The 42,929-nt window shown below is 66.0% G+C and carries 42 protein-coding genes and 3 riboswitches (1 of these 45 cut by a window edge); of the genes, 25 read left to right on the top strand and 17 right to left on the bottom strand.

Annotated elements, in window-relative coordinates; translation table 11 throughout:
* The first annotated feature begins 130 nt into the window (after positions 1 to 130).
* Positions 131 to 241: riboswitch (glycine riboswitch) on the top strand.
* 12 nt (positions 242 to 253) lie between these two features.
* Positions 254 to 357, top strand: a riboswitch (glycine riboswitch).
* 70 nt (positions 358 to 427) lie between these two features.
* From gcvT to gcvP, 3 genes are all read left to right on the top strand, one after another.
* On the top strand, positions 428 to 1,564 hold the full coding sequence (gcvT, locus tag QUV25_RS08045; RefSeq protein WP_300863049.1) for a glycine cleavage system aminomethyltransferase GcvT: 1,137 nt from the start codon (positions 428 to 430) through the stop codon (positions 1,562 to 1,564).
* A 97-nt stretch (positions 1,565 to 1,661) separates the two neighbouring features.
* A complete protein-coding gene (gene gcvH / locus QUV25_RS08040; protein ID WP_300863047.1) occupies positions 1,662 to 2,024 on the top strand; it encodes a glycine cleavage system protein GcvH in 363 nt (120 codons plus the stop codon).
* Between the two features lie 163 nt (positions 2,025 to 2,187).
* Positions 2,188 to 5,085, top strand: coding sequence for an aminomethyl-transferring glycine dehydrogenase (gcvP, locus tag QUV25_RS08035; protein WP_300863045.1), 2,898 nt, complete (start codon positions 2,188 to 2,190; stop codon positions 5,083 to 5,085).
* 42 nt (positions 5,086 to 5,127) lie between these two features.
* Here gcvP and QUV25_RS08030 read toward each other — a convergent pair whose 3' ends face one another.
* A complete protein-coding gene (locus tag QUV25_RS08030) occupies positions 5,128 to 6,033 on the bottom strand; it encodes a LysR family transcriptional regulator (protein WP_300863043.1) in 906 nt (301 codons plus the stop codon).
* A gap of 106 nt (positions 6,034 to 6,139) precedes the next feature.
* On the opposite strand from QUV25_RS08030, the gene QUV25_RS08025 reads away from it, so the two are divergent.
* Genes QUV25_RS08025 through QUV25_RS08010 form a run of 4 tightly spaced genes read left to right on the top strand, consistent with a single transcriptional unit; the run spans position 6,140 to position 10,184 of the window.
* Positions 6,140 to 7,309: a M20 aminoacylase family protein gene (locus QUV25_RS08025; protein WP_300863042.1), complete on the top strand. Its 1,170-nt coding sequence runs from the start codon at positions 6,140 to 6,142 to the stop codon at positions 7,307 to 7,309.
* Between the two features lie 33 nt (positions 7,310 to 7,342).
* A complete protein-coding gene (locus QUV25_RS08020) occupies positions 7,343 to 8,380 on the top strand; it encodes a TRAP transporter substrate-binding protein (RefSeq protein WP_300863040.1) in 1,038 nt (345 codons plus the stop codon).
* A 26-nt stretch (positions 8,381 to 8,406) separates the two neighbouring features.
* Positions 8,407 to 8,895, top strand: coding sequence for a TRAP transporter small permease (locus tag QUV25_RS08015; RefSeq protein ID WP_300863038.1), 489 nt, complete (start codon positions 8,407 to 8,409; stop codon positions 8,893 to 8,895).
* The gene (locus QUV25_RS08010) at positions 8,892 to 10,184 is read left to right on the top strand and encodes a TRAP transporter large permease (RefSeq protein WP_300863036.1); all 1,293 of its coding nucleotides are present in this window, start codon (positions 8,892 to 8,894) and stop codon (positions 10,182 to 10,184) included. The genes QUV25_RS08015 and QUV25_RS08010 overlap by 4 nt, the downstream gene beginning before the upstream one ends.
* A 45-nt stretch (positions 10,185 to 10,229) precedes the next feature.
* On the opposite strand, the gene QUV25_RS08005 is transcribed toward QUV25_RS08010, so the two are convergent.
* The 9 genes from QUV25_RS08005 to QUV25_RS07965 form a co-directional block, all read right to left on the bottom strand.
* Complete coding sequence (locus tag QUV25_RS08005) at positions 10,230 to 10,979, bottom strand: sulfite exporter TauE/SafE family protein (RefSeq protein WP_300863033.1); 750 nt, start codon at positions 10,977 to 10,979, stop codon at positions 10,230 to 10,232.
* A complete protein-coding gene (locus QUV25_RS08000; RefSeq protein WP_300863032.1) occupies positions 10,976 to 12,622 on the bottom strand; it encodes a thiamine pyrophosphate-binding protein in 1,647 nt (548 codons plus the stop codon). The genes QUV25_RS08005 and QUV25_RS08000 overlap by 4 nt, the downstream gene beginning before the upstream one ends.
* A 222-nt stretch (positions 12,623 to 12,844) precedes the next feature.
* Positions 12,845 to 14,626 carry an FAD-binding protein gene (locus QUV25_RS07995; protein ID WP_300863031.1) on the bottom strand — a complete coding sequence of 594 codons (1,782 nt, stop codon included), beginning with the start codon at positions 14,624 to 14,626 and terminating at the stop codon, positions 12,845 to 12,847.
* Positions 14,623 to 15,234, bottom strand: a complete 612-nt coding sequence (locus QUV25_RS07990; RefSeq protein WP_300863028.1) for a fumarate hydratase C-terminal domain-containing protein — start codon at positions 15,232 to 15,234, stop codon at positions 14,623 to 14,625. The genes QUV25_RS07995 and QUV25_RS07990 overlap by 4 nt, the downstream gene beginning before the upstream one ends.
* 20 nt (positions 15,235 to 15,254) lie before the next feature.
* Positions 15,255 to 16,130: a fumarate hydratase gene (locus QUV25_RS07985; protein ID WP_300863026.1), complete on the bottom strand. Its 876-nt coding sequence runs from the start codon at positions 16,128 to 16,130 to the stop codon at positions 15,255 to 15,257.
* Positions 16,131 to 16,156: 26 nt separating this feature from the next.
* Positions 16,157 to 17,143 (bottom strand): tripartite tricarboxylate transporter substrate binding protein, encoded by a 987-nt coding sequence (locus tag QUV25_RS07980; RefSeq protein WP_300863024.1) that lies wholly within the window; start codon positions 17,141 to 17,143, stop codon positions 16,157 to 16,159.
* Positions 17,144 to 17,209: 66 nt separating this feature from the next.
* A complete protein-coding gene (sdhC, locus tag QUV25_RS07975; protein ID WP_300863088.1) occupies positions 17,210 to 17,563 on the bottom strand; it encodes a succinate dehydrogenase, cytochrome b556 subunit in 354 nt (117 codons plus the stop codon).
* A 5-nt stretch (positions 17,564 to 17,568) separates the two neighbouring features.
* Positions 17,569 to 17,928: a succinate dehydrogenase gene (locus QUV25_RS07970; protein ID WP_366945643.1), complete on the bottom strand. Its 360-nt coding sequence runs from the start codon at positions 17,926 to 17,928 to the stop codon at positions 17,569 to 17,571.
* 28 nt (positions 17,929 to 17,956) lie between these two features.
* On the bottom strand, positions 17,957 to 18,706 hold the full coding sequence (locus tag QUV25_RS07965) for a 2Fe-2S iron-sulfur cluster-binding protein (protein WP_300863021.1): 750 nt from the start codon (positions 18,704 to 18,706) through the stop codon (positions 17,957 to 17,959).
* Positions 18,707 to 18,823: 117 nt separating this feature from the next.
* On the opposite strand from QUV25_RS07965, the gene QUV25_RS07960 reads away from it, so the two are divergent.
* From QUV25_RS07960 to QUV25_RS07935, 6 genes are all read left to right on the top strand, one after another.
* Positions 18,824 to 19,702 carry a LysR family transcriptional regulator gene (locus tag QUV25_RS07960; RefSeq protein WP_300863020.1) on the top strand — a complete coding sequence of 293 codons (879 nt, stop codon included), beginning with the start codon at positions 18,824 to 18,826 and terminating at the stop codon, positions 19,700 to 19,702.
* 73 nt (positions 19,703 to 19,775) lie between these two features.
* A riboswitch (glycine riboswitch) is annotated at positions 19,776 to 19,865 on the top strand.
* A gap of 164 nt (positions 19,866 to 20,029) precedes the next feature.
* Positions 20,030 to 21,295 carry a D-amino acid dehydrogenase gene (locus QUV25_RS07955; protein ID WP_300863017.1) on the top strand — a complete coding sequence of 422 codons (1,266 nt, stop codon included), beginning with the start codon at positions 20,030 to 20,032 and terminating at the stop codon, positions 21,293 to 21,295.
* Positions 21,296 to 21,322: 27 nt separating this feature from the next.
* Entirely contained in the window at positions 21,323 to 22,711 is a 1,389-nt protein-coding gene (locus tag QUV25_RS07950; RefSeq protein WP_300863016.1) for an L-serine ammonia-lyase, read from the top strand.
* A gap of 119 nt (positions 22,712 to 22,830) precedes the next feature.
* Positions 22,831 to 23,763, top strand: a complete 933-nt coding sequence (locus tag QUV25_RS07945; RefSeq protein WP_300863014.1) for a triacylglycerol lipase — start codon at positions 22,831 to 22,833, stop codon at positions 23,761 to 23,763.
* The gene (locus QUV25_RS07940; protein WP_300863011.1) at positions 23,760 to 24,707 is read left to right on the top strand and encodes a lipase secretion chaperone; all 948 of its coding nucleotides are present in this window, start codon (positions 23,760 to 23,762) and stop codon (positions 24,705 to 24,707) included. Before QUV25_RS07945 ends, QUV25_RS07940 begins: the two co-directional genes overlap by 4 nt.
* Before the next feature lie 57 nt (positions 24,708 to 24,764).
* Complete coding sequence (locus tag QUV25_RS07935) at positions 24,765 to 26,705, top strand: radical SAM protein (protein ID WP_300863008.1); 1,941 nt, start codon at positions 24,765 to 24,767, stop codon at positions 26,703 to 26,705.
* A gap of 15 nt (positions 26,706 to 26,720) precedes the next feature.
* Here QUV25_RS07935 and QUV25_RS07930 read toward each other — a convergent pair whose 3' ends face one another.
* Complete coding sequence (locus QUV25_RS07930; RefSeq protein ID WP_300863005.1) at positions 26,721 to 27,374, bottom strand: DsbA family oxidoreductase; 654 nt, start codon at positions 27,372 to 27,374, stop codon at positions 26,721 to 26,723.
* Between the two features lie 68 nt (positions 27,375 to 27,442).
* Here QUV25_RS07930 and aroE point away from each other — a divergent pair, with 68 nt between their 5' ends.
* The 3 genes from aroE (at position 27,443) to QUV25_RS07915 (ending at position 29,784) form a co-directional block, all read left to right on the top strand.
* Positions 27,443 to 28,264 carry a shikimate dehydrogenase gene (gene aroE / locus QUV25_RS07925; protein ID WP_300863002.1) on the top strand — a complete coding sequence of 274 codons (822 nt, stop codon included), beginning with the start codon at positions 27,443 to 27,445 and terminating at the stop codon, positions 28,262 to 28,264.
* Between the two features lie 111 nt (positions 28,265 to 28,375).
* The gene (aroQ, locus tag QUV25_RS07920) at positions 28,376 to 28,834 is read left to right on the top strand and encodes a type II 3-dehydroquinate dehydratase (RefSeq protein ID WP_300863000.1); all 459 of its coding nucleotides are present in this window, start codon (positions 28,376 to 28,378) and stop codon (positions 28,832 to 28,834) included.
* Positions 28,835 to 28,893: 59 nt separating this feature from the next.
* Entirely contained in the window at positions 28,894 to 29,784 is an 891-nt protein-coding gene (locus QUV25_RS07915) for a DMT family transporter (RefSeq protein WP_300862998.1), read from the top strand.
* Here QUV25_RS07915 and QUV25_RS07910 read toward each other — a convergent pair.
* The 3 genes from QUV25_RS07910 to aroC all read right to left on the bottom strand — a co-directional run bounded on the left by QUV25_RS07910 (position 29,741) and on the right by aroC (position 32,342).
* Positions 29,741 to 30,955 (bottom strand): MFS transporter, encoded by a 1,215-nt coding sequence (locus QUV25_RS07910; protein ID WP_300862996.1) that lies wholly within the window; start codon positions 30,953 to 30,955, stop codon positions 29,741 to 29,743. The genes QUV25_RS07915 and QUV25_RS07910 overlap by 44 nt on opposite strands.
* Complete coding sequence (locus QUV25_RS07905; RefSeq protein WP_300862994.1) at positions 30,952 to 31,155, bottom strand: 4-oxalocrotonate tautomerase; 204 nt, start codon at positions 31,153 to 31,155, stop codon at positions 30,952 to 30,954. Before QUV25_RS07905 ends, QUV25_RS07910 begins: the two co-directional genes overlap by 4 nt.
* 80 nt (positions 31,156 to 31,235) lie before the next feature.
* Positions 31,236 to 32,342 carry a chorismate synthase gene (gene aroC, locus QUV25_RS07900; protein ID WP_300862989.1) on the bottom strand — a complete coding sequence of 369 codons (1,107 nt, stop codon included), beginning with the start codon at positions 32,340 to 32,342 and terminating at the stop codon, positions 31,236 to 31,238.
* Positions 32,343 to 32,518: 176 nt separating this feature from the next.
* On the opposite strand from aroC, the gene QUV25_RS07895 reads away from it, so the two are divergent.
* Positions 32,519 to 32,947 carry a cupin domain-containing protein gene (locus tag QUV25_RS07895; RefSeq protein WP_300862987.1) on the top strand — a complete coding sequence of 143 codons (429 nt, stop codon included), beginning with the start codon at positions 32,519 to 32,521 and terminating at the stop codon, positions 32,945 to 32,947.
* 125 nt (positions 32,948 to 33,072) lie between these two features.
* Here QUV25_RS07895 and QUV25_RS07890 read toward each other — a convergent pair whose 3' ends face one another.
* Positions 33,073 to 33,729, bottom strand: a complete 657-nt coding sequence (locus QUV25_RS07890) for a glutathione S-transferase (RefSeq protein ID WP_300862985.1) — start codon at positions 33,727 to 33,729, stop codon at positions 33,073 to 33,075.
* A 133-nt stretch (positions 33,730 to 33,862) separates the two neighbouring features.
* Here QUV25_RS07890 and phaZ point away from each other — a divergent pair, with 133 nt between their 5' ends.
* Complete coding sequence (gene phaZ / locus QUV25_RS07885) at positions 33,863 to 35,077, top strand: polyhydroxyalkanoate depolymerase (protein ID WP_300862983.1); 1,215 nt, start codon at positions 33,863 to 33,865, stop codon at positions 35,075 to 35,077.
* Between the two features lie 162 nt (positions 35,078 to 35,239).
* Here the strand turns inward: phaZ and QUV25_RS07880 are convergent, their stop codons facing one another.
* Positions 35,240 to 35,707: a CBS domain-containing protein gene (locus QUV25_RS07880; protein ID WP_300862982.1), complete on the bottom strand. Its 468-nt coding sequence runs from the start codon at positions 35,705 to 35,707 to the stop codon at positions 35,240 to 35,242.
* Between the two features lie 127 nt (positions 35,708 to 35,834).
* Between QUV25_RS07880 and QUV25_RS07875 the strand changes: the two genes are divergently transcribed.
* Genes QUV25_RS07875 through QUV25_RS07860 form a run of 4 tightly spaced genes read left to right on the top strand, consistent with a single transcriptional unit; the run spans position 35,835 to position 39,631 of the window.
* Positions 35,835 to 37,142, top strand: coding sequence for an O-acetylhomoserine aminocarboxypropyltransferase (locus tag QUV25_RS07875; RefSeq protein ID WP_300862979.1), 1,308 nt, complete (start codon positions 35,835 to 35,837; stop codon positions 37,140 to 37,142).
* A 2-nt stretch (positions 37,143 to 37,144) separates the two neighbouring features.
* Entirely contained in the window at positions 37,145 to 37,963 is an 819-nt protein-coding gene (locus QUV25_RS07870) for an alpha/beta hydrolase (protein ID WP_300862977.1), read from the top strand.
* Positions 37,960 to 39,255, top strand: a complete 1,296-nt coding sequence (locus QUV25_RS07865; protein WP_300862976.1) for a cytochrome P450 — start codon at positions 37,960 to 37,962, stop codon at positions 39,253 to 39,255. Before QUV25_RS07870 ends, QUV25_RS07865 begins: the two co-directional genes overlap by 4 nt.
* 43 nt (positions 39,256 to 39,298) lie before the next feature.
* Complete coding sequence (locus QUV25_RS07860) at positions 39,299 to 39,631, top strand: DUF962 domain-containing protein (RefSeq protein WP_300862974.1); 333 nt, start codon at positions 39,299 to 39,301, stop codon at positions 39,629 to 39,631.
* Here the strand turns inward: QUV25_RS07860 and QUV25_RS07855 are convergent.
* Complete coding sequence (locus QUV25_RS07855; RefSeq protein WP_300862972.1) at positions 39,623 to 40,915, bottom strand: YihY family inner membrane protein; 1,293 nt, start codon at positions 40,913 to 40,915, stop codon at positions 39,623 to 39,625. The two genes, QUV25_RS07860 and QUV25_RS07855, sit on opposite strands and share 9 nt — an antisense overlap.
* 126 nt (positions 40,916 to 41,041) lie before the next feature.
* Here QUV25_RS07855 and QUV25_RS07850 point away from each other — a divergent pair, with 126 nt between their 5' ends.
* The 3 genes in view from QUV25_RS07850 to QUV25_RS07840 are tightly spaced (each overlapping or abutting the next) and all read left to right on the top strand, a layout consistent with a single transcriptional unit that may run on beyond the window.
* On the top strand, positions 41,042 to 41,500 hold the full coding sequence (locus QUV25_RS07850; protein ID WP_300862971.1) for a DUF2069 domain-containing protein: 459 nt from the start codon (positions 41,042 to 41,044) through the stop codon (positions 41,498 to 41,500).
* Positions 41,497 to 42,924 (top strand): FAD-binding oxidoreductase, encoded by a 1,428-nt coding sequence (locus tag QUV25_RS07845; RefSeq protein WP_300862970.1) that lies wholly within the window; start codon positions 41,497 to 41,499, stop codon positions 42,922 to 42,924. The genes QUV25_RS07850 and QUV25_RS07845 overlap by 4 nt, the downstream gene beginning before the upstream one ends.
* On the top strand, positions 42,921 to 42,929 hold the 5' end (the start) of the coding sequence (locus tag QUV25_RS07840) for a transglycosylase SLT domain-containing protein (RefSeq protein ID WP_300862967.1). 942 nt of this gene lie beyond the right edge of the window; the window shows 9 of its 951 coding nt (coding positions 1-9); its start codon is at positions 42,921 to 42,923; its stop codon lies off the right edge, out of view. The genes QUV25_RS07845 and QUV25_RS07840 overlap by 4 nt, the downstream gene beginning before the upstream one ends.

Raw genomic sequence — 42,929 nt, 5'->3', positions numbered from 1 at the left:
TCGCTGCCCCCCGAGGGGGCTGGGCCTGCCTTGGGAGCGGCCCGGCGGCTGGCCCCTGGCCCTCACGCGCCATTGCTGTGGTGCGGTTCAGTGACCACCTCGCAGCACACCCAGGTCAGCTGAATTAGAATTCGTCAGGTCAGGAGAGAGCCCTCAACCGGGGCCGCCGAAGGCGCAGGAGGTCCGCGTTGCAGCAGCAAGCAGGCCCTGAACGCTCAGGCAAAAGGACTGACCAACACCGCCTTCACAGGCGGTGTCCCCCACTGGAGAGAGGCCTCCCCCGAGGAGGCCCACCGAAGGAGCAAATGCGGCATCGCCCGCGTGAATCTCTCAGGTAAAGCGGACAGGGGGGGCAGCACACGGATGCACCGTGTCACGCTCGCGCACGCCGCGCGGGCTCTGCCCCAACGCCACCTGAAAGCGCGCCGTGTCCATCGCCCCCGCTCCTGCCGAACTGCTCTCGACCCCGCTGCACGCCTTGCACCTCGAGCTGGGTGCCCGCATGGTGCCGTTCGCCGGCTACAGCATGCCGGTCCAGTACCCCATGGGTCTGATGCAGGAACACCTGCATACGCGCGCTGCCGCCGGCCTGTTTGACGTGTCCCACATGGGCCAGCTGCGGCTGATCGGCACCGATGCCGCGTCGGCATTCGAGACGCTGATGCCGGTGGACGTGGTCGACCTGCCTGTGGGCAAGCAGCGATACGGCCTGCTGCTCAACGAAGCCGGCGGCATCATCGACGACCTGATGTTCGTCAACCGTGGTGACGATCTGTTCGTGATCGTCAACGGTGCCTGCAAGCACGGCGACCTGGCCCACATCTACGCCACCATTGGCCAGCTCTGTCATGTGGACGCGCAATTCGATCGCGCCCTGCTCGCGCTGCAGGGACCGCAGGCCGTGACCGCGTTGAAGCGTCTGCTGCCAGGGGTGGAAAAGCTGGTGTTCATGACCGGCACCGCCTTCAGCTGGGCCGGCGCCGATCTGTTCATCACCCGCAGCGGCTACACCGGTGAAGATGGTTTCGAAATTTCCCTGCCTGCCGATCATGCAGATGCGTTTGCCCGCGCGCTGCTGGCCCAGCCCGAGGTCAAGCCGATCGGTCTGGGCGCTCGCAACTCGCTGCGCCTAGAGGCTGGACTGTGCCTCTACGGTCAAGACCTCGACACCACCACCACGCCCGTCGAAGCGGCCCTGACCTGGGCGATGCAAAAAGTGCGTCGAACGGGCGGCGCTCGCGCCGGCGGCTTCCCGGGCGCCGAGCGGGTGCTGGCGCAACTCGAAGGCAGCGAGCCGCTGACACGCAAGCGCGTGGGCCTCATCGCACTGGAGCGCGTGCCGGTGCGCGAGCACACCGAAATTCAATCACTCAACGGCTCGACCGTTGGCGAAGTCACCAGCGGCTTGCTCGGGCCCAGCACCAACCAGCCGGTTGCCATGGGCTATGTCAGCGTGGAGCAGTCCGCGGTCGGCACCCGATTGCAGGCCATGGTGCGCGGCAAAGCTGTGCCCATGGAGGTGGCAGCCATGCCTTTTGTACCCAATCGTTATTTCCGGGGCTGATGCTCTACAAAGCGCTATCGCCTTGCAGAGCATCGGTCATCGGATCGGTCCTACAGCGACCCACTTTTTCCTCATCACTTTTTCTCAGGAGCCCTGAATGACCACCAAGTACACCGAAGACCATGAATGGATCCGCGTCGAGGGCGATATTGCCACCGTCGGCATCACCCACCATGCGCAGGATGCACTGGGCGATGTGGTGTTCGTCGATCTGCCCGAGGTGGGGAAGTCGTTCGAGCAAAAGGAGGTGGCGGGAGTGGTGGAGTCGGTCAAAGCGGCCGCTGATGTGTACATGCCGGTCAGCGGCGAAGTGGTGGAAGTCAACGAAGCCTTGCGCGGCGATCCATCGCTGGCCAACAGCGATCCGCTGGCTGCCGGCTGGTTCTTCAAAGTCAAGCTGTCGGCGCCTGCGCAGGTAGACGCCTTGCTCGACGAAACCGCCTACGCCGCGCTCACTTGATTCACCCCCGATGCGCAGTGCGCGGACCCACGAAGGGGCGGCGCTGGCGGCCCGGCGAAGCCGGTTCTGCTGCGCCCGGGGATGAAGTCAACCTCTCGCGTTTCGCGCTCGACTCTGCCTCTCCCGCCTTGCCGCAATCTCAAACTCATCTTTAGGTTCGACCATGCTGATGCCCTCCGCCAAACCCCTTGACGAGCTCGAGAACCCGTCCGAGTTCATCGCCCGCCACATCGGCATCAGCGAAGCCGACGAAGCCCACATGCTGTCGGTGATCGGCGAGGCCTCGCGCCGTGCACTGATCGACGGCATCGTGCCGCGAGCCATCGCGCGCAGCGCCGGCATGAAGCTGCCAGCCGTGGCCAGCGAGGCGGCCGCACTGGCCGAGCTCAAAACCATCGCGAGCAAAAACCAGCTGCTCAAGAGCTTCATCGGTCAGGGCTATCACGGCACGCACACGCCGGGCGTCATCCTGCGCAACATCCTGGAAAACCCCGCCTGGTACACCGCCTACACGCCGTACCAGGCCGAGATTTCGCAAGGCCGCATGGAAGCGCTGGTCAATTTCCAGACCATGGTGACCGACCTCACCGGGATGGACATCGCCAACGCGTCGATGCTGGACGAGGCCACGGCAGCGGCCGAAGCCATGACGCTGGCCATGCGCTCGGTCAAAAGCAAGAGCCACACCTTTGTGGTGGCCGGCGACTGCCACCCGCAGACCATCGAGGTGATCCAGACGCGTGCGGCGCCCCTGGGCATCCAGGTGGTTATCGCCAACTCGGCGGCCGAGTGGGACCAGGCGCTGGCCGGTGATTTTTTCGCCGCCCTCATCCAGTATCCGGCCAGCAGCGGATGGGTGCAGGACTGGGCGCCCGACGTGCAGCGCATCCACGACAAGCAGGCGGCCGCCATCGTCGCCGCCGACCTGCTGGCCCTCACCTTGCTGGCGCCGCCTGGCGAATGGGGCGCCGACATCGTGGTCGGCACCACGCAGCGTTTCGGCATGCCCATGGGTGCGGGTGGTCCGCACGCCGCCTTCATGGCTTGCCGCGATGCGTTCAAACGGTCGCTGCCCGGCCGCCTGGTGGGCGTGAGTGTGGACGCGCACGGCAACCCGGCCTACCGCCTGGCACTGCAGACCCGCGAACAACATATTCGCCGAGAAAAAGCCACTTCCAACATCTGTACCGCGCAGGTGCTGCCGGCCGTGGTTGCCAGCATGTACGCCGTCTACCATGGCCCGCAGGGCTTGAAGCGTATCGCGCAGCGCGTCGCCGCGTACACCGCCATCCTGGCCAAGGGCCTCGCGCAACTGGGCCACACCCAGACCCACCACGACAGCGCTTTCGACACGCTGTCCTACAAGACCGGTGACCAGACCGCGGCTCTGATGGCGAGGGCCGTGGCCCACGGCGCCAACCTTCGGCGCGCCTGGGACGAGTACCTCTGCATCACGCTGGATGAAACCACCACGCGCGCTGACATCGAATTGCTCTGGACCATCTTCGCTCAGGAGGGCCAGGCCCTGCCCCGCTTCGAGACCTTCGAGAAAGGCATCGAGCCGCTGATCCCGGCCGAGCTTCGCCGCACCAGCGCGTTCATGACGCATCCGGTGTTCGACAGCCACCACTCCGAAACCGGCATGTTGCGCTACATCCGGTCTCTGAGCGACAAGGATCTCGCGCTGGACCGCAGCATGATCCCGCTGGGCAGCTGCACCATGAAGCTCAACGCCACCAGCGAGATGATTCCCATCACCTGGCCCGAGTTCGCCAACGTGCACCCGTTTGCGCCGGCCGACCAGCAAAAGGGTTACCAGGAGCTCGACGAGCAGCTGCGCGCCTGGCTCTGCCAGGCCACGGGCTACGCCGGCATCAGCCTGCAGCCCAACGCCGGCTCGCAGGGTGAATACGCCGGCCTGCTGGTCATCAAGGCCTGGCACGCTTCACGCGGCGAAGGCCACCGCAACATCTGTCTCATTCCCAGCAGCGCCCACGGCACCAACCCGGCCAGCGCGCAGATGGTGGGCATGACGGTGGTGGTGACCAAGTGCGACGAAAACGGCAACGTCGACATGGCCGACCTGAAAGCCAAGTGCGAACAGCACAGCGCCCACCTGGCCGCAGCCATGATCACCTACCCCAGCACGCACGGCGTGTTCGAGACCACGGTGAAAGACCTTTGCGCACTGGTGCACCAGCACGGCGGACGCGTCTACGTGGACGGCGCCAACATGAACGCCCTGGTGGGTGTGGCGGCGCCCGGCGAGTTCGGCGGTGACGTGAGCCACCTGAACCTGCACAAGACCTTCTGCATTCCGCATGGCGGCGGCGGCCCGGGCGTAGGCCCAGTGTGTGTGGTGGAAGATCTGGTACCGTTTTTGCCTGGTCATGCGACCGGTGGCCTCCCGGTCAATGGTGTCGGTGCGGTCAGCGCAGCGCCGCTCGGCAATGCGGCCGTGTTGCCCATCAGCTGGATGTACATCCGCATGATGGGCGCCGACGGCCTGAAGCACGCCACCGAAGCAGCCATCCTGAGCGCCAACTACATCAGCAAGCGCCTGAAAGACCACTACCCCACGCTGTACGCATCGGCCAACGGCCACGTCGCGCACGAGTGCATCCTGGACCTGCGCCATCTCAAGGAGACCAGCGGCGTCATGGCCGAGGACGTGGCCAAGCGCCTGATGGACCACGGCTTTCACGCGCCCACGCTCAGCTTCCCCGTCGCCAACACGCTGATGGTCGAACCCACCGAGAGCGAAACACTGGGCGAGATCGACCGCTTCATCAGCGCCATGATCGCGATTCGGGAGGAAATCCGCCTGATCGAGAACGGCACCTGGCCGCAGGATGACAACCCGCTGAAGAACGCGCCGCACACTGCGGCCAGCCTGATCGCCACCGACTGGTCCCACCCCTACTCGCGCGAACTCGCTGCCGCGTCCCAGGGCCACGCGGTCAACACCAAGTACTGGCCGTCGGTGGGCCGGGTGGACAACGTCTACGGCGACCGCAACCTGTTCTGCAGCTGCGTGCCGGTGGGCGAACTGACCGACTGATGTCCCCAGAGGGTCCCACCAGGGCGCCGATGGCGCCCTTTTTCATGCGCAGGACACAGATCTGAACTCCGCGATCCAGTGCGGCAACTGCTCCCGCAGGATGCGCAACGCCGGCGCCTCCTGCCGACGTGCCAGCGTGACAAGCCCGAAGCGAGCCGTCGCATCGAGCGCGGGTGACATGTCCAGCGCCACCAGGCCTTCGGCCGTGGCCTTCGGGGTCAGCACAATCGCGTGGCTGCGCCGGGCCACTTCGACCATGTTCAGCGTCTCGTCGTTGCGCAGCGTCACCATGTCGTCCGGGTTGGCACTCGGTCCGTAGCGATCGATCAGCAACCGGGCCACCTCGTCACTCAGCGGCATGGAGGCGACGGAATAGGCGAGGATGTCCTCGATGACCACCGGCCGGCCGCGCTGCACCAGCGGGTGGTCGGGCCGCACCAGAAAACCCGCTTCGAGCTCAAAGGTCTGCGCGATCTGCAGGTCGGCCGACGGCAGCACCGAGCGCACATCCACAACCGCCGCGTCCAGTCGCTGGTCGCGCAGCGCGTCGATGAGCACGGCGGTGTTGCCACGCGAGATCTGCAGTTGCAGCCGCGGGTGGTGCTCGGCCATGTACAGCATCAGCCGTGTGGACAGCAACGCACCAGGCCCCGAACTCAGGCCGATGCGCAGCGTCCCGATCAGCCCCGCATGCAATCCCCTGCCAGTCTGCTTGAGGGCTTCGGCATCTGCCACCAGACGCCGAGCACGTTGCAGGACTTCGTGTCCGAAGGGCGTCAGCGCGATACGCCGACCCAGTCGGTCGAACAGGCGGGAACCCAGCTCGTCCTCCAGCCCCTGAATGCTGCGCGTGAGCGCCGGTTGGGTGAGGAACAGGGCTTTGGACGCCTGCACGAAAGTGCCGAGTTCGGCCAGCACCACGAAGTGCCGCAGTTGCACGAGGGTCATCCCGAACCTCCATTCAAAGTCATGGGTCATTGCTCATCAATGCATTGGACTTTAATCCAGGCCCTTCCTAACATGCAACAAAGTTCATGTTTTAAGGAGACAGTGCATGGATCGACTCTGTGCCGCGGCGGTTGAACAGTTCATCGCCGTGCGCCGCGACATCCACCGACACCCCGAACTGGCGTTCAACGAACGCCGGACCGCCGCGCTGGTGGCGGCGCAGCTGGGCGCCTGGGGTTACGAAGTCACCACCGGACTGGGAGGCACCGGCGTGGTGGGGCGGCTCCAGCGCGGTTCCTCGAAACGCAGCATCGGCCTGCGCGCCGACATGGACGCATTGCCCCTGGCAGAAGCGACCGGAGCCGCCTGGACCAGCTGCACTCACGGCGTGATGCACGCCTGCGGCCACGACGGTCACACCGCCATGCTGCTGGCCGCCGCACATCACCTGGCGCAGCACGGCCGCTTTGATGGCACGCTGAACCTGATCTTCCAGCCGGCCGAGGAAGGCGGCGGCGGCGCGCTCAAGATGATGGAAGACGGTCTGTTCGAGCGCTTCCCCTGCGACGCCATCTTCGCCATGCACAACATGCCGGGCACGACACAAGGTCAGCTGGTCTTCCGCAGCGGGCCGGCCATGGCCTCGTCCGACTACGCCACGGTCATCCTGCATGGCCACGGCGGGCACGGCGCCATGCCACACAAGGCGACCGACGTCGTGGTGGCCGCCGCCTCCCTCATCATGGCGCTGCAGACCGTGGTCTCGCGCCATGTCGACCCGCTGCAGCCGGCCGTGATCACGGTGGGGGCGATCCACGCCGGCGAGGCCAACAACGTGATCCCTGCCGAAGCGCGACTGGAAATCAGCGTGCGCACGCTGGACCCTCAGGTGCGCCGCAACGTCGAACAGCGCATCCGCGAACTGGTGCATCTGCAGGCGCAAAGCTACGGGGTTCGAGCCGAGCTGGACTGGCGCCCAGGCTACACGGTGCTGGTGAACGACGCCCAGCAGACCGCGCGTGCCCTGGCGGTGGCGCAGAAGCATTTCCCCGCTGAGCGGGTCAACCCGCTGGGGCCGATGGTGTCTGCCAGCGAAGACTTCGCCTTCATGCTCGAACGCGTGCCGGGCTGCTACCTGTTCATCGGCAACGGGGCCGATGGTGAACCCGGCGCCTGCATGGTCCACAACCCTGCCTACGACTTCAACGATCAGAACATCGCGCCCGGCGCGGCGTACTGGATCGCGCTGGTCAACGAACTGCTTTCCCCCACCTGACCCCCAACCCCACCCAAAGAGGAGACAACCCCCATGAACGCACGCATCCGACTGCACGCCATCGCCGCCGGCGCCACCCTGGCCCTGCTGGGCGCCACCGGCACCGCGCAGGCACAAACCACCACGCTGACGCTCTCCAGCTGGGTGCCGTCCAACCACTATGTGGTCAAGGACATCTTGCAACCCTGGATGGCCGACGTGGAGAAAGCGACCGAAGGCCGCGTGAAGATCAACCTGCTTCCCAAGCCGGTAGGCGCACCGGCCCAGCACTGGGAACTGGCGCGCAAAGGCGTGGCCGACATCACCTGGGGCAACTTCACCTACGAGCCAGAGCGCTTCAAGCACGTTTGGTTCGCCGAGCTGCCGATGATGGGCTCGAACGGCGAAGCCTCGTCGGTCGCCCTGTGGCGCACCTTCGACAAGTACCTGGCCAGGAACGAGGCTTTCAAGGGCGTGGTCATGCTGGGCACCGGCATGCTCGGCGGCGGCCAGTTCCACCACCCGGCCAAGGTCATCGACACGCCGGACGACCTCAAGGGCCAGAAGGTGCGCATGGGCGGCCCGATCCAGAAACGCCTGCTCGAAGACCTGGGCGCCATTCCCGTGTCAGGCCCGGGCCCCAAGGCCTACGAAATGCTCGAGGGCGGCGTGATCGACGCCTCGCTGCACGCGATGGAGTCGGTGGTCAACTTCCGTCTGGACGGCAAGCTCAAGAACCACACCCTCATCCCCGGTGGCCTGTACGACGCGACCTTCTTCATCGTGATGAACGAAGGCAAGTTCCAGCGCCTGTCGGCTGCCGACCAGCAGGCCATCCTGAAGCTGTCGGGCGAAGCGCTCTCGCGCCGCTGGGGCCAGCAGTTCGATGCGCAGAACAAGGCGTCGGAAGAGAAGCTGCGCGGCAATGGCCACAAGTTCGCCCAGCCCAGCCCTGCGCTGCTGGACAACATCCGCAAGGTGCGCACAGCCATGCTGCAAGAACTCAACGCCGACGGGCCGAAGTTCGGCGTGGCCGACCACAACGCGGTGGTGACGTTCTACGAGCAGCAGTACAAGCTGCTGGCCAAGTGACCTGGCGCTGAACGGAGACGATGCGCATGAAGCCCTGGCTCGGCCGGATCGAACGCGGCGTTGGCCTGCTGCTGGTGCTCCTGCTGTCGGCCATGGTGACCCTTACCTTCACCGACGTGCTGGGCAGACGCCTGTTCAACACGCCGGTGTTCGGCGCCAACGACCTGACCGAGCACCTGATGGCGCTGATCATCTTTGGCGGCCTGCCGCTGCTGACCGCCCGACGTGGCCACCTCAGCGTCGACCTGTTCGACCGCTGGCTGCTGCACCCGCGCTGGCGCCTCTGGCACAAGGCGGTGGACGTGCTGATCGCCGCCGTGCTGGGTCTGATCGCCTGGGAGTACGCGCTGGCGGTGCCCGAGGCCATGGCCATCAACGAGGTCAGCCCCGCACTGACCATCCCGCGGTCGTGGATGTACGCCTTCATGGCCTTCACGTCCGCCCTATCGGCGGCACTGGCGCTGTTCACCGCAGCGCCCCGGCACGAACACCTGAGTGAAGAGGCCCCGTCATGACCATCGGACTGATCTGCCTGGCGGCCGTGCTGTTGCTGGCCTTTCTGCGGGTGCCTCTGGGCATCTCCCTGCTGGCGGTGTCGATCGCGGGCATCAGTGCGATCAACAGCTTTGATGTGGCGCGCACCCTGGTGCCGATGACGCTGACCGAAGCCGCCTTTTCCTACGAGCTGGCGGTGGTGCCTCTGTTCATCCTGATGGGCAATGTGCTCTCGCGCACCGGCATCTCGCACGACCTGTTCCGCGCGGCCCATGCCTTCCTGGGGGCGGTGCGCGGCGGTCTGGCGCTGGCCACCATGGTCACCTGCGCCGGCTTCAGCGCGGTCTGCGGCTCCAGCTTTGCCACCGCCGCCACCATGGCCAAGGTGGCCTACCCTAGCATGCAGAAGTACGGCTACTCGGACCGCCTGGCGTCAGCCACCATCGCCGCCGGCGGCACCCTGGGCATCCTCATACCGCCTTCGATCATCCTGATGATCTACGGCATCCTGACGCAGCAGAACATCGGCGAGCTGTTCATCGCCGGCATGCTGCCGGGCTTGCTCGGTCTGGCGATGTACATGCTCGTCATCTATGTCATCGCCTGGCTGCGCCCCGAGGACGCCCCCCGGGGCGAGCGCGCATCGGCGCAGGAGCGCTGGGCCTCACTGGCCGGTGTCTGGCCGTTCGTGGCCTTGTTTCTGATCATCATCGGCGGCCTCTACCTGGGCTGGTTCACTGCCACCGAAGCCGGCGGGATCGGTGCTGGCCTGGCCTTGCTGATCGCGCTGGTGCAGCGGCGCCTGGACTGGCCCCGCTTTGTCGATCTGATGAAGGAAACCGCCCACACCTCGGTCATGCTGTACGTGGTGCTGTTCGGTGCCATGCTGTTTGCGCAGCTGATCTCCTTCTCCGGCCTGGCTGACGAGTTGCTCTCGCTGGTGAACGGCTCGGGCTTTTCGCGCCTGGGCATTCTGCTGGCCATACTGGCGGTGTTCCTGCTGCTGGGCTGCGTGATGGACGCGATGGCGATCATCCTGATTTTCGTGCCGCTGTTCATGCCCACCCTCGTGGCGCAGGGCTTTGATCTGGTGTGGTTCGGCATCATCGTGGTGGTGCTGACCGAAATCGGCCTGATCACGCCACCGGTGGGCATGAACGTGTTCGTGCTCAAGGCCAATCTGCCCAAGGTACGGGTCGGCGCCATCTTCCGCGGACTGATCCCGTTCATCGCGACGGACGTGGTGCGCCTGGCGCTGCTGGTCGCTTTTCCCTCGATCAGCCTGGTCCTGGTGCAGTGGATGCGGTAGCTGGCCGGGTGTCCGAATTGGAGGCTTCTTCAAGGGGCCGCTGGATCAGCCCAGCGCATAGGCGCGCACCAGCAAACCGATACCGCCCAGAATCAGCAGTGCCCATACCGCCTGCAGCGCGCGCTGCGGCGGCAGACGGGCATGCAGTCGGCTACCACCCAAGAAGCCCAGAAAGGCGGCGGGCATGAGCAACAAAGCCGTGGCGAGCAGACCAGCTTGCTGGTACAGACCGCTGCCGGTGAACATCACCAGGCGGACCAGTCCCGCGCACAAGATCAGCAGGCTGATGCTGGCGCGCAGCACATGCTTGTCGGGTATGCGGCGCACCAGGTAGATGGTGTAGATCGGCCCACCGGTACCGAACATGGACGTGAAAGCGCCGCCCACCAGGCCAGCCGGAACAGACCACCCCTTCGAGGCAGATCCCTCGGGGGCGCGCACCAGCAGGCTCCATGAGGCATAGCCCAGCACAAAACCCCCGAGCAACAGCAGCAGCAAGCGTTCACCGGCCTGCACCAGCAGACTCAGACCCAAGGCCATCCCGATCAGCAACCACGGCGACAGCCGCAGCAACTCGCGCCAGTCGACGATGCGCCGGTGGCGCAGCCCGAGCAACAAGCCGGCCCCGATGTCAAACAGCAGCATCATGGGCACAGCAAAGCGCAGCGGGAAAATATGGGCAAGAAAGGGGATGGCGATGATGGACGCACCAAAGCCGGTCAATCCATAGACCACGTACGCCAGCGCCACCACAGCCGCAGCGAAGACCAGTGTCGGCCAGGGCAGGTCCATCATGGGCGCCGCATCACTGGCGCCGGCAGCCCATCGATCATCACGTTCAGGCAGGCTGGCAAGCCACTCGACAGCGCGCGCTGCAGGGCGGGCGCCATGTCGTCTGCATGGGAGACCTGCTCGCCATGGCCACCGAAGGCAACAGCCACCGCGTCATAGCGGCTCGGTCGCAGTTCGCAGCCGATCACGCGGTCGGCACCGTAGTCGCGCAGCTGGATCTGGTATTCGGCGTTCCAGCGCGCGTCGTTGCCCACCACCGCCACGAAGCCGAGGCCGCAGCGCACCGCCGTGTCGAACTCAGCAATGTGAAAACCCACGGAGCCGTCGCCCATCACCGCAATGACCGGGGCGCCAGGAGCGGCGGCGCAGCGAGCGGCAAGGGCGTACGGCAGCGCCGATCCGATCGCGCCGGCCACGCCGTTGATGAGGCGATGCGGTGCGTCCAGGCAGGCACTGGCCCACTGCCCGATCTCACCACCGTCGCACACCAGCACCGCGTCCGGGTGGCTGTCGAGCGCGGCCTGCAGTGGCCGCAGCATCTGCACCGGATGCAGGCGATCAGCCTGCGAGGCCGTTGCCTGTTCCCAGGCCGGAGGGCGCCAGGCGATGGCCTCATTGAACTGGTCCAGCCATTGGACTTCGTTGTTCGACGGACCTTGTTGCAGCACCGCGATCAAGCCGGCCAGCGCCGACGCCACATCGGCAGCAGCGCAGACCTGCAGACGGTGACCCAGCGCCTGGCGGCTGCGCTCGATCTCGCTGGTATCGGCATCGATCTGACACACCACGGCATCGGCTGCGATCGTTGGCGCCTGGCCAAATCTGAGCGTGAAATCGAGCCGTTTGCCCAGCAGCAACACGGCATCGGCCTGGGCGAGCGCCTGCGCAAAAGCACCCAGACGCGGATCGGCCACTCCACGCGGGCTGTCCATGCCCACCACGGGGATGCCGCAGCTGGCCTGCAAGGCCGCCAGCCGGGCGCGACCAGGACGTGTCATGCACGAGGGACCCGCCAGGATCACCGGTCGCCGCGCACGCCTGAGGGTGGCCATGATGGCGTGCGCGGCCGCGCCATCCAGCGGCATGGAATCGGCAGCAAAGTCCTCGGCGGTGAGAGACGCCACCTGGCTGGCTGCGGACTCCAGCACGTCGGTGGGCAGGCTCAGGTGCACCGGGCCGGGCCGGCCCGAGCGCGCGAGGCGCACTGCACGAGCAAAGTCGCTGGCCAGCGAATCGACGCTGGCACAGGTCCATGCGGCCTTGCAGACCGGCTCGGCCATGTCGGCTTGGCGAATTTCCTGGAACGCGCCACGCCCCAGCAGCGCGTTGGGCGCGTGACCCGAGAGCAGCACCACCGGCGCCTCCGCCATCAAGGCCGTGTACAGAGCCGAAACCGCGTTGGCATGGCCTGGCCCGGCAGTCACCAGGGCCACACCGACCTCACCGGTCATCCGCGCCCAGGCATCTGCCATGTGGACGGCGGCGGCCTCGTGCCGGGTGTGGATCAACGGAATGCCTGCATCCAACGAGGCATCGAACACCAGCATGATGTGGTTGCCCGAGAGCGTGAATATCCGGCTGACGCCGGCCACCTGCATGGCGGCAAGGAGCGCGTCACAGCCGCGCTGAGGGTGAGATGAGGTCATGTGTGCTCGGTTCTGGCGGTTCGATTCAGTACAGCCCGCGAACGCGGCCCGTGCATCGGTACCGCATCAGCTTGTGCGCCGGCCCATGGCCTGTGGCCTGACAGCGACTCTGCACAAGGCGTGCTGTCAGGCCTCCTGCTGGCAGCGCTTGCTCTAGGACCCTTGATGCCCAACCGGCCACCAGATCAGGCTCGCCGGACGGAGGTCTCATCAGGGGCTGACCTATGCCGCCTCCAGGATGGTCTGCCCCGGCGCAACTCGGGTGAATTGCACCGGCTTTCGATCCATGCTCAACCTGCCATCGCGCTGCGTGACGACGATGTAGCTGGAGCTGGGCAGATCGCCGGTCTCAGGATGGTCTTCGCGAAAGTGTGCACCACGCGAGTCTTCGCGCGCCAGCGCAGCCGTGGCGATGACGCGGCTCACCTCGATCAGGTTGCGCAGGTTCAACCAGTCGTGCCAGCTCAGGTTGAAGCCGCGGTCGCCGTCCTGAACCCCGGTGCGCGCCAGCTTCGCGTCCAGCTCATCGAGCGTGGCCAGCGCGCGCTGCAACCCCGCGGCATCGCGCAGGATACCGACGTCCTGCCACATGCAGTCGAACAAGGCCTCACGGATCGCCTCCAGGTCGCCTGGAGGCTGCGCGAACGGCGCGAGCTGTTCGGCCACACTGGCCGCCAGCGCGGCCTCGTCGGGCGGGCGCAGCACGCCTTCGCGTTTGACCCACTCGGCCATGCTGTCGCCGGCGATACCGCCGAAGACGGTCGAGTTCGCCACGCCGTTGCCGCCCAGCCGGTTGGCCCCGTGCACACCTCCCGTGTCTTCACCCGCGGCGAACAAGCCCCTGAGGTCGGTGCGGCAATCGGCCTCGAAAACGACACCGCCCATGAGGTAGTGCGCGGTCGGCACCACCTCGACCAGGCCGGCGGCGAGATCAAAGCCGCAGTCGCCGCAGCGTTCCACCATGCCCTTGAACTGCTGACGCACGTTGTCGGGCCCCAGGTGTTCCATCTTCAGGTACACGCCTCCGTTGGGCGAGGTACGGCCTTCGCGCATCTCGGTGAAGATCGAACGCGAGACGATGTCGCGTGTGGCGCGCTCGCCGCGCGGGTCGTAGCGGTCCATGAAACGCTGTTGCTCGCCGTTGAGCAAGTGACCACCCGCGCCCCGAAGGCCCTCCTCCAGCACAGTGCCGGTCATGCGCGTGCCGGTGCCCGCGAGCAAACCGGTGGGGTGGAACTGCACCATCTCCATGTCGCGCAGCGGCAGACCGGCGCGCAAGGCCATGGCCAGGCCGTCCGAGGTCTTGTCGCCCGACGGCGTGTGGTACTTGTACATGGTCGGCCCGCCGCCGGTGGCCAGCAACACCGCCTTCGCCTGCACAAACACAAAGCCACCGTCGCGGATGTCGATCATCAGCACACCGGCCAGTCCCTGACCATCTTCGGTCTTGATCAGCTCGACGGCGCGGTGCTCTTCGAGGCGGTGAATGCCGCGCGCCCAGACCTGCTCGGACAGCCGGTTGATGATTTCGATGCCGGTCAGATCGCCCTTGTGCACGGTGCGGTCGAAGGTCTGCCCGGCAAAGGCTTTCTGGTGCACGGTGCCATCCGGGTTGCGGTCGAAGAAACAGCCCAGCTCGTTCTCCAGTTCGCGAACACGCTCCACCGCCTTGGTCACCAGCGTCCAGGCCAGGTCCTGGTCAGACAGCCATTTGCTGCCTTCGATGGTGTCCATGAAATGGCGCTCCACCGAGTCACCCGGCGCCAGCGCCACGTTGTAGCCTCCTTGGACCATGCGCGTGCAGCCGCACTTGCCCAGCAGACCTTTGACGGCCACGGTGATGTGCATGTCACTGGCCCGCTGGTGCGCGTGCAGTGCTGCGAACAGACCGGCACCGCCCGAACCCAGGATCAGGATATCGGTCTGCAACCGCCGGATGGCCGTGCTCGATGGACTCCCTTCTCCCTGCGAGCTTGCCTGGGAGCGACCCGTCGCTGTGTTCATGACGCCACGCCCAGGCTCGCCAGCACCGCTGCGCGCCGCGCCTGCGCCGCATCGCGCACACCGTCGTACAGGCTACCGCCATGGCTGTCCATGGCCACCAGCAGCGGCCCAAAGTTGCGGATGCGGAATTGCCACAAGGACTCCGGGTTGAGGTCGTCCAGATCAACGTCCTCAATCGCTTCCACCCAGGTGGTCTCCAGCGCCGCGGTGCCGCCAATGATCGCCAGGTAGGCGCCCCCCAGGTCTTGAAATGCCTGGGCCGAGGCCTCACGCAGTCCGCCCTTGCCCACGATCAGGCGCACGCCGTACTGCTCCATCAGCGGGCGAGTGAAGCGCTCCATGCGGTCGGACGTGGTGGTGCCCACACACACCGGCTGGTAGCCCGCTGGAGAGGCCGCGCTGCGCTCGACTTTGCGCACATTGGGAGCCGTGTGGATCACGGCGTGGCCTCGAAGGTCAAAGTGGGTGGTGCGCCCGCGGTCGAACATGTGGATCTGTGTCGCATCCCGGATGCCGAACAGGCGCGCTTGCAGCGTCACGGTGTCGTTCACCCGAAGCGCGCGCACTTGCGCCTCGGTTGCGGGCATCGTCAGTTCATGGTGGGCCATCGGTGTTGTGTCCGCTGTGTCTAGAAGCCAAATGCCACGCCGGCGGGTGAGATGTCGGCGCGCGCGCGCCGCGCCGAATGGCACTGCATGTTGACCGCGATCGGATTCATGGTGATGTGGGTTGCAGCCAGTTCGATGTGCACCGCAAACGCCGTGGCGTCGCCGCCCAGGCCCTGAGGCCCCACGCCCAGCTGGTTGACGGCGATGGAGAGCTGCTGCTCCAGCTCGGCGCCCGCCGGGTCAGCGCAGGCGCTGCCCAGTGGCCGCGTGGCTGCGCGCTTGGCCAGCGCGACCGCGAGGTCGGACGTGCCACCCAGGCCCACACCGACGATGGTGGGCGGGCAGGTCTTGCCGCCTGCGGCCAGCACGCAGTCGATCACAAAGGTCTTGATCGCGGCCACACCCTCGGCCGGCACCGCCATCTTCAGGAACGAGTTGTTCTCCGAACCGCTGCCCTTGGGAATCATCTCGATGCGTAGGTTTTGCGGTTCGTCGTTGAAATCGATGTGAATCACCGGCACCTCGACACCACACGACGTGTGCTCGTTCTTGCGAGTGAGCGGATGCACGACCGAGCTGCGCAGCGGGTATTCGCGCGTGGCGCGCTCACAGCCCCGACGAATCGCTTGCTTGAGCGCCTGCCCATCGACCTCCACACCCCGGCCTATCCACAGGTTGTAGATCGGCACGCCGGTGTCCTGGCACAGCAGGTTGTCGGTCTCTTCGGCCACTGCGATGTTCTGCACCATGGTGGCCAGCACGCGCTGGGCGGTGCCATCCGTCTCGCGCTTCTCCAGTCGGCTGAAACCCTCTTTGATGTCGGGTGGCAGCACCTTGAGCGCGCGGATGTACAGCGCCTTGGCCGTGTCTTCCACAGCCTGCAGGTCGATCTTCATGGCATCTTTCTTCAAGCGCAAAACATTCAGTTGGCCGTGAGGCCGCGGTTCTTCACCACGGTGGACCAGCGCGCCGACTCGACCTCCATCGCAGCGGCGAAATCGGCGGTGCTGTTGCCAACGCCGGAGATGCCCATGCTGTCGAGCTGGGCCCGCGTCTCGGGGTCGGCCAGCACCTTGGCCGTGTCCTGCTGGATCTTGGCGACGATGGCCGGCGGCGTGCCAGCGGGCGCAAACAGGCCAAACCAGCCGTTGTTCTCGAAGCCGGGCAAACCACTCTCGGCCACGGTCGGCACGTTGGGCAGGCGCGGCGAGCGCTGCTTGCCGGTGACACCCAGCGCGCGAAGCCGGCCCTCCCCGAGCAGTGCCGAGGCGGCGGCAAAGTTGCCCACCATCATGTCGACCCGACCCCCCATGAGGTCGGTGTAGGCCGGCGCCTCGCCCCGGTAAGGCACATGCATGATGGCGATGCCGGCGGCATCGGCGAAGTTTTCACCCGCCAGGTGCACCTGGCTGCCGACACCGGCCGAGCCGAAGTTGATCTTGCCGGGCTGGGCCTTGGCCATCGCAATCAGGTCCTTCACGGTCTTCGCTGGGGAATTGTCTGGCACCACCAGCAACATCGGACCACTGGCCACATTGGTGATGGGCTGCAAGTCCTTCTTGGTGTCGAACGGCATGTTCTTGTAGAGATGCGGGTTGATCGTGATGCTGCCCGAGGCCATCAGCAGCGTGTAGCCATCGTTGGGCGACTTGGCCACCAGATCAGCGCCGACGTTGCCGCCCGCACCGCCCTTGTTTTCCACCACCACCGAATGGCCCCACAGCACCGAAAGCTTCTGGCCCACCATGCGCGCCACCACGTCCGTCGTGCCGCCAGCGGCGAAGGGCACCACCATGCGCACCGGTTTGCTCGGCCAGCTGGCCTGCGCGCTGGCGGCCAGGGGAAGTGCGACGCCGATCAAGCCGACGGTGATTGCTCGGCGCAGTGGGGAATAGGACGAAAGGCTCATGGTGGTTTGTCTCCGGAATGGATGGGGAACAGGAAAGAAACGGCCGCCTGCATCGTCTGCGCGATGTCAGGACAGCAGCGAGAGGGCAAACGCAAGCCCCGTGGCCATGGCAAAACCGGCCGCGCCAGCGATCCAGTTTTTCCGCAGCCCCGAGGCAGGACCCAATTCGATCAACAACAGGCGCACGCCGCCCATCATGTGCAGCGACAGGAGCACGACCAGCCCCCACTCGCCGAACTTGAACAGACCCTGATCGGCCAGCAGCAGAAAGCCGTCCAGCGCAGCCGCGCCATGCAGGGCCTGGCTGAGCGCCCAGAAGTGCACCGGCAGGAACAGGGCCAGGCCCAGCCCGGACAAGCGATGCAACAGATAGGCCCACCAGGCAGGGTGCGCATGGGCTCGTGCATCGGGGCGGCGCATGTGGCTCATGGCACATCCCCGCCAATCACCACCGCCCAGACCGCACGCAAGCCAGTGAACAGCAGCACCAGGCCAAAGAGTCGCGCGCCCCACAGCGCCGGGCGGGCGCCCACACCCCACCACTCGCGCGCGATGTTGGCCAGCCCTACCGGCACGTGCACCGCACAGGCGACGACAAAGACCACATAAAAAGCGCCGAAGCTCCAGTTGCCGCGCGTGCGACCCAGAATTTCGGCTGCGCTCAGGCCACCTCGCACCGCGTAAATCATCACCGCCAGATGCACCAGCACACACAACGCCAGCACCATCGCACTGATGCGCTGCCAGTACCAGCGCTTGGCTTCGGCAATCGCGGCGCCGTTCACGGCAGCCCCTCCAGGGAGGGAGGATGGGTCACAGCTGCCCCCGCACCGCGGCTCTGCCCACTGCGCGCTTGAGCCCTGCAATCGACAAGGTGGGCGACAGGTGTTTCGGGCAGTTTTCCGTGCACGATCCCTGGGTGTGACAGGCATGGCAACCGGCGTCGCCGGCGACCGCGCGCAGACGCTCGCGCTGCTGCACGTCGCGCACATCGTTGACCAGGGTCCAGGCCCGGTTCATCGCCGCCGGACCCAGGTAGTCAGGCCGCCAGCCGACGACGTCACATGAGGCGTAACACACCGCACAACCGATGCACTCGATGCCGGCATTGGCCGCCACGCGCTCTGCCGAGGCTGGCGCCACCTTCGCAAAATCGTCGAGGCGGCTGCGCTCTCCCTTGAACTGACCCTTGGCAGCAGCCCATTTGTCGAAAAACACCGTCATGTCGGTGACCAGGTCCTTGACCACCGGCAGGTTGGCCAGCGGTGCGACCTCGATCCCGCCCTGGGCGTCCACCACCTTGGCCACGTGGGTGCGACAGGTCCAGCGAGCCTTGCCGTTGACCGTCATCGCGCACGAACCACACATGCCGACGCGACAAGCGAAGCGGTAGCCCAGCGACGGCTCCAGGTGCTTCTGGATGTAGGAGATCACGTCGAGCACCGTCTGGCTGGCCAGGCGCGGCACTTCGTAACGGCTGAACCCGCCATCGGCCCGCCCGCGCCAGACCGCAACCTTCAGAGGCGGCAGCTGACCATCGGCGGGAACGGGCATTTTGTTCATGGCGGCGATCGTAGGGATGTGCATTACAAAAGAAAAGCGATTTTTTGTGGTCGTGAGATAAAGTTTTTCTTTAGACTCACGACGTCGCCCTTCTCTCTGATTCCTGGACAAGCCACCGTGCCTTCGATCCGAAATCTCAAGACTTTTCTTGCGGTGGCCCGTCATGGCAGCTTCGTGGCGGCAGGCCATGACATCGGCCTGACCGCAGCGGCGGTCGGTCTGCAGATCCGGGGGCTGGAGGAAGAGCTGCGCCAGCAACTGTTCGACCGCAGCGGGCGCTCCATCGTGCTCAACACCGCCGGGCGCGCCATGCTCGCGCCGCTGGCCGACATCGTGGCGCGGTTTGACGCGCTGGCCCCGCCCGAGCAGGGCGAATCGCTGAGCGGAAAACTGGTGATGGGTGCGCTGGTCTCGGCGCTGATGGGCAGCTTTGCAGATTGCCTGCTGTCGCTCACCATCCAGAACCCGGCGCTGGACGTCAAGCTGTTTTCAGGCCTGTCGGCCGACTTCACCCAGCGCGTGGAAAAAGGCGAACTCGACGCGGCCGTGGTCACGCAGCCACCGTTTCGCATCCCCTCCAGTCTGCTCTGGACCTCGCTTTACGATGAACCCATGGTGCTGATCGTTCCGCGGCAGCCGCAGTTTGCGATTGCCGCGGAGCCGCTGGCGATTCTGCGCGAGAGCCCTTTTTTGCGGTTCGACCGGCAGGCCTGGACTGGTCATCTGGTTGACAAGGTGCTGACGCAGACCGGCGCCACCGTGCGCGAAGGCATGGAGCTGAACTCGGTCGAGGCGATCCTGGCTTTGGTGCGCCAGGGCTTTGGCGTATCCATCGTGCCCAAGCTGGCCAACCTGCAATGGTCGCGCGATCGCGCCCTGCGCCTGATCTCCCTGCCCGGGACCGATGTGCAACGCCATGTCGGCCTGCTGGAGCGACGCGAACACGGACGCGGCCGCGTCACGGCGGCGATCAAGGACTACTTCGCTGGGCGCTGACAGCCCACAAGCAGGCAGGTTGACCGGCGCGCAACAGGCCGGGTTGATGAATCCCAGACCACCCCCTACAATCTCGCATCGATCGGGAGAGACTGCGTGAAAGCGCAGCGCCGAAGGAGCAACCGCCCCGGAAACTCTCAGGCAAAAGGACCGGTCGACGCATTGATCTCTGAAGAGCAGCCGGCTTCGTCAGTCGGCTCACCGCAGGAGCAAGCAGCGCCATCTTCATGACCAGCGCTGTGAATCTCTCAGGTTCCAAACAGAGGGGGCGTGTGCCACGCATGTCATGTGGCGCACTCCATCCTTCTGACGCTTTGGAGCCTTTCCATGCAAAAACAATCGATTGCCGTCATCGGCGGCGGCATCACCGGTGTCACCACCGCCTACGCGCTGGCCAAGCGCGGATTCCAGGTCACCCTGTTCGAGCAGCATCGCTACGCCGCGATGGAAACCTCGTTTGCCAATGGCGGCCAGCTCTCGGCCTCCAACGCAGAGGTGTGGAACCACACATCCACCATCCTCAAAGGCCTGAAGTGGATGCTGAAAAGCGATGCACCGCTGCTGGTCAACCCCAAGCCGAGCTGGCACAAGTTTTCCTGGTTCGCGGAGTTCATCGCCCAGATCCCGAAGTACGAGCACAACACCATCGCCACCACCCGACTGGCGATTGCCGCTCGCCAGCACCTGTTTGCCTGGGCTGAGGCCGAGGGCGTCGATTTTGATCTGAAGCGCCAGGGCATCCTGCACATCTACCGCGACAAAAAAGGCTTTGACCACGCGGCCAAGGTGTCCCAGTTGCTGGCGCAAGGCGGTCTGGAACGCCGCGCCGTCACGCCGGCAGAGATGCGCGCCATCGAGCCCACCCTGGCCGGTCAGTATCACGGGGGTTTCTTCACCGAGAGTGACGCCACCGGCGATATCCACAAATTCACGGTGGGCCTCGCAGCAGCAGCCGAGCGCCTGGGCGTGACCTGCCTCTATGGGCAAGACGTGCAACGCCTGCACAGCGACGGACGACGCGCCACCGTGCTGGCCAAAGACGACGCCGGAGCGCGCACACACCATTTCGACAGCCTGGTGGTCTGTGCCGGCATCGGCAGCCGCGACTTCGCCGCGCAACTCGGCGATCGCGTGAACGTCTACCCGGTCAAGGGCTACTCCATCACCGTGAACCTGCCCGACGCACAGAGCCAGCAGGCTGCGCCCACGGTGAGCCTGCTCGATGACGAAACCAAGCTGGTCACGAGCCGCCTCGGGATCGACCGTTTCCGCGTCGCCGGCACGGCCGAGTTCAACGGCGCCAACCGCGACATCCGCGCCGACCGGATCCGCCCGCTGACCGAATGGGTCAACCAGTGTTTCCCCGGCATCAACACGCGCCAGGTGGTGCCCTGGGCTGGCCTTCGCCCCATGCTGCCCAACATGATGCCGCGCGTGGGCGCGGGCAAACGCGCCAACGTGTTCTACAACACCGGTCACGGCCACCTGGGCTGGACGCTGTCCGCCGTCACCGCCGACATGGTGGCCGAGCACGCACAGCAGGCGCAGCGCCAGCGTCAACCGCTGGCCGTGCCGGTGGCCAAGCTGGCCTGATGGCGCCAACCCGCACAGGATGAGGCGATGGCGATTTCGGCCTTTGACCTGTTCAAGATCGGTATCGGACCGAGCAGCTCGCACACCGTAGGGCCAATGCGTGCCGCGCGTTTGTTCGCGCTGGGGTTGCAGTCCGCAGGCCTGCTGTCGCGCACCGCCCGCGTGTGTTGCTCGCTGCACGGTTCGCTGGGTGCCACCGGCAAGGGCCACGGCAGCGACCGCGCGGTGCTGCTGGGTCTGCTGGGTCTGGAGCCCGACACGGTGGATGTGAACGCCGTGCCTGGCCTGATGGATCGCGTGCGCGACAGCGGCGAGCTGTTGCTGGCAGGCGAATATCTGATCGCCTTCAAGGAGCGCGATGACCTGCTGTTCTACCGCACGCCACTGCCGTTTCACGCCAATGGCATGCGCTTCATTGCGTTCGACTCGACCGGCAACGAGCTCAGCAACCGGGTGTTCTATTCGGTCGGCGGTGGATTCGTGGTGAGCGACGAGGTGGCGGCCGACGGCAGCAAGGCGCGGGTGATCGCACCCGACACCACCGTCTTGCCCATGCCCTATCGCAGCGCTGCCGAATTGCTCGCCCTCACCAGGCAACACGGCTGCAGCATCGCCGCGGTGATGCGAACCAATGAGCGCCACTGGCGCGCAGATGCCGAGATCGATGCCGGTCTGCTCAGTATCTGGCGCGTGATGCAGGCCTGCGTGCAGCGCGGCTGCAGCACCCCCGGTGTCTTGCCTGGCGGCTTCAAGGTGAAGCGGCGCGCACCACAACTGCATGCCGACTTGTGCGCCCACCCGGAAGCCGCCTTGCGCGACCCGCTTCAGGTGCTGGACTGGGTGAACCTCTACGCGCTAGCGATCAACGAAGAAAACGCCGCCGGCGGGCGCGTGGTCACCGCTCCCACCAACGGCGCGGCCGGCATCGTGCCTGCGGTCCTGCACTACTACACGCGCTTCGTACCGGGGGCCAACGATGCGGGCGTGATCGACTTCCTGCTCACCGCCGCGGCCATCGGCATCCTCTACAAGGAAAACGCCAGCATCAGCGGCGCCGAGGTGGGCTGCCAGGGCGAAGTGGGCGTGGCCTGCTCGATGGCCGCGGGCGCGCTGTGTGCAGTCATGGGCGGCACACCCGCGCAAGCGGAGAACGCCGCCGAGATCGGCATGGAGCACCACCTGGGCCTGACCTGCGACCCGGTCGGTGGGCTGGTGCAGATTCCCTGCATCGAGCGCAACGCGATTGCGTCCGTCAAGGCCATCAACGCTGCCCGCATGGCGCTGCGCGGTGACGGCACACACCATGTGAGCCTCGACCAGGTGATCAAGACCATGCGCGAAACCGGCGCCGACATGAAAACCAAATACAAAGAGACCGCTCGCGGCGGGCTGGCGGTCAACATCGTCGAGTGCTGAGCCGGCGCAAGGTGGCCCCGTTGCGGGAAAACCCTCTGAAATTAGCACGGTCGTTCGCTTCAAATCTCCGGGCGATGGACAGCGTTGGCAACCGCTTTGAAAAATACCGGAGACAAACCGTGAACAAGACCTTGACCGCGTTGTGCATTGCCGTGGCCACTTGCGCCACGCCGGTGGGCCTGGCCACCGCCCAGGCCGCCAGCGGCTACACGCAGACACGCCACCCCATCGTGCTGGCGCACGGCCTGTTCGGCTTCGACGCCATCGGCCCGGCCGACTACTTCTTCGGCGTGGCCAGCGCACTGCGCCGCGACGGCGCCACCGTCATCACCACCCAGCAATCGGCGGCCAATTCCAGCGAAGCGCGCGGCGAGCAGCTGCTGGCCGAGCTGCGGCGCCTCAAGGCAGCACACGGCCACCAGAAATTCAACCTGATCGGCCACAGCCATGGCGGCCACACCATCCGCTACGTGGCGGCAGTGGCGCCCGAGCTGGTGGCCTCGGTCACCACCGTGGGCACGCCGCACCGGGGCACGGTCGTGGCCGATGCGCTGTACGCCGTGACCCAGGCCACCGGTACCACGCCTTTGGCCGCCGGCATTGCCGACGCCCTGGCCAGCATCATCAGCGCCATCTCGGGTGCTCCCCGACTGCCGCAAAACAGCGAGGCCGCGCTGCGCTCGCTCAGCACGGCGGGCAGCCAGGCGTTCAACCAGCGCTTCCCCGCCGGCGCACCCACCACCGCATGCGGCAGTGGCGCCAGCGTGGTCAACGGCGTGCGCTACTACTCGGCAGGCGGCACCTCGGTGGTCACCAACCTGCTGGATGTGGACAGCTCCCTGTCCATCACCTCGGTCCTGTTTCTGGGCAAGGCCAATGACGGCCTGGTCGAGCGCTGTTCCTCGCGCTGGGGTACGGTGCTGCGCGACAACTACCCCTGGAATCACCTCGACGAGGTGAACCAGACATTTGGCCTGCGCGGCTGGTTTACCCCGAACCCGGTGGCCTTCTACCGCACCCAGGCCAACCGGCTGAAAAACGCCGGCCTGTGAAACCGCATCCGGGCCTGCTCGTTGCGCTGGGCGTGGCCCTGATGGCCGCGGCGCTGGGCTGGTTGGGACTGCGCGATGGCGCAGACCATGACGGCGCAAAGCAGGCCGGCGCGGTTCGCCTGGACACCACCGGCGGGATCAGCCTGCTCGCTGGTGGAGGCTCGGAAGGTCCGCCCATCGCAGGTGCAGCGGGCACGATCGATGCGGCCGACATCGAGACCCGTTTGTTCACCGACGGCTCACTGAAGGGCGCCGAGCTCGATGGCAGCTGGGGCCGCTGGGTCGATGGCCGCTTGCAGCCAGACTTCGCTTTGCGCCAGCGTTTTGATCAGCTGCTCACCTCGGTCGGCGAAGTCACTACCGACGAGCTGCGCGCTTTCATCGCCAGTCGCGCCGAGCGCGACACCACTCGCGAGCAGGCGCAGGCCGTGCTGGCGCTGTGGGATGCCTACCTGGCCTTGCAGCAGGTCCGGTTTGCCGACACCATCGATCTCAGCCGCCCTGCCGACTGGCCCCGCGTGCTGCAAGCGCACCAGCTCGCGCGCCACGAACACCTGGGACCCGCCTGGGCCGATGCGTTCTACGGCGAAGAAGAGCAGCACTTTCGCGAGCTGATTGCCGAGCGCAGCCAGGCAGCCCCTGCGCGCGCGCCTGCGGCCACCCCCGACGCGCTCAACCCCAGCGCAGAGCTGCCCGCCAGCGTGCTGCACCAGCTGCGCGTGGCCACCTATGGCCGCGAGGCCGCCGAACGGCTGCGCAAAGAAGACCTGGCCCAGATCGCGTGGCAGACCCGCCTGGACAATGCCCGCTATACCCTGCACCGGCTTCGCCAGGCACCCGAGCTGTCCGAATTGCAGCGTGATCAAGCGGTAGAGCAATGGCTGGCGCAGAACTTCTCGGAATCCGAGCGTCTTCGCGTGCGCGCCCTGCTGAATCTGCCTTGACGCGAGGGCTTAAGGCAGGCCGTAAGATCAAACGCCCCGCCCCCTGTGCCTTTCAACATGAACGACCGCTCCGTGCGCGTGCTGAGCCTCATCCCGCCGATGACGCAGCTCAACACGCCCTACCCGTCAACCGCCTACCTCACCGGCTTTCTGCGCTCTCGCGGCATCGCTGCGGTGCAGGACGACCTGGCGCTGGCGCTGGTGCTGCGCGTGTTCACGCCTGCCGGACTCGACGCGGTGAAGGCCCGGGCACTGGAGCAACCCGAGGCTCAGCGCTCGGCCAGCGTGCACGCGTTTCTCGACCAGTTCGCCGCCTACCGCGCCACCATCGGCCCAGCGATACGTTTCCTGCAAGGCGGGGATTCCACCCTGGCGCACCGCATCGCTGCGCGCGGTCTGCTGCCGGAAGGGCCGCGCTTCGCCGCGCTCGATGTGTACGAAGAGGTTGCTCTGGGCAGTGGCGAGGGCGGCGGCGAAGACCCGCTGGCCTGGGCCTTCGGTGCGCTCGGCGTGCAGGACAAGGCGCGCCACCTCGCCACGCTCTACCTGAACGATCTCGCTGACGTGCTGCGCGACGCGGTCGACGAACGCTTTGAATTCGTGCGCTACGCCGAGTCGCTGGCCAGCAGCCAGCCCAGCTTCGAGCCGCTGGCCACCGCACTGGCTGCTCCCCCTACGCTGATCGACGACTGGCTGGCCGAGCTCACTCGCGCCGCCATCGAGCAGCACCAGCCCACGCTCGTCCTGCTCTCGGTACCCTTCCCCGGCTCGGTCTACGCCGCGCTGCGCATGGGCCAGACCATCAAGGCCCAATACCCAAACGTGAAGATCGCGCTCGGCGGGGGCTACGCGAACACCGAACTGCGCGAGCTGGCCGAGCCGCGTGTGTTCGACTTCGTGGACTTTGTGACGCTCGACTCTGGTGAGCGTCCGCTGCTTGCGCTGATCGAACACCTCAGCGGCCAGCGCGGCCCGCAGCGGCTGGTGCGCACCTTTGTGCGCACGGCCGATGGCGAGGTGAAGTACGTCAACCTCAGCGAGCCGGACATCCCGTTCGAAGACGTGGGCACCGCCACCTGGGACGGTCTGCCGCTTTCGAGGTACCTGAGCCTGCTCGACATGCTCAACCCCATGCATCGCCTGTGGAGCGACGGCCGCTGGAACAAGCTCACCGTGGCCCACGGCTGCTACTGGAAGAAGTGCAGCTTCTGCGACGTGAGCCTGGACTACATCGGGCGCTACGAGACGGCGACCGCGGCCACGCTGGCCGACCGCATCCAGGCCATCGTGGAAGAGACTGGCCAGACCGGCTTTCACTTTGTTGACGAAGCCGCGCCGCCCAAGGCGCTCAAGGCGCTGGCGCAAGAGCTGATCCGCCGCGACCTTCAGATTTCCTGGTGGGGCAACATCCGCTTCGAAAAGACCTTCACGCCCGAGCTGGCCGAGCTGCTGGCACAAAGCGGCTGCATCGCCATGAGCGGCGGGCTGGAAGTGGCGAGCGACCGGCTGCTGACGCTGATGAAGAAGGGTGTAAGTGTGGAGCAGGTGGCGCGGGTGACCAAGGGTTTCTCCGACGCCGGCATCCTGGTGCACGCCTACCTGATGTACGGGTTTCCCACCCAGACGGTGCAGGACACGGTGGACGCGCTCGAATACGTGCGCCAGCTGTTCGAACACGGCTGCATCCAGAGCGGCTTTTTCCACCGCTTCAGCTGCACCGTGCATTCACCCGTCGGCCAAAACCCGGCGGACTACGGTGTGCAACTCATCCCCCTGCCTCCCATCACCTTCGCCAAGAATGACATCGGCTTCATCGACCCCACCGGCGTGGACCACGATGCATTGGGCATTGGCCTGCGCAAGGCGCTCTACAACTACATGCACGGCCTGTGCGTGGAAGACGATGTGCGGCGCTGGTTCGAACACCTGCCGGGCAAGGTGCCCAAGGCTACGGTGAGCCGGCACAAGATCGGCAAGGCGCTGCGGCAGCTGGCCTGAAGCCAGCAGACCGGCTCAGCCGGCCGCGATCTGCCGCAAGGCCTGCTCGAACACCGCCGCCGGCTGGCCGCCGGAGATCAGGTGCCGGTCGTTGATGATGACGGCGGGCACGGAGTGGATGCCGTGGCGGGTCCAGAACTGCTCGCGCTCACGCACCTCAGCCGCGAACTCGTCGCTGGCCAGGATGGCCTGGGCCCGATCCGAGTCCAGCCCCACCGAGCCGACGCTGGCCAGCAACACCTCAGGAGAAGACATGTTCTCAGCGCGCCCGTGGCAGGCTTGGAGCAGCGCCTTCTTTAGCGCGTACTGCTGACCCGGCTCCCCTTCCACCTCGGCCCAGTGCAGCAGACGGTGCGCATCGAAGGTGTTCCACACCCGACCGCGACCTTCGGACTTGAAGGTGAAGCCCACCTCGGCGCCGCGCTGGCGAATGGTCTCGCGGATCTGCGCTTGCTGCGCCGGTGTGGAGCCGTATTTCTGTGTCAGGTGCTCGCTCGCATCCTGACCCTCGGGCACCATGTGCGGGTTGAGCTCAAACGGCTGGAAATGCAAGTCGACGCTCACCGTGCCCTGCAGGTTGTGCAAGGCCTGCTCCAGTGCGCCCAGTCCGACGGCACACCAGGGGCAGGTGACATCGGACACAAAATCGATCTTGAGTGAAGTGGTCATCTGCCGATGGTAGGCAAGTTCGCGCAAGTCTGCTGGGCGACAATTGTGATTTACCGACGTTCGCCACCATGACCGACCGCTACGCCGTCATCGGCCACCCGATTGCCCACAGCAAGTCTCCGCTGATCCACCGCCTGTTTGCACAGGCCACCAGCCAGGCCATGGAGTACACCGCTATAGAAGCACCGCTGGACGGATTCGACAACACCGTGCGCCGCTTCATGGCAGAGGGAGGACGCGGCGTGAACGTCACACTGCCTTTCAAACTGCAGGCCTTTCAGATCGCGACCGACCCGATGGAGAGCGCCCAGCTGGCCGGCGCGGCCAACGCGCTGCGCTTTGAAGGCGACCGCATCCAGGCTGAAAACTTCGACGGCATTGGCCTGGTTCGCGACATTCAACACAACCTGGGCACGGCGCTGGCGGGCAAGCGCGTGCTGATCTGCGGCGCGGGTGGTGCCACACGCGGCGCGTTGTTGCCGCTGGCGAAATGCCAGCCTGCGGTGCTCGCGGTGGCCAACCGCACGGCCGACACGGCCCATCAGCTGCGGCGTGACTTTGCTGCCCACATCGATCTGCAGACCGGCGGTTACGAAGGCCTGTCGGGCGAAACGTTTGACGTGGTGATCAACGCCACCTCCACCGGCCTGTCGCAAACGCCGTTGCCCTTGCCCGCTGGCCTGTTTGCGCCAGACGCCCTGGCCTATGAAATGGTCTACGGCAAAGGGCTCACCCCGTTCCTGCGTCAGGCGCAGGCCGCTGGCGTGAGTCGCCTGGCCGATGGCGTGGGTATGCTGGTAGAACAGGCGGCGGAGGCCTTTGCCTGGTGGCGCGGCGTGCGCCCGTCCACGGTGTCTGTGATCCGGCAGCTCACCGTGCCATTGACCTGAGCCAAGGCTTCGGGTGGTTGCAGCCGTTGAACGCCAGCCTTGCATCCGCTGGGCCACACCCCACACCTATACTTGTGCCGCACCGACACAAGCCCTCCACAGGCCGCCGCCATGAAGACCCTGCTCATCCTCAACGGACCCAACCTCAACCTGCTGGGCACGCGTGAGCCCGCCGTTTACGGCGCGACCACGTTGACCGATCTGCAGGCGCTCTGCGAGGCCGATGGCAACCGCCTGGGGCTGGCAGTCGAGTGCTTTCAGAGCAACCACGAAGGCGCGTTGATTGACCAGATCCACGAAGCCGGTCGGCGCTTTGCGGCAGGTGAACTGGTGGGCGTGGTCTTTAACCCGGGCGCATTCACCCACACCTCGGTGGCACTGTTCGACGCCATCCAGGGCGTGAAGCCGCTGCCGGTGGTCGAGGTGCACATTTCCAACGTGCACGCGCGCGAGCCGTTCCGCCACCATTCCTATGTGTCGCCTGCGGCCGCTGGGATCGTGGCGGGTTTTGGCATCGACGGCTACCGGCTGGCCATCGAAGGCCTGGCGCGCAAGGCCAGCCAGACCTGAGTCTTTCGCGCGACAGCCATGGTCCGCCACAGCGAACCCGCGCGCAGCACAATCACCTGGTGCAAACGCGTCACTTCCTGCAGTTGCTGGGCCTGTCGGCCCTGTGGGGCGCTTCGTTCATGTTTCTGCGCATCGCCAGTCCGCTGATGGGTCCGTGGGTGCTCGCCGGTCTGCGGCTGGCGCTGGCGGCGGCCACGCTGGTGGTCATCATGCGGGTGCTGCGCCACGACTGGCCCTGGACCCATTGGCGCGAGCTGCTGCTGCTTGGCGCGCTGTCCACCACCCTGCCGTTTCTCTTTTACGCCTGGGCTGCGCTGAAGCTGCCGGCGGGCTACAGCGCCCTGCTCAACACAACGGCGGTGCTGTTTGGTACGCTGGCCTCGGCCTGGTTCGGTGAAGACACGCTGACGCGGCGCAAGCTGCTGGGGTGCCTTTGCGGGTTTATCGGGGTGGCGCTGATCGTGCGGCTCGGTCCGGTGCGCCCCGATGCCGCCACGCTGGCCGCGGCGCTGGCCTGCATCACCGCCGCCGGCTGCTACGGAGTTTCCACGCCCCTGATGAAACGGGCCACCACCCGCATGCAGCCGCTGGCGATCGCCGCAGGCATCCATGTGGTCTCGCTGCCGCTGGTGCTGCCCGGTGCCTTGTGGTCGCTGCCGCAGGCCACGTTCACACCGGGTGCGCTGGCTGCGGTCGCAGTGCTGGGCATCGTGACCTCAGGCCTGGCCTACTGGATGCACCTGCGCATCATTCGCCATGTAACGCCGGTGGCGGCCATGAGCCCGGCCTTCATGATCCCGGTATTCGGCGTCACCTGGGGCCATGTGTTCCTGGGCGAAGACTTGTCACCCGGCATTTTTGCCGGTGGCGCGCTGGTCTTGCTGGCCACCGCGCTGGTCACGGGCTTCAACCCGTTGCGACGCCCTCCGATTGCCACCGTCGCGCCCTGAGCGCGCACAGCAGCGCCACCGCGGCGCACCCCGCAGCCAGCCAGAACACGCTGGCCAGGCCCAGGGCCGAGCTCAGGAGGCCACCGCCCAGCCCACCGATCACCCCGGGCAAACCGTAACCAACCACCGTGTAAAGAGCCTGGCCCCGACCGCGCAAACGGCCCGGAAAGTGGTGTGAGAGCAGCGCGATGCAGGCGGTATGGTGCGCGGCGAAGGTGATGGCGTGCAAGGCCTGGGCGAACAGCAACAGCGGCCACACCAGCGGCAGGCCGGCGGTGAGCCCCATGCGCAGCACCATCAGCGCCGCCGCCAGCACGAGCCAGCCGGTGAGCGAGAAGCGCGGCAGCCAGCGACTCTGGCTGAAGAACCAGCCGATTTCGATCACCACCGATACCGCCCACAACAGACCGATCACGGTCTTGCTGTAGCCCAGCGCATCCAGGTAAAGCGACAGGAAGACGTAAATGAAGATGTGCGCCAGCACATGGCAGAACACCGCAGCAAAAAACCAGCGCACCGGCGGCTGCCGCAGCACCGGCCAAATATCGGGATGGCGCTCATCGGCGTGCGGCGCCTCCTTGAAATCCGGCAGCAGCCACACGCTCATCACGACCGCGCTCAGGGTGAGCAAGGTCCAGGCCGGGAAATGCCCGAGACCAAAGCGCTCGAACCACCAGCCTGCGATGACCACCGTCACCAGGAAACCCAACGAGCCCCAGAGCCTCACTCGACCGTAGCGCTTGACGTCAAACGCGCCGCCCTGGCTCACCAGGTGCGCCAGGGCCGCCTCGCTCATCGGCATCATGGCGCTGGTGTGGGTGAACATGAGCAGCAGCACCACGAACAGCGCCACCCCGCCGAGCGGAAACCACAGCGCGAACGACAACAGGAAGGCAACCGTGGCACCAAAGCGCAGCAGCTTCACCCGCTCGCCGGTGCGGTCGCTCAGTGTGCCCCAGGCGTAGGGCGCAAACAGGCGCGTGGCGGACTGCACCGAGGTCAGCACAGCGATAGCGATCAGGCCAAAGCCGAGCTCCTTGAGCCAGAGCGGCAGGTAGGGATTGAAGAACCCGATGTGGGCGAAGTAGCTGGCCGAGAGCGCCGCAAAGGGGAACAGGCGCTGTCCATCGGCCGACGGTTGCCCGGCCGAGCGGGATCCGGGAGCCTTCACACCGGTTTCTGGCGGCTCGGGTCGCTCCACAGAACGCCGCCACTGGCCCAGTCGGATTTGCTGACGTCGAAAATCACCACCTGCACCGACTCGGGCGAGCCGCCCAGGGTGTTCACCGTGGCCTCGGTGATGGCCTTGACGAAAGCCTGTTTCTGTTCCGGCGTGCGGCCTTCGAACATTTCAACGCGGATGGTGGGCATGGGAGTCTCCAGCAAGAAACCAGGGGCGCACCGGGGGCGCGGCGCGGAGGATCAGGCGCCGCAGCGCCGGGTGAAAAAGATCAGGCGGCTGGCCCTGTGGAACCGGGGATGGGGGCCAGCGGCGGTACCACATCGCCGCACTGCGCACGATGACGCAGCGCGTGATCCATCACCACCAGTGCGAGCAGCGCCTCGATGATGGGCGTGGCGCGAATGCCCACGCAGGGGTCGTGCCGGCCTTTGGTGATGAGCTCGGTGGGCTGACCCGCGGTGTCGATGGACTCGCGCGGAATCAGGATGGAGCTGGTGGGCTTGATGGCGATCGACACTTCCAGGTCCTGTCCGGTGCTGATGCCGCCCAGCACACCGCCGGCGTTGTTGCCCACGAAGCCAACTGGCGTGAGCGAATCGCCGTGGTTGCTGCCGCGCTGCGTGACGCTGGCGAAACCGGCCCCAATCTCCACGCCCTTGACCGCGTTCAATCCCATCATGGCGTAAGCGATGTCGGCGTCGAGCTTGTCGTACAGCGGCTGGCCCAGGCCCACCGGCATGTGTTGCGCGGTGACGCGAAGGCGCGCGCCGCAGGAGTCGCCGCTCTTGCGCAGCGCCTCCATGTAGGCCTCCAGTGCCGACACGTCTGCAACCGGCGCGAAGAACGGATTTTTCGACACATGGTCCCAGCTCTCGAAGCCGATCACCTCGTCGCCGATCTGCGTCATGCAGCCCTGGAAAGTGGTGCCGAACCGTTCTTTCAGCCACTTGCGCGCCACCGCACCGGCGGCCACGGTCGGCGCAGTCAGTCGCGCCGAGCTGCGGCCACCGCCCCGCGGGTCGCGGATGCCAAACTTCTGCCAGTAGGTGTAGTCGGCGTGTCCGGGCCGGAAGGTCTGAACGATGTTGCCGTAGTCCTTGCTGCGCTGATCGGTGTTGCGGATCAGCAGGGCAATCGGTGTGCCGGTGGTCCTGCCTTCGTAAACACCCGAGAGGATTTCCACCGCGTCGGGTTCGTTGCGCTGGGTGACGAACTTCGAGGTGCCGGGACGGCGGCGATCGAGGTCTGTCTGGATATCGGCCTCGCACAACGACATGCCGGGTGGGCAACCATCGATCACGCAGCCAATGGCCGGGCCGTGGGACTCACCGAAGTTGGTGACACAAAACAGGGTGCCGAAGGTGTTGCCGCTCATAGTGACTCCAATTATCCCAGAGGGGCGGCGTGGTGCCTGGCGGTCCGATGTGGTGCAGCAAGGCGGTGATTTCGGTGCATGGACATACCCATCCGGCCAGAAAAGCCAATGGAACGCTTCATGCTTGATGCTGCATCGCAACAATCCGTTTGCATCCCACCGACCAGGAGCGCCCCATGCTGGACAAAACAGGCACCCTTTTCTCCCACGTCAAGCCCGGTGAAACCGAGTTCGTTCGCGGGGGCCTGCGCGACTTCTTCCTGTACCGTGATCTGGGCGTGGCGGCCGCCACGCACGGCAAGGTGGTGGCCCACCTGGTGAAAGCGAACCTGCCACCCGACGGCGGGACCGGCTGGCACATCCACGAAGCCGATTTCCAGATCGTGATCATGACCAAAGGCTGGGCCAAGTTCATGTACGAAGACCAGGTGACCCTGGTCGAGGCCGGCGATGTCGTGCACCAGCGCCCCGGCATCCGGCACTACCTGTTCGACTACTCACCCGACATGGAATACCTGGAGATCGTCTCGCCAGCTGACTTCAGATCGCTGCCGGTCGACGCGGTGTGCGAGATACCAGCGCCCACACCATGGACCGAACCGTGAAGCCATGAGACGCAGCGTCATTTCCGGCGCGAAGTGCTTGTAGCCAGGGATGCGGTGGAACCGGCTTCGCCGGGCCACTCGCATCACCCCCTTGAGGGGGTCGCGCGCAGCGCGGCGGGGGTGGGCTAAAACTCAGCGTCGAGTTCGTCAATCTCGTCCGGCTCGGCTTCGGACGCAGCCACCCACTCCTTCATGGCCGGCAGAGCCATGACGGCTTCGCAATAGGCCACACAAGCCGGATCCAGCGGCACATCGTACGAAACGAAGCGGGTCACTTCGGGTGCGAACATCGCGTCGGCCATACAGGGCTTTTCGCCAAACAGGTAAGGGCCACCGTACTGCTCCAGGCATTCGTTCCAGATGGTCTCGATGCGGTCGATGTCGGCCTGGGCCCGCGACCAGATCTTGAAGCCCGGGAAATGCGCCTTGATGTTCATGGGCAGCGAGCTGCGCATGGCGCTGAAGCCCGAGTGCACTTCCCCACAAATGGCGCGGCAGTGCGCGCGCGCCTTGCGGTCGGCCGGGAGCAAACCGGCTTTGGGTTTGATCTCGTTGAGGTACTCACCAATCGCCAGCGTGTCCCACACATGCACACCGTCGTGGTCGAGCGAGGGCACCCGCATCGAGGCCGACAGCAACAGCATCTCGGCCTTCATGGCCGGGTCATCGGGCGGGATCACGTGTTCGGTGAATTCCAGCCTGGCCAGTTTGCACATCAGCCAGCCGCGCAGTGCCCAGGCTCCGTAGTTTTTGCTGCTGATCGTGAGAACCGCTTTGGCCATGGAATGCTCCTCGTGTGGCGCTGGATCAGCAATCCCTGTGCCACCTTTGTGCATGCCGGATGCACCGCCGCTGTGCGCTGGCGGCTGGCCCGTTACTTGCCTGCTGAAGTTCACTCCAACAGGAAAGTCCGACATGCTGTACCAGGCCTACCAAATGCAGTCCGATCTGGTGTCGCCGCTGCGCCTGGCTGCCCAGCATCTCAGCGCATCGCTCTGGCTCCAGAAAACCGAACGCACCGTGCTGCGCAAGGTGGCCGCTGCCTGCGACGTGCTGTCGCGCCTGCGGCTCACGCACTCCCGGCCGCCCTACAACATCCACTCGGTCACGGTGGACGATCGCGTGATCCCGGTGGTGGAGGAGACCGTGCTCACCCTGCCCTTCGGCACCCTGCTGCGCTTTCGAAAAATCGACGACAGCATGCCGGAACAACCCAAGGTCCTGCTGGCCGCGCCGCTGTCGGGCCACTTCGCCACCTTGCTGCGCGAAACCGCCAAAACCTTGCTGCAAGACCACGATGTGTACATCACCGACTGGCACAACGCCCGCGACGTGGCACTGATGCATGGCGGCTTCAGCCTGGACGACTACATCAGCTACCTGATCCGCTTCACCGAAGCGGTCGGGCCGGGTTCGCACATGGTGGCGGTGTGCCAGCCCTGCGTGGCCGCACTGGCCGCCACGGCGGTGATGGCCGAAGACGACCACCCGGCGCAACCGCGCAGCCTCACACTCATGGCGGGCCCGGTCGACTGCCGTGTCAACCCGACCGAGGTCAACAAGCTCGCCACCAGCAAGCCGATCGACTGGTTCGAGAAGAACCTGATCAGCCTCGTGCCGATGCCGCACGCCGGGTTCATGCGCCGCGTCTATCCCGGTTTTGTGCAGCTCAGCGCCTTCATGGCCATGAACCCGGAGCGGCACAAGCAGTCGTTTCGCAGCATCTACGAACATCTGGATCACGGCCGTGTGGAAGAAGCGGCCACCATCCAGAACTTCTACGAGGAATACCTCGCGGTCAACGACCTGCCGGCCGAGTTTTACCTGGAGACGGTGGAAAAGGTGTTCCAGACCTACGACCTGCCGCGCGGCACGCTCCAATACCGGGGCCGTACCGTGAACCCGGCCGCGATCCGCCGCACGGCGCTGATGACGGTCGAAGGCGAGCGCGACGACATCTGCTCGGTCGGGCAGACCGTGGCGGCGCAAGACCTTTGCACCAATGTGCGCCCGTACCTGAAAACCCACCACATCCAGACCGGTGTGGGCCACTACGGCGTGTTCAGCGGGCGCAGGTGGAACCAGCAGATCTATCCGCGGGTCAGAGACATGATCCACGCCTCGATGTAGCCCCCGCGCCGCGCTTCGCGCGTCATCCCCCTGTTTGGGGCAACACCAGTGGTCTGGCAAAGCCAGCCCCCCGATGTTCTGGGTTGAAGGCGGCTCGCTCAATTTCAGCAGCAATGAAAACGCCCCGGCTTGCGGGGCGTTTTGCCTGAAGGCGGGGAGCGTTCAGGGGAAGTTCGGCTCGTTCTTGCCGGTTTCTTCCTCCGGCCAGTCGCGGATATACGCCTTGAGCATCTTGTTCTCGAAGTTCTGGCTGTCGACCACGGCGCGCGCCACGTCGTAAAAACTGATCACACCCATGAGCATGCGGTTGTCCATCACCGGCATGTAGCGGGTGTGGCGCTCCAGCATGAGCGGGCGAACCTCGTCGAGCTCGGTCGAAGGGGTGCAACTGATCGGGTGGTCATCCATCACCGCGCGCACCGTCTTGTTGCCCACGGTGCCACCGTTTTGCGACAGGGTGTGGATGAGTTCGCGGAAGGTGAGCATGCCCACCAGCTCGCCATGCTCCATGACCGCGAGCGAGCCGATGTCGTAGCCGGCCATGGTGTCCACCGCCTGGCTCAGGGCGTCGTTGGGGTGGCAGGTGTAGAGCGTTCCGCCTTTGACGCGCAGGATGTCGCTGACTCGCATGGCTGTTCTCCTCGGTGTGCTGCTGTCGCCAGTCGGGCTGGCTTGCGAAGGAATATAGCCCACAATAATCCCCAATCCCGCCGGCTGCAAGCCGCTGAAAACACGATCCGCCCCAGGAGACACCCCCATGCCCGGCTATTCCGACCCCGGCTTCGACACGCTGGCCCTGCACGCTGGCGCCACGCCCGACGCCACCGGCGCGCGCGCAGTACCGATCCACCTGACCACCTCCTTCGTCTTCGAGTCCACCGATCACGCCGCCGCGCTCTTCAACCTGGAGCGCACCGGCCATGTGTACAGCCGCATCAGCAACCCGACCAACGCGGTGTTCGAGCAGCGCATGGCGGCGCTCGAAGGTGGCATCGGTGCCATCTCGGTCGCCAGCGGCCAGGCCGCGCTGCACCTCTCGATCGCCACGCTCATGGGCGCGGGCTCGCACATCGTCGCCAGCACGGCGCTCTATGGCGGCAGCCAGAACCTGCTGCACTACACGCTGCGCCGCTTCGGCATCGAAACCACCTTTGTGAAACCGGGCGACATCGACGGCTGGAAAGCGGCCGTGCGGCCGAACACCAAACTGTTCTTCGGTGAGACCGTGGGCAACCCGGGCCTGGACGTGCTCGACATCCCGACCGTGGCGCAGATCGCGCACGAGGCGAAAGTGCCGCTGCTGGTGGACAGCACGCTGACCACGCCCTACCTGATCAAACCGTTCGAGCACGGGGCCGACCTGGTCTACCACTCGGCCACCAAGTTCCTGTCCGGCCATGGTACGGTCATCGGCGGCGTGGTGGTCGATGCCGGCAGCTTCGACTGGGACGCCAGCGGCAATTTCCCCGAGCTGACCGAGCCGTACGACGGCTTCCACGGCATGACCTTCAGCGAAGAAAGTACCGTGGGCGCCTTCCTCCTGCGTGCGCGCCGCGAAGGCCTGCGCGACTTCGGCGCCTGCCTCTCGCCGCACAGCGCCTGGCTGATCCTGCAGGGGCTGGAGACGCTGTCGCTGCGCATGGACCGCCACATGAGCAATACCGAGAAAGTCGTGGCCTTCCTCGCCAGCCACCCGCTGGTGGGCAGGGTCGGTCACCCGCTGCTTGAATCGCACCCCAGCCATGCGCTGGCGCAGAAGCTGCTGAAGCACGGCGCAAAAGGCGCGGGCGCCGTGTTCAGTTTCGACATCAAGGGTTCGCGCGAGCAGGGCAAGGCCTTCATCGAGGCACTCAAAATCTTCAGCCACCTGGCCAACGTGGGCGACTGCCGCTCGCTGGTGATCCACCCAGCGTCGACCACGCATTTCCGCATGACCGACGAGGCGCTGGCCGGGGCCGGCATCGGCCCCGGCACGATCCGCCTGTCCATCGGGCTGGAGGATGCGGACGACCTGATCGACGATCTCAAGCGCGCGCTGAAAGCGGCCGAGAAAGCGGGGGCCTGACCATGTACCTGCAAGTCAACGGCGCCAAGACCTATTGCTACACCGGCGGCAAGGCCTTTGATAGCGCCAAGCCCACCGTGATCTTCATCCACGGCGTGCTGTTTGATCACAGCGTCTGGATCCTGCAGAGCCGCTACATGGCCAACCACGGCTGGAACGTGCTGGCGGTGGACCTGCCTGGGCATTGCAGAAGCGCAGGTGATGCGCCGTCATCGGTCGAAGAAGGGGCCGACTTCATCAGCGCCTTGATGGACGCGGCAGGCGTGCAGCGGGCCGCGCTCGTCGGTCACAGTTGGGGTTCGCTGATCACCCTGGAAGCCGCGGCCCGGCTGAAAGACCGCGTCACGCACGCGGTGCTGGTCGGAACGGCCTTTCCGATGAAGGTCTCGGCGGTGCTGCTCGATGCCGCCCTGAACGACCCCGAGAAGGGCATCCAGATGATCAACGTCTTCAGCCGAAGCACCCTGGCCGCGCCTCCTTCGGCACACGGCCCCGGCACCTGGGTCTTCGGCAGCAGCATCGCCCTCAACCGGCGCGTGCTGCGCAGCAACCCGACTGTCAACGTGTTCCACCGCGGCTTCGTCGCCTGCGACAGCTATGCCGGTGGCGAGGTGGCCATGGCAGCGCTCACCTGCCCGGTGCTGTTCCTGCTCGGCGGACTGGACCAGATGACACAGCCCAGAGCAGCGCAGAGCCTGATCAAGGCGGCCAAGGCAGCGGGCAAGACGGCGCAGGTGGTCACGCTGCCGGTCGGCCATTACGAAATGACAGAAGCCCCGGATCCGGTTCTGTTGGCGATCCGCGATTTCTTGCGCACATGAACGCCGTCTCAGCGGCTGCCATCACCCCACCCATGGGCGCGGACCGCGCTCGCGAGATTGCCGCAGCGTTCGACCTGCGCGCCCTGCCCGCCGACTTCCTGGCCAACCCCTACCCGGTGTACGCCGCCCTGCGCGAGGCCGAGCCGGTGCGTCGCATGCCCGACGGCTCGCTCTTCCTCACGCGCCACGCCGACCTCATGGCGGTATACCGCGACGCGGCCGTGTTCAGTTCGGACAAGCACGTCGAATTCGCACCGAAGTACGGGGTCGGTTCACCGCTGTACGAGCACCACACCACCAGCCTGGTGTTCAACGACCCGCCGCTGCACACGCGGGTGCGCAAGCTCATCATGGGAGCCCTCACGCGGCGCGCCATCGCCGACATGGAACCGGGCCTGATCGCGTTGGTCGACCAGCTGCTCGACCGCATCGAAGCCCAGGGCGGCGGCGACCTGATCGAAGATTTCGCATCCGCCATTCCGGTGGACATTATCGGCAACCTGCTGAACGTGCCGCACGCCGACCGTGGCCCGCTGCGCGACTGGTCGCTGGCCATCCTGGGCGCGCTCGAACCGGTGCCCACGCCGGAGCAGCATGCGGCGGGCAACCGCAGCGTGACCGAGATGCTGGCCTACCTGCGCACGCTGGTGGCCGCGCGGCGGAGCGCCCCGGGCGACCCCGAGCGCGACGTGCTCACGCGCCTGATCCAGGGCGAGGTTGATGGCGAGCGCCTGAGCGAAATCGAGCTGCTGCAAAACTGCATCTTCCTGCTCAACGCGGGCCACGAGACCACGACCAACCTGATCGGCAATGCGCTGATCTGCCTGCAGGAGCATCCCGCCCAGCGCATCGCCTTGACCAGCGCGCTACAGCCGAGTGCCCGCGACGCCGCGGCGCAAGAGGCGCTGCTCACGCTGGCGGTGGACGAGTTCCTGCGCTTTGAGTCATCCAACCAGCTCGGCAACCGGCGCGCGCTCAGATCCTGCCGGATCGGCGACGTGGACCTACCCGCAGGCGCGCTGGTCACGCTGGGCATCGGCGCGGCCAACCGCGACCCGGCGGTGTTTGATCAACCGGGTGAACTGAGACTGGACCGCGCCAACAACAAGCACCTGGCGTTTGGCTTCGGCATCCACCAGTGCGCCGGCCTGAGCCTGGCGCGGCTGGAAGGTCGCATCGCCGTCGGCCGCTTCCTGCAACGCTTCCCCAGCTACCGCCTGACCGCGGTTCCCTTGCGCGGCGGCCGCGCGCGCTTTCGCGGTTTTTTGCGCGCGCCGTTTGCCTGCTTCTAGGCTCTGTCGACAGCAGACTGAACTCATCCACAAGGAAACCGCCATGAACCCAAGCAAGGTACCCGTCAACGACGCCAGCCAGTTCCGGACCTTCGCCGAGTTTTATCCCTTCTACCTGGGTGAACACAGAGACCGCAACTGCCGCCGCATGCATTTCCTGGGCAGCTCGCTGGGCCTGTTGTGCCTGGGCCTTCTGATCTGGACCGGCCAACCGCTTTATCTGCTCTATGGGCTGCTGGCCGGCTACGCCTGCGCCTGGGTCGGTCACTTCGTATTCGAGAAGAACAAGCCTGCCAGCTTCAAACGCCCGCTTTACAGCTTCGTGGGCGACTGGGTCATGTACAGGGACATGTGGCTGGGCAAGGTCTCACTCTGAGCGGGGCGCTGCTTCCTGCGCGCGCGCCGCGGGGTCGATGCCCAGCGCCTGGGCCAGCCTGAGCTGGTCCCAGCCGCTGGCCTGCCACATGGCCTCGGTCTGCGGCTCGCGTTTGAGCAACAGCCGCTCGACCAGGGGGGTCAGCGGCGTGGCAGCCGGATCGACCAGCAACACCCAGCGGGCTTGCTCTTCGTCCAGACAGCCTGCCCAGTCGAGCTGGCGCAAAACACGCAGCGGCTCCTCCAGCTGCAGGCCATCGACCCGCAGGGCGCGGGCCAAATGCTCCAGACTCACGCCGCGCGCTTCAGGCTGGGAAGCGGACACATCCGCCGAGCGCGCGGCGTGCAACTGATCCACCAACTCCAGCGCCAGCTGGTAGTTCCAGCCCGGCGTGTCACCACGCCGCGCGATGCCGCTGAGCAGGCTGGGCAGATAGGCCGCGACCACTGCGCCCAGCAGCACGATCACCCAGGCCAGGTAAATCCAAACCAGAAGGATCGGCACGCTGGCGAAAGTGCCGTACACCACCGAATAGGTGGGTACGGTGGACAGGTACCAGGCCAGCAGCTTCTTGGCCAGCTCCAGACCACTGGCCACGAACAGACCACCGAGCAGCGCGTGCGACCAGCGCACTCGGGTGTTGGGCACGTATCGATACAGCGCAGCCACGCCACTGGCCATGAGCGCAAATTGCAGCGTATCCAGCAAGAATTTCACTTGGCTTGGCAATGCCTTGACCAGTCCGGAGGACGCAGACAGTGCGTAGGAGGTCACCGATAGGCTGCCTGCCAGAAACAGCGGTCCCAGCGTGAGCACGGCCCAGTACACCAGCACGCGCTGGGTTAGCGGCCGGCTTTCGCGCACGCGCCAGATGTCGTTGAGCTTGCGGTCGATGGTCAGAATGAGCGCCAGCGCGGTGATCAGCAGCGCCAGCGCGCCAGCCCAACCCATCTCCCCGGCCTTGGCCGCGAACTGGTTGAGGTAACTCAGCACCTGTTTGGCGATGTTCTCTGGCACCAGGCTGGCCACCAGCCAGCGCTGCAGGTTGGCCTGCAACCGCGCGAACATGGGAAAAGCGCTGAAAATCGCCAGCGCCACCGTGAACAGCGGCACCAGCGAAATGGTGGTGGTGAAGGTGAGGCTGCTGGCGGTCACCCCCAGCCGGTCTTCCCGAAAACGTTCGCGCAGCGTCACGGCCGTGTTCCGCCACGGAAAATTCAGCGTGTCGTGCCACAGGGTTCGCAACAGGGTTTCCAGTTGCTTCCGGCGTTCGATCAGGGTCATCCCGGTATCATCCCAGAACTGTCGCTCTGCACCGCGACACCTCGCCGGTCAGGCACCCATCGCCAGCGCCGCATCGACCCAAAAGCCGGCCATTGCTCGGCCCCCTCCCGCCCCTCGTTTCGCACCATGGCCACATCACTTCCCCCTGCCACCCCCACCGACGTCGGCTGGACCCGCACGCTGGCCGTGGGCAGCCTGCTGGCGCTCATCGTGCTCGGCCTGGCCTGGGAGCTCTGGCTGGCGCCGCTGCGACCCGGCGGCTCCTGGCTGGCGATCAAAGTACTGCCTCTTTTTCTGCCGCTGGCCGGCCTGCTGAAGAACCGCATGTACACCTACCGCTGGCTCAGTCTGCTGATCTGGATCTACTTCACCGAAGGCGCGGTGCGCGCCTCCAGTGACACGGGCTTGTCCGCGGTGCTTGCCGCGTTGCAGGTGCTGCTGTGTGTAGCGCTCTTCGTGGCTTGCTCGATGCACGTGCGCCTGCGTCTGCGCGCGGCGGGCAAAGACGCGGTGGAGGCCGACAAGTTGCGCCACGCGGCCGAGATCGGTGCCGCGTCGGACCCGGTGCCGCCTGCCCAATCATGAGCGCCGATCTGCTGGCGGCACTGCGCGCGGCCGTGGGCACTGGCCAGGTGCTCACCCACGAAGATCCGACTGCAGATCTGAGCGCCTGGGAGCGCGACTGGCGCGGACGGGCTCACGGCCGTGCGCTGGCCGTGGTGCGTCCCGGCCGAACAGAAGAAGTCGCAGCGGTGGTCCGGGCCTGCGCGGCGGGCGGTGTGTCGCTGGTGCCGCAGGGCGGCAACACCGGCCTGGTGGTTGGCTCGGTACCCGATGGCAGTGGCTCGCAAGTGGTGCTGAGCCTCAGCCGCATGAACCGGGTGCGCTCACTGGATACAGCCAACCTCACCGTGACAGTGGAGGCCGGCTGCGTGCTGCAACAGCTCCAGCAGGCGGCGGAACAAGCCAGCCTGCTGTTTCCGCTCAGCCTGGCCGCCGAAGGCAGTTGCACCATCGGCGGCAACCTGGCCACCAACGCCGGCGGCACGCAGGTGTTGCGCTACGGCAATGCGCGCGACCTGTGCCTCGGCCTGGAGGTGGTGACCGCACAAGGTGAGGTCTGGCAAGGCCTGTCCGGGCTGCGCAAGGACAACACCGGCTACGACCTCCGCGACCTGTTCATCGGCAGCGAAGGCACGCTGGGCGTCATCACCGCGGCCACGCTCAAGCTCTATCCGCGGCCGGCCGCGCGGCTCACCGCGTGGGCGGCCGTGCCGTCACTCGACGCCGCGGTGCAGTTGCTTGGGCTGGCGCACCAGCATCTGGGCGCCGGACTCACCGGCTTTGAGGTCATGGGGCAGTTCGCACTGGAACTGGTGGCCCGACACATGCCTCAATTGCGGGTGCCTTTCTGGCAGTCGGCTCCGTATGGCGTTCTCCTGGAGAACAGCGACAGCGAGTCGGAAACACATGCGCGCCTGCGCTTCGAGGGCCTGCTGGAAGCCGCGCTCATGCAGGGTTGCGTGACGGACGCCGTGGTGGCCGAAAGCCTGTCGCAGGCGCAACAGCTCTGGCATATCCGCGAAAGCATCCCGCTGGCCCAGGCCCAGGAGGGCCTGAACATCAAGCACGACATCAGCATCCCAGTCTCGCGCATCCCGGCTTTCTGTGCCGAGACCGACGCGCTGCTGCAGCGCGAAATTCCCGGTGTGCGGCTGGTGAACTTCGGGCACCTGGGGGATGGCAACCTGCACTACAACGTGCAGGCCCCCGCCGAGGCAGACGGCAGCGCCTTCCTCCAGACGGAGGAAGAACGGGTGAACAAACTGGTGTTTGACGCGGTGGCGAAGTACGATGGAAGTATCAGCGCCGAGCACGGCATCGGGAGCCTCAAGGCGGGGAAACTGCCGCTGTACAAGGACCCGGTCGCCCTGGGCCTAATGCGAGCCATCAAACAGGCACTGGACCCTAAAAACACCATGAACCCTGGCCGTGTGCTGACCCCATGATCCTG

The sequence above is a fragment of the Hydrogenophaga sp. genome, from assembly GCF_030373245.1.
Lineage (GTDB): Bacteria > Pseudomonadota > Gammaproteobacteria > Burkholderiales > Burkholderiaceae_C > Hydrogenophaga.
This window is presented reverse-complemented; position numbering and strand designations above follow the sequence as displayed.

Bases quoted from the DNA above. Each gene is read 5' to 3' on its own strand.
- gcvH (WP_300863047.1), top strand. From the start codon at position 1,662: ATGACCACCAAGTACACCGAAGACCATGAATGGATCCGCGTCGAGGGC.
- gcvP (WP_300863045.1), top strand. From the start codon at position 2,188: ATGCTGATGCCCTCCGCCAAACCCCTTGACGAGCTCGAGAACCCGTCC.
- QUV25_RS08030 (WP_300863043.1), bottom strand. From the start codon at position 6,033: ATGACCCTCGTGCAACTGCGGCACTTCGTGGTGCTGGCCGAACTCGGC.
- QUV25_RS08025 (WP_300863042.1), top strand. From the start codon at position 6,140: ATGGATCGACTCTGTGCCGCGGCGGTTGAACAGTTCATCGCCGTGCGC.
- QUV25_RS08020 (WP_300863040.1), top strand. From the start codon at position 7,343: ATGAACGCACGCATCCGACTGCACGCCATCGCCGCCGGCGCCACCCTG.
- QUV25_RS08015 (WP_300863038.1), top strand. From the start codon at position 8,407: ATGAAGCCCTGGCTCGGCCGGATCGAACGCGGCGTTGGCCTGCTGCTG.
- QUV25_RS08010 (WP_300863036.1), top strand. From the start codon at position 8,892: ATGACCATCGGACTGATCTGCCTGGCGGCCGTGCTGTTGCTGGCCTTT.
- QUV25_RS08005 (WP_300863033.1), bottom strand. From the start codon at position 10,979: ATGATGGACCTGCCCTGGCCGACACTGGTCTTCGCTGCGGCTGTGGTG.
- QUV25_RS08000 (WP_300863032.1), bottom strand. From the start codon at position 12,622: ATGACCTCATCTCACCCTCAGCGCGGCTGTGACGCGCTCCTTGCCGCC.
- QUV25_RS07995 (WP_300863031.1), bottom strand. From the start codon at position 14,626: ATGAACACAGCGACGGGTCGCTCCCAGGCAAGCTCGCAGGGAGAAGGG.
- QUV25_RS07990 (WP_300863028.1), bottom strand. From the start codon at position 15,234: ATGGCCCACCATGAACTGACGATGCCCGCAACCGAGGCGCAAGTGCGC.
- QUV25_RS07985 (WP_300863026.1), bottom strand. From the start codon at position 16,130: ATGAAGATCGACCTGCAGGCTGTGGAAGACACGGCCAAGGCGCTGTAC.
- QUV25_RS07980 (WP_300863024.1), bottom strand. From the start codon at position 17,143: ATGAGCCTTTCGTCCTATTCCCCACTGCGCCGAGCAATCACCGTCGGC.
- sdhC (WP_300863088.1), bottom strand. From the start codon at position 17,563: ATGCGCCGCCCCGATGCACGAGCCCATGCGCACCCTGCCTGGTGGGCC.
- QUV25_RS07965 (WP_300863021.1), bottom strand. From the start codon at position 18,706: ATGAACAAAATGCCCGTTCCCGCCGATGGTCAGCTGCCGCCTCTGAAG.
- QUV25_RS07955 (WP_300863017.1), top strand. From the start codon at position 20,030: ATGCAAAAACAATCGATTGCCGTCATCGGCGGCGGCATCACCGGTGTC.
- QUV25_RS07950 (WP_300863016.1), top strand. From the start codon at position 21,323: ATGGCGATTTCGGCCTTTGACCTGTTCAAGATCGGTATCGGACCGAGC.
- QUV25_RS07935 (WP_300863008.1), top strand. From the start codon at position 24,765: ATGAACGACCGCTCCGTGCGCGTGCTGAGCCTCATCCCGCCGATGACG.
- QUV25_RS07930 (WP_300863005.1), bottom strand. From the start codon at position 27,374: ATGACCACTTCACTCAAGATCGATTTTGTGTCCGATGTCACCTGCCCC.
- aroE (WP_300863002.1), top strand. From the start codon at position 27,443: ATGACCGACCGCTACGCCGTCATCGGCCACCCGATTGCCCACAGCAAG.
- aroQ (WP_300863000.1), top strand. From the start codon at position 28,376: ATGAAGACCCTGCTCATCCTCAACGGACCCAACCTCAACCTGCTGGGC.
- QUV25_RS07905 (WP_300862994.1), bottom strand. From the start codon at position 31,155: ATGCCCACCATCCGCGTTGAAATGTTCGAAGGCCGCACGCCGGAACAG.
- aroC (WP_300862989.1), bottom strand. From the start codon at position 32,342: ATGAGCGGCAACACCTTCGGCACCCTGTTTTGTGTCACCAACTTCGGT.
- QUV25_RS07895 (WP_300862987.1), top strand. From the start codon at position 32,519: ATGCTGGACAAAACAGGCACCCTTTTCTCCCACGTCAAGCCCGGTGAA.
- QUV25_RS07890 (WP_300862985.1), bottom strand. From the start codon at position 33,729: ATGGCCAAAGCGGTTCTCACGATCAGCAGCAAAAACTACGGAGCCTGG.
- phaZ (WP_300862983.1), top strand. From the start codon at position 33,863: ATGCTGTACCAGGCCTACCAAATGCAGTCCGATCTGGTGTCGCCGCTG.
- QUV25_RS07880 (WP_300862982.1), bottom strand. From the start codon at position 35,707: ATGCGAGTCAGCGACATCCTGCGCGTCAAAGGCGGAACGCTCTACACC.
- QUV25_RS07875 (WP_300862979.1), top strand. From the start codon at position 35,835: ATGCCCGGCTATTCCGACCCCGGCTTCGACACGCTGGCCCTGCACGCT.
- QUV25_RS07870 (WP_300862977.1), top strand. From the start codon at position 37,145: ATGTACCTGCAAGTCAACGGCGCCAAGACCTATTGCTACACCGGCGGC.
- QUV25_RS07865 (WP_300862976.1), top strand. From the start codon at position 37,960: ATGAACGCCGTCTCAGCGGCTGCCATCACCCCACCCATGGGCGCGGAC.
- QUV25_RS07860 (WP_300862974.1), top strand. From the start codon at position 39,299: ATGAACCCAAGCAAGGTACCCGTCAACGACGCCAGCCAGTTCCGGACC.
- QUV25_RS07855 (WP_300862972.1), bottom strand. From the start codon at position 40,915: ATGACCCTGATCGAACGCCGGAAGCAACTGGAAACCCTGTTGCGAACC.
- QUV25_RS07850 (WP_300862971.1), top strand. From the start codon at position 41,042: ATGGCCACATCACTTCCCCCTGCCACCCCCACCGACGTCGGCTGGACC.
- QUV25_RS07845 (WP_300862970.1), top strand. From the start codon at position 41,497: ATGAGCGCCGATCTGCTGGCGGCACTGCGCGCGGCCGTGGGCACTGGC.